Below are 57,671 nucleotides of genomic sequence, written 5' to 3'. Positions count from 1 at the left end.
AACAACCGTTGGCTTTTCAAGTTTTGGCTCGCTTGGTTTTTGGGGCTCTTCGCCTGGATTTTCAGGAACCGCAACTGTGGAGTTAGTCGCAAACCAAATAGATGTTGGCAGTCCTTGATCGTTGCCGCCGACAGTAAAGGTGAAAGGTTCGCCCTTATAAGTCATGGCACCGGCTCCATAATAAGCTGTGGCAGAGCGAGGATCACCGTCTGCATTGACTGCATCCCAGCCATCATCGCCGTCACCATCAAAGGTTGCACCATTGTCCTTGTATTGGTTATCATTAATTGAGTAGATCTCATTGCCATGCAGGCTAATAGATGACCCCGGAATTTGAATGAATTCGTTATTTCCCAATTCAACCTTTTCAACATGATCACCATAATCTGCTGTCCAGTGGTTAAGCGATGACAAACTCATAATCGATCTGTTATCACTCAGATCAATGGCATTGCCATTCTCATCATAGAAGGTAATCTGCATTGTAACGCTGATCTTATCATTTCTGCCAGCGTTAGATGTCTGTGCACCAATAAAGATCGTTTTTGTCGGATCATGGAAAAGCTCAACAATAGCAGTTCCATCATTATTCGTTGAACTGTTCAGCTTATAAGTGGTGACAATCTTACTGATTTTTTGTTTATTATAGCTTGAATTGACAATATTTTCATAAGTGACCGCAATTGTGTCACCAACAGCCATTTTAAACCAGGTGTCTTCATTGGGATCGTAAGGATTGTTTAAGGTAAATTCGCTATCAGCATACTTATCTGTGTTAAACTGTTCCAGAATATCATCTGTCTGGTGAGCAGCCCGAGCCGCTTTGTCCAAATAGTCAGTAACCCCTTGAATGGTCACTGTAGCTTTGGGCTCATTTTCAAAAATAAGTCCCTGAGCCCTTTCAACTCTGCCGGCACCCTGACCAGAAGAAACCTGCTGCTGATAATCATCATAGGCTTGCTTTTTAGCATCGTATTCAGATTTTTGTGCATTATAAGACGCTAAATCTTGTTGATACTGATTTTGCTCCTGAGCATACTGAGTCTTAGCCTTGTCATAATCGGCTACTGCTTGATTAATTTTTTGCGCCTGAGCTTTGTTGTCAGCATCTGCCGCTGCTACAGAAGGCTGCTCTACAGCAGGAGTTTCAGTAACAGTTAAATTAGCATTTTGCGCTGCTGCTTTCGCATCTTCCAATTCTTGAGAAGCAACATCAGACGTTGTTACTGTCGTATTGCCAACCGTCTCTGTTTTGGTGACAGTCACTGACGGCGACTGTGCCTGCTGGCTGGTGGCTGCAGGTGCTGTCCCGGCACTGCTGCTGTTAACAGCGGTATTTGCAGCTGTACTAGGTGCTTGGCTGGCTGCTGCATCTTCGGCCAATACATTGGTTGTCCCAACAAATGCGGCTAAAGTCAGCCCGCTCAATAAAGTAATCCTAGCAGTTTTCGATTTCATAAAAAACCTTCCTTATTGTATTGATTCTAATTATAAAATACAACTTCATTATAACAAGATAAAATGTATTTTCAAGCATTTTAACCATAAAATTAACATTTTCTGAAAATTACACATATACTTGCATGATAAAGATGAGATAATTCTAAACTTTAAAACACACAGCCTAATGAACATTTCTAAGCTTACGTTCTTTAAATTTCTGTTTTAAATCGGATTCCGGACCTAAAAAAACAGAATCCAGATTGACATCATAATAATCAGCCAAAGCGTTAGCCAGATGAATGGGGATATCCGAGCTATCATTTTCATACTTCAGCAGAGTTTGTTGTTCAATGCCCAGACAATCAGCCACCTCTTTAGGACTTAAACTATAGTTCACTCTGAGAGCGCGCAATGTCAACTTCTCCACTGTTCCATCCCCTTTCATCTCACCAACATTCCCATACAGCCCGATTTTAGGAGCATGGTCAAAAATAGCAGCGTTACAGTAACGCTCTTGACTTTCAGATGGGGGACTGACTTAGAAAAAGGGAAACCAGTCAGCCGTTTTGACGGAAACAAAGATTTTGAAATTTTGAAATAATGCTGAGGTGAAGATTTTATATCGTCAAAACTTGGCCCCAATGAAAACTATTTTTAATAGGAACATTATAATTCGTTTTAAAACGAAAGTCAAGCCTTTGCTTTTTTTATTTACTTTTGCGGTTGAAAGCGGTATTATGTAAATAGTATTTTTTCTAAAGAAGGTGAAATATGGGACGCGGAAAATTAACACCACAAGATTTAGAAGACATGAAAGTGATCTCCTCCAATATCCAGCGCCTGCTGACAGAAAGCGGCATGAAGCAATCTCAGCTGGCATCTGTTCTCAATATTCCTAAAAGCAGTCTCAATGAATACGTCAAAGGGCGGACACTGCCAAAAGCCGGGAATATTCAAAAGATTGCGGATTATTTTGGCTTGCAGAAATCTGATATTGATCCAAGGTTTTCTAAAAGATCCAGCTCTTCTGTGCTTGAACAAATTACTTACACAGCTCGGCAGCTGGACAGTACAAGGCAGCAAAAACTCCTTGATTTCGGCAAGCGGCAGCTGGCTGATCAAAAGCAAGCTACAGGATTAGCTGCTCAAAAACACTTGGCAGACAGCCAAGGTTCAGGTGTTGGCGGCGGTGCTAAGTATCAAGAAATTGTCGATAAATTTATTACGGATGAACAAAAACATCAGGATACTATTCATTTGGACAATATCAAAAAAGCCAAGGATCTCTACCAAGCCTTGGGGCACAGTTATAAATCGATCGTGCTTTATGGTGAGGTCTCAGCTGGCACCGGTACTTGGGTTGGCCATGAAAAGCCAGAGACCATCGAGTATCCGGCACCTATTCCTAAACACGATCTTGCTCTCAGGGTCAACGGCAACAGTATGGAACCTCTGTTTTATAACGGTGAAGTTATCTTTGTAAAGAAAACACAGGAAATTTACCACGGTCAATTTATCGTTGTCATTGTCAACAATGAAGCTTATCTCAAAAAACTATACAAAAAAGACCATGAGATCAGGCTGATTTCGCTCAATCCTCATTATGACGATATTATTTTGCAAGAAGATGACGACATAGAAATTATCGGTACTGTTATCACCTGACACTATCATGTCTAACAACCACCCGCATAGCGGGTGGTATTTGTTTCGCACCAAAGGACGCGAAACGGACTGAAAGCTATATAATGGAAACTGCAGCGAACCCGCTGCAGTTTTTTAATAACAAAACTAAAAAAGAGAATCTGTAGATTCTCCCCCTATCACAGATCTAACCTAAAAGGTTATAAATCAACAAATCAATTTCAAATTTAGATTTTGGAACCATTCGAAACAACACAGCTCTAAAACCCTCTGGCTGAGCTGTTACATAGTCTGGGTGTTTTGGAACCATTCGAAACAACACAGCTCTAAAACGCCAACATATCCGCATCTCTCTTATCCATAGTTTTGGAACCATTCGAAACAACACAGCTCTAAAACGTTGTAGCTAACAAATATAAATGCACACAAGTTTTGGAACCATTCGAAACAACACAGCTCTAAAACATGAATAGGTGTTTTTTTGCATCAAAAGCTGTTTTGGAACCATTCGAAACAACACAGCTCTAAAACGAAGACGGGGGAAAGTCTTAATTTCGGAGAGTTTTGGAACCATTCGAAACAACACAGCTCTAAAACTGCATAACCTGTGTCAAAAAGCGCTGTTTCGTTTTGGAACCATTCGAAACAACACAGCTCTAAAACAACCATCACAGTAAACGGTCTTGATGACGGGTTTTGGAACCATTCGAAACAACACAGCTCTAAAACACTTATCAAGCGTTGCAAACTCACCGAGTGGTTTTGGAACCATTCGAAACAACACAGCTCTAAAACTAGTCAATTAAAAGTTGGTGCGCTTCCGTAGTTTTGGAACCATTCGAAACAACACAGCTCTAAAACGTTTTATATCAAGTACGCAGATGAAACCGGGTTTTGGAACCATTCGAAACAACACAGCTCTAAAACGGAAGCATACAATGGACGGCAGATGAACATGTTTTGGAACCATTCGAAACAACACAGCTCTAAAACCAGTCCGTCAGATACATCATCTAGTGTGCTGTTTTGGAACCATTCGAAACAACACAGCTCTAAAACAACACTTATCCTGTTGTTGACAAGCCAGAAGTTTTGGAACCATTCGAAACAACACAGCTCTAAAACACTTATCCAAGAGTTGCAAAAAAATGCTAAGTTTTGGAACCATTCGAAACAACACAGCTCTAAAACCTCGTGGACCAATTTTCGTCTCGAAATTTCGTAATCGCGCCATTCATCTCAGCCAGATTTCAGTTTCAAAATGATTCCTTTTTAAACGTTTTAATTATTTATATTATACCTCAAAAAGCGCTAGAAATCAATCTTTCTAGCACTTTCAACTATTTCACAATTGCAGTTTCTTTTCTAAAGCCTTGGTCAGCACTTCAGAATAATTCACTTGATTGCGATCTGCCAATCGCACCAGCCATTCAGGAACTGTTACATTTTTTCGGATAGCTTTATTATTTCTAAGGTAAGGACTGGGATCAGCCTGAATCAGGCTAACAAAACCATCCTCTGCAGATAGTTTACGAATATCGCTTGGAGCAGGCAGTTGCATTCCCTCGTCCAGATAAGATGCCAATACACTTTCCAGCATTTGACGCGCATGTTTCATGGCCTCTTCTAAATCCTTCCCTTGCGTACCTCCGCCAAATTCAGGAAATTCAACCCAGTACCCTTCTTCTTCCTTATGAAAAATTGCTGGATATGTTTTCAACATAAGAATTCCTCCTCTATCATAGTAATCCTAGATCCTTTAAAATTTTCTTTTCAAGGCCAGTTTTAACCGATTGATTCCCATGAATCGGAATTGTCACAATATAAGGCAGGCCATCTTTCTTAAAATGATGATGGCTTCCTTTCACTCTAACTTCTTTCCATCCATTTTTTACAGCCAGTTTGGCCAACTCTTTTCCAGTCAAGGGCAAACCGATAACCTCATTTCTTATTTTATACGCATTATACGTATTTGTCAATTAATAATAAAAGACAGTTCTCATTTAGGAACTGTCTTATTATTATTCGTATTTAACTGCCGTTTTTTGTGATTAAGAAATAATCCCTGTCTAAAATATATTGAGAAAACCCATCAATTTGATGCGGTTCAAGAAACAGAACAGTTATATTAGACAAGTGAATATATTCCAGAATTTGTCCTATTTCTTCCTTCTGAAAATAGGACAAGGAATTAAGGAAAACCAGAATTTTCTTTTTGCTCAAATACTTATAAATTTGAAGGATTTCAAACATTTTTTCAAAAATGGTATCACTTTGTGTTTCAATTTTAACACCTAAAGCCTTTATCAACTCTAAAATAGTAATCTCATCATATTCCAAATCCAATTCGTTTTCTAAACATTCATAAGCAATCAGCTCTGTAATAGTGTTAGCAAGCTTATCAAGCATAGACTTCACTTCTGGTTTCTCATTAAATTGGCTTTCTAAGTCAGCGTGAACTAGCTTTAAAAGCGATGGTGCATTGACATCATAGCCTAAAATATCTGTCACCAGCATCAGCTCAGATACTTTTAAACTCTTCAATTTATCATCAAATAATTTAAGTTCACTGTCCTCTTCATATTGATAAAAATTTTTCACCAACTGAGCGAAAATCTGCACATCTTCTATGACTAAAATCGTTGATTTTTCAAGCTCAATCGGTTCATCTAATATCGGAAAATTAAGTTTCATCCGAAAATGCCTCCCCTAAAAATACCAGACGTGAATCTGAATTAGCAACGCTGGTATTGCGCTCGCCATTAAGGTAAATCATGCGGGCAAACTGCTTTTCAGTTACTGTCAGCAGGGTAATACTGCCTTTTTTGGGATTATTCTCTTTCAGACGAGCAATCATTGCTGTATTAGCAGAGTTATTCAAAAGCAGCCTGCTGTAAACGGAAAACTGATGCATGATGAAACCTTCACTCAGTAAAAACTTCCGAAACTTCCGATAAGCTTTGCGTTCTTCGGCAGTATCTGTTGGCATATCAAACATTAAAATCATTCGCATATATCGATAACTCATATCCTAAACTCAGGAACTCCTTTCCCGTCATTATTCAGCGCCTTAATCACCTTTTTGGTATAATCGCTGACAATGTTTGTCAGATACATCTCCTTATTATTATAAAGGTAGGTATCTGAAAATATGCTGAACAATTCACGTTTTATTTTGACAAAAGAACTGTTTCGATTTTCATAAACAATACGGTCAACAATCGGACGAAAAGGCTCCATAATATCACTGGCAAAGTTAAACTGATTAAATTGATTGGCGTGCTTGAGACCAAATTGTGTCATGCAGCCGCACACCACAACTTCACGCGCAAACATACTTAAAAGCAAGGTATAACCATAATCCAGACCTGCATTGATATCATTGTCTTGTTCCCTAGAAAAATCATTTCCAAATAAGGTATTAAAGTAAATTCGCGCAGAATGCCCCTCCCGATTGCTAGGGTCAAAAGGCTCTAAGCTATGATACAAATCCATAATCGACTGAGATTTTTCAAAATAAGAGCATTCTCCCAAATAACAAGATTGGTTTAAAATCTTTTGAGCAATGATTGTCGTCCAAACATCACATTTCACCTCTTCTGCCCAAGAAATCTGATGACTCAGCTGCAAACTGGAGTTGTGACGCGCATAGTAAGGCATAAGCATAGCTGTTGGCAGACGTTTATCATCACAAAAAATGACCAAAATATTCTCATCAACCAAGCGCTTCATTAGCATAGTTGATAAAACAATATCTGTTGTCTCAAGTAATAAGATGTCAATTTCAGACAGATGAATCATCTCTGTCTTATATGCATCCTTAAAAATTAGATGATTGTTCTTATAAGACAACTTAGAATGCGTATTGACAACTACTGTTCTCCATCCTGCCATCAGTCTCCTCCTGATTTACTAAGGTCAGTCCGCGTTTCGTAAAGACCAGTGATAGATTGGTGGATGAGGGTGGCGTTGAGAATTTCAGCAGTTGATGTATAACGTTTTCGATCAATATTGCTATCAAAAAATTTAAAAGCAGCTGGTGCTCCGATAGCAGTAAATGTTAATAAGTTGATAAATGAACTTGCCAGCTTATTAATATCTTTACTACTATTTTGTGCATATAATTCCTCTACCTTTCCTAAATTTCCTTCTGCCAAAGTATACTTTTTAGAAAAGTTTGATACAATATCTAACAATTCTTTAAATCCATCTCTATGTTTTTCAACATGATTTAAGTGTTCCGGCTCATCAACTTTATGGATATTTTTAGCATGATAAAGTAACACTACTAAGTGATACGGCAAAACGATTTCATTTCCTTTTTGTAGTTCTCTAGCACTTGCTAGCAACCTTCTCCGCCCATTTTCCAGTTCAAATAAACTATATTTCGGTAACTTGATAATATTTTCTTCTTGAATATTTCGATAGCCTTTACGTTCAAGAAAAGCAACTGGATTTTTTTCAAAAGCAACCTTTTCCATAATGGTTATACCAACCAAGTCCTTGACTGTTTTCAACTTCTTAGATTTACCTTTTTCAATATCAGCAATAACTAAAACGGAATAGGCAACAATTGGGCTGTCAAATCCACCATATTTCTTTGTATCCCAGTAAAATTTTTTTGTTTTTCGAGGAATAAGTTTATCAGAATTACCTTTTTGTAAAATAGATTCTTTTGAAAATCCCCCCGTCTGCACTTCCGTTTTCTTTACAATATTAACTTGCGGGTAGGAAAGCACTTTTTTTATATTAGAAATATGCTCATCTTTTTTCCAAATAATCTCACCATTTTCATCGGTACGGACACCATCTTTTTTAAAGAAATTCATAATATTTGAATAGAAAAATTTCTTAGCAGTTGCTTTATTTTCTTTATGTCCATGAAAATGAGGATATTCACCATAGACAAATTCAGGCTCTAACTGTGGATAAACACCTAGTAAAGCTTTTCCTACAATTGCATTTAAATAAGCATCATGCGCATGATGGTAATCATTAATTTCACGCACTTTGTAGAGTTCAAATTCTTTACGGAAATTAGAAACGAGATTTGATTTCAAAGTCACAATTTTTACTTGACGAATTTTCTTATTATTTTCGTCTAATTTTGTATTGAAACGTTCATCAAGGATACGTGCTACATGTTTGGTAATTTGTCTCGTCTCAACTAGCTGACGCTTAATAAAACCAGCTTTATCATCATCAGTCAAGCCACCTCGTTCTGCCTTGCTTAAATTATCGAATTTACGTTGTGTGATGAGTTTGGCAGAGAGAAGTTTACTCCAGAATAGTTTCATTTTATGAACAACTTCTTCACTTGGTACATCATCAGATTTACCTCTATTTTTGTCAGAACGTGTCAACACACGGTTATCAATGGAATTATCTTTGATAAAAGCCTGCGGAATAATATGGTCGATATCATATTGACTCAGATAATCAAGGTCCAATTCTTCCCCAGTGTACATATCTCTGCCATTTTGTAAATAATACAGGAACAATCTGTCATTTTGTAACTGGGTATTATCAACCGGATGTTCTTTAAGAATTTGACTTCCTAATTCTTTAATAGAATCTGTTAAGCCTTTTAGACGCTGTTGTGAGTTACGTCTACCATAATTCGTAAATTGATTTTCACGCGCCATTTCAACCACGATATTTTCAGGGGTGTGCCCCATTATTTTGACCAATTCATCAACAATCTTAATACTTTGTAAAATTCCCTTTTTAATCGCAGGGCTGCCAGCAATATCACTGACAGCTTGATTTAAATCATCTGCATCTCCGATAACCTGTGCCTTAGCAATTTCTTCTTTGAAAGAAAGAGCATCGTCGTTAATCAGCTGCATAAAGTTACGATTGCTATTGCCATCATCAATGAGATAATCAAGAATTGTTTTTCTGCTTTCTTTGTTTCGAATACCGTGAATTAACTTAGCTGAAAGACGTCCCCATCCAGTATAATGACGTCTTTCCAGTTTTTTTACTTGTTCTTTGGTCAGTAAATCACTGTAATTTTCTAGACGTTTCCGAATCATTTCTCTATCTTCAAATAGCGTTAAGGTCAGTACAATATCTTCTAAAACCTGTTCATTCTTCGGATTATCGAGAAAATCCTTATCTAAAATTTTACGCAAGTCATGATAAGTTCCATAAGAGGCATTAAATGCTTTATTTTCTTTATCCAGACCTGTTAAATCAACAATACGGAACTCATCAAATTCTTTTTCAAGGAAATTCATCAATTTATCTTTAGTTACTTTTCGATAAGCCTTAAATACACCATCAAAGATTTCTTGCTTCATATTGGCATCAAAAAATGATGTTTTCCCTTGCTCTGTCTTATATTTAACCTTTGTTAATTCATTGTAAACAGTGAATTTCTCGTATAATAAACTGTGCTTAGGAAGAACTTTTTGATCTGGCAAATACAAATCATGATTGGTCATGCGATTGATAAAAGCTTCAGCAGAAGATTCCTTATCAACAATATCATCAAAATTCCAAGGTGTAATTTTTTCATTTGATTTCCGGCTTAACCAAGCAAAATCACTATTTCCTCGCGCTAAGGGACCGACATAGTAAGGAATACGGAAAGTCAATATTTTCTCAATCTTATCCTGATTTTCTGCTAGAAACGGATAGAATTCAGCCTGTCTGCGAATGATGGCATGCATCTCTTGAAAATGAATCTGATGCGGAATAGAACCATTATCAAAAGTACGTTGTTTTCTCAGAAAATCCTCACGTTCTACTTTATCAAGGAAATCTGCACCGCCAGCTACCTTTTCCAATAATTTTTTCAAATATTTGTAAAAATCTTCTTGACTGGTTTTTCCATCAATATAAGCCGCATAACCATTTTTTGAAGCATCAGAAAAAACTTCGTTATACCTATCCGGTAATTGTTGACGAATAAATGATTTAAGTCTGGCCAAATCTGAATGATGATCATCGTAACGCTTAATCATAGAGGCTGACAGAGGTGCTTTGGTACTTTTATCCGTAACTGTTAAAATTCCTGAAAGAAGAATACTATTATAGAGTTTCTTAGCTGACGCAAAAAGATCTGCATAGTCATCTCCAATCTGCGAGAGCAGAGTTTCTAGATCCTCTTCAAAAGTATCTTTTGAAAATTGTAACGGTGCCTTATCTTCCAAATCAAAATACTTTTTAAAATCTGCTTTATTTCCAACAATTAGTTTCAAAAACTCTGAGAATTGACCATTAGATTTTTCTCCTGGAAATAATTTTAATACCCTTTCTTTCTTAACTGATTTACTGAGTTTTTCAGATAATATTGGTTCAACTTCAACCGTGATTTTACTCAAATGCGTTTCAAAGGTTTTATCATAAATTTTGACAAAATCTTCAAACACTTCTTGAACTCCTGAATTACTCTCTTCTAAATTTTCATACAAAAAATGTCCACGATATTTAATGATATGTGCCAAGGCTAGATAAACCAGACGTAAATCAGCTCTTTCTGAAGAATCCGCTAAATGTTTTCTCAAGTGATAAATAGTCGGAAACTTCTTGTGATAAGCCTTCTCTTCGTCAAGTGTTCCAAAAATTGGATGTTTTGCATCTCTTTTATCTTCAGGAACATAGAAAGAATCTTCTAACCGACGAAAGAAACCCTCATCCACTTTATTCATTTCTTCCGAAAAAATGTCTTGCAAATATAAAAGACGATTTCTGCGGCGGGTATAGCGGCGGCGAGCCGTGCGTTTCAGACGTCTGTCTTCCGCAGTATTCCCACTATCAAACAATAAAGCTCCAAGTAAATTCTTTTTAATATAATCTTTGCCAGTATTTCCTAATATTTTCATCTTCTTAGATGGAACTTTGTAATCATCTGTTATAACAGCCCAGCCGACAGAATTTGTTCCAATATCAAGTCCAATAGAGTAAGATTTTGTCATAAATTTCTCCTTTTAAAAATGTCTTGCAAAATAAAACTAAAAATTGTACAATATGTGTGTTGGAACTATTCGAAACAACACAGCAAGTTAAAATAAGGTTTATCCGTATTCAACTTGAAAAAGTGACACCCGATTCGGGTGTTTTTTATTTTATGTTCCATCCCATCGGTTCTATTCTAATATCTAAGCCTAAAATTTTTCCGTTTGTCATAAGAAACTCCCTTTTATTTTTGTAAGCGCTTCTATTATACCACTATCTGTGAAACATTATAACAATACAAAAGAAAAATACAGAAATATTTCTGTATTTTTTCAATGAGATATATTGAGCAAGCTTTAAAAGGTATATCTACTTTTCCGTGAAACTGTCAGCCAGATGTATGAAACGAATAAAGTGCTGCAGGTTATTAGCTAGGCGGGTGATGAGATCATATTCGTTGATTTGACCGTTTTCATCAAAAGCTGCTGGGGCACTTTTTAGAAAGAAAGGCTTATCAGACATGAGCCAGGCTTTTAAACCGGGAGCTGCGAGGATTTGTTTCAGGTCTTCCTGCGCCTTTTGCGGAATATGCTCATTGAGGGAAGCTCCAACAAGCATAATCGGCTTATTTTTAAAGGGGCTCTGTTGATAAGAAAACCATTCTAAGAGGGACTTGAGATTGGGTGTCAGGCTATGGTTGTGCTCTTCTATGGCTAAAATAATGCCGTCTGCAGCTGAAATGCTCTCTGTTAATTCTTGTAAGATAGGGTATTGTTCTCGGCTTTCATCTTGATTGAAAAGAGGAAGTTCTTCTATTTCAATCAATTCAAAATCAAAAGCTAAGCCAAACCGGTCTCGAATAAAGGCCATCAACAAGCGATTGTAGGAAAAGGAAGTACTCGTATCAACAATCCCCAGCAGTTTCATGTCTTTTCTCCTTTGCACAATGATTGTTTTATTATACACAAAAACCTTACCAGCTTCTAGCATTTGATTTGAGATAAAAAAACGAAACAGCAGATGCTAATCTAATGTTTCGCTTTTTGTCTTTATTCGGTTCGCAGTGCTTCTACCGGATCCTTTTTGGCTGCAACCCGCGATGGCAAAATGCCTGCAAAAACGGTCAGCAAGATGGAAATAGCAATCAGCACTGCTGCTGACCAGACAGGCAGAGAAGAGATGTTACTGATATCCAGCAGATTGTTGACAACCATATTGATAGGAATATTGAGCAAAAGGGTGATTAGAATGCCGAGAATACCTGCAATGGCTCCCTCAATAACGGTTTCTGCAGTGAAGATGCGCATAACATCTTTTTTAGAAGCCCCCATGGCACGCAGAATACCAATTTCCTTGGTCCGCTCGAGAACCGAGATATAGGTAATAATACCAATCATAATAGATGATACAACCAGTGAGATGGCAACAAAACCAACCAGAATATAAGTAATGGCATTAATCATTGTGGTTACCGATGACATCATCAGGCCGATAGTATCCGTGTAATTAATAACTTTTGATTTTTGCTTGTCTTTTTTTACCTGCTTGTTGTAATCACTGATCAAATCTTTAAGAGCTTCTTTATTTTCAAAAGAATCTGCATAGAAATTTATGGTTTCAGGATTGGCTGTGTCTATAATGCCGATTTTTTCTAAATTGTCATCGTAGGTGGCCGTCGCATTTTCATTATAACGATTCACATAATCTGCCATCTCCTCTGCTGACATTGAAGCCAAAGCGGCGCTTTGTTCGGCACTCAGACCAGCAGATGAGAAGGGCTTGCTGGAACTTGAAAAGTCCTGACCGGTAAAGATATTGCGCTTCTTATTAGCCAGCTGTTCTTTAGCAACACTGCTGGCATTGATCTTTTCAGAGAGATAGCTGGTCAATTTCTGACTGTAGCCGACTCCGGCATTTGAACTGCCTGAAGCAGTTCCTTCCTGAGGTTTTACGATACCCACAATTTTAATCGTCTCAGCTGCATTGACTACCTTTTTCATGTAGGCGTCATTGTCAGAGCGATCAACCCAGATTCCTCCTTCTTTTTGATAGACATCTGAATTGATTACCAGCTTATAGGTTCGGCCGACTAAATCTGAGTACTTATAGCTGCTTTCTTTAGTACTTTTCAGCTGTTTGCTGCTGTTTAATTCGCTGACGTCTTTAATCCCCAGACTGTAGAGAACATAGTCATCGATTTTATTATTTTCCTCTGCTATCAGGACAACTTCATTGTATTTTTTCGGCAGATGACCGTCAACAACCTGATATTGAGAAGACAGCATTTTCGCACTTGATGATAATTCCTGCCAAACATTGAGATTGGAAAGCAGCACCTGAATATTGCTGCCGGCATTTTTCACTTCCTTGCTCAGATTGCTGGGATTAACCGGTCTGACGCCCTTAGAAGTATCTGTTTGATAAATTCTTGGTGACAGCTTGTAAGAATACTGGATGTCCTTAGTTACCTTGCGGAATTTGCGCGAATGCTTTTTAATATAAGCTTTGAAGGAGGCTAGGTCATTATCTACAACCTGAGTTGAAATCATGTTTTTCAGAATATTATCGGTTTTAAGCGTCTTCTTGTCAGAGCTTTTCTTGCTGCTGTTGCTGTCTTCGTTGCCGGCCGCAAACAAGCCCATAAAGTTTTCATTCGAAGATTTTTCAATGGACAGGGGATAGGCAACTAAGGTATCTTCCTGGGTCTTTGAGATGTATTTTTGAGCACCGTTTGAAAGGGATAAGATCAAGGCAATCCCAATGATACCAATAGAACCTGCAAAAGCGGTCAGAAAGGTTCGGCCTTTTTTGGTCAGTAAATTATTAAAAGACAGCGACAGGGCCGTCATAAAAGACATCTTGGTCTTCTTAAAATCAACTGCTGACTGGTCAAGGTCCTTATCGTGATAGGGATTGCTGTCATCAATAATCCGGCCGTCCAAAACCCGAATGATGCGGTTAGAGTATTTTTCTGCCAGATTCGGATTGTGCGTTACCATAATCACCAGACGCTCTTGAGCGATTTCTTTGAGCAGATCCATAATCTGCAAAGACGTTTCAGAGTCCAGAGCTCCAGTCGGCTCGTCGGCCAGTAAAATATCCGGATTATTCACTAAAGCACGCGCAATGGCGACCCGCTGCACCTGACCGCCTGACATCTGACTGGGTCTTTTATGGATATGGTCTTCCAGCCCTACACGCTTCAAGGCCTCTAAAGCCCGGCTGCGGCGCTCTGCTTTGGAAACGCCCGACAGGGTCAGTGCCAATTCAACATTAGCCAGCGCTGTCTGGTGTGAAATGAGATTGTAGGACTGAAAAACAAAACCAATCGTATTGTTGCGGTAGCGATCCCAGTCCTTATCCTTAAAATTCTTGGTTGATTTACCGTTAATCAGTAGATCACCGGATGTATATTGGTCTAAGCCCCCCACAATATTAAGCAGGGTCGTTTTTCCGGATCCAGACTGCCCTAAAACAGAAACAAATTCACTGGCCCGAAAATTGATACTGACATCGTCCAAGGCCGTCCGCTTGATTCCCGCCGTGTCATAGATTTTGGTAATGTTCTTTAGCTCTAACATTCATAACTCCCAGCAATATATATAGTAACTCTTATTTTAGAATTTTACGGCTAAAACTGCAAAGAAAAAACGTCGAAATGAATTTTTTAATTTGCTGAAAAAACAAAAGCAAGCCCTTAGAAGCTCGCTTATTTTTATAGGGTTCTGTCCCGTTTGTTTTTGCATCTGATTTGCCAGAGCAGAGCGCCAAAAGATAATTCATAAAGAAACAAAAACAGCAGAAAACAATGCAAAAAGAAGGTCTCAGGCAAAATATAAATCACAGGATCGGTATAAGGATTAAAAAGCCAGGTGCTGTCTCCGGCAAATAAAACCTGATGGAAAAGCGTAAAAAAGGTATTAAAACCAATAAGTCCTGCGACTAAAGCCAGCACTGCAGGGATAAGGGCGCAAATTCTAAGTGCCCGTCGATACAAAAGGCCATAACCTTTTTGAATGATAGTTTTCACGAAAATGAAAAAACTAGGCAGGCTTATAAGAGCAGTCAGCTGAACCAGATGAAAGAGCAGCTTTACCTGCTTAAAGTGATGAAGACCGTCTTTAGAAGACGGAAAATCCGGCATGGTCAGCCGCCAGTTAAAGGGATTTGTTAGATAAAGCATGAGGCGGTTGAAATTATAGTAAATCTGACTGCTTTTCATATAGACAGCCTGTTCTAAGTGCAGCCAAGAAATTTCCAACGGGTAAAAAAGCCAGACTAAATAAATCGTTGCCAGAATGGAAAAAGACAGCAGAAAAAGGACTGTTAGGCTAAAATGCAGTTTATCTTTCATCGAAGTCCCACTCCGCAAGACTGGATAAGACATAATCGGGCTTAATCGGCAGATTGGGCACATCTTCTGCTTTGGTAAATCCTGTCGTCACTAAAAGCGTTGCAATATCGTTTTTGATACCGGCAGTGATATCCGTCAGATAGTTGTCACCGACCATGATAGCTTCGTGGCGCTTGACGCCCAGGCGTTCCAGTGATTTGTTCATGATGACAGCCTCAGGCTTACCAATAATAATCGGCTTAACCCGTGTGGCTCTTTCCAAAAGCGACAAAATGGAGCCTGCTCCCGGCAGCAATCCTCTTTCAGTAGGAATGTTAAGGTCAGGGTTGGTGCCGATAAAGACTGCTCCTTTCTGAATGGCCAAGGTCGCTACTGTCAGCTTTTCATAGGTCAGCTCTGTATCTAAGCCCACGACCACATAGGCCGGATTGTCGGTATCTTCAAGGTAGCCTGCTTCAGCCACTGCTGTCTTAAGACCAGTCTCTCCAATAACATAGGCTGTTTTACCTCGGTTCATATCATTCATGTAATCAATGGTGGCCAGTGTCGCTGTATAAATAGTTTCCAGCGGTGTTTGAATATTAAAGGACGTTGCCAGCATTTCCTGCACCATTTCAGGTGTGCGCGTGGTATTATTAGTAACTAAAACATAAGGGAGCTGCTTCTCCTGCAATCGTTTAACAAAGTCCTCTCCTGCAGGAATTCTGTCCTTACCCTTATAAATCGTTCCATCTAGGTCAATCAGATAACCCTTATATGCCATTCGTTTTTCTGCTCTCTTTCCGTTTTTTCTTTTGTATTTTTTGTACCTGTAAAACAGCTGAGCGCTGTTAGGGCGGCTGCTCTTTATTAGATGCTTGCCCACTCTGTAATGGCTTGGGCGTTGATACCGCCGTTTGACGTGATTTCATGCTTGGTCAAAAGACCTTCTTGTTCCAAGCGTGAATTGATATCGTGGCCATACTGAACTTCTTTGACATACTTGAGATTGATTTTTTTAGGAACATGGTTCTTTAAAAACTCAAAGTCAAGCACATCATACATCCATTCCAGATAGCGGCTGTTGTTGACATGACCGTTGATATCAAGATCAAAATAACGGACATGGTAGAGAGTGCTGTCGGCATTTTCCAGAGGTCTGTACTTAGGCCCCCGCAAAATTTTTCGGATTTTTTCTGACCCATAAGGCGCAATAAGTTCCTCAGGAACATCATGCACCTTGCGCGTATCATAGTCCATGAGAACAAAAGTTGAAAGGATATCGATAATCGTCTCACCTCGGGCATCAAAAAGCCTAAATTTTCGATAGCAAAAATAACGGTTGTAAGAAATAGGTTCCGTTTCAATTTCCACAGTTTCGCCAAACTGCGGCAGCCGCTTGATAATGATTTCATGTTCTGAAACCACCCAGACCAGATTATAGTCCTCAAGCAGCTTCTCATCACCAATATTTAACTCTACAGACTGGCTGCTTGCAATCTGCAGGGCAACTGATAAAATGTGCGGCAGCTTAACATTATGATTGACATCGCATTCATAAAAGGGTATTTGATAATGTGTTTTATATTTTTTCCCCATAATTTTTACTCCAAAATAAATTTTTCAGCAACAGTATCGCCTAGAAAAAGACCTTTTTTAGTCATTCTAATCCTGTCTTTGTCCGACACAAGCAGGCCGCTTTCTTCTAAATCATGAAGAGCCGGCCCATAGACTTCCTGAAGTGTCCGGCCGAATTTTTCTTCAAACCGCTTAAGAGAGACACCTGACTTCTTGCGCAAGCCTAGAAACAGCTCCTCTTCCATCTTTTCTGACTGGCTTAGTCTCTCCTCCTGAAATCTGGCATGTCTGCTTTCTTTGATGGCCTTTAAATAATGCTGAATCGGTCCGCGGTTCCGATAGCGAACACCATCAACATAGCCTGAAGCACCGGCGCCGCAGCCAAAATATTCCGCATTGTCCCAGTACATAAGATTATGGCGGCTTTTAAAGCCGGGTTTGGTAAAATTAGAGATTTCATAGTGCTCAAAGCCGTGGGCTTCCATTTCAGAAATGATATACTCAAACATCTCGGCTTCCAAATCTTCTGTCGGCAGATTGAGTTTCCCGCGGCGCATCTTATTCATAAAAACGGTATGATGCTCTAAAATCAAACTGTAAAGACTGAGATGGGGAATATCTAAGGCCAGCGCTTTAGCAACATTTTCTCTGACATCAGCCATGGTTTGATTAGGCAGAGCGTAAATGAGATCGATGGAAATGTTGTCAAATCCGGCCTTTTTCAGACTGTCAACACTTTCATAAATCTGCGCTTCATTATGCCCTCGGCCAATTTGCCTGAGATGTTTATCATTAAAGGTCTGTACTCCCAGAGAAACACGATTAACAGCTGATTCTTTTAGCACTGCTGCTTTATCCGGCGTTAGGTCTCCGGGATTCGCTTCAATGGTAAATTCTTCCAGCGCGTCCAAGTTAAGATTTTGGGATAAGTGGCTCAGCAGATAGTCCAGCTGCTCTGCTGAAAGGGCTGTCGGCGTCCCGCCGCCGATATAGAGCGTTCGCAGCTCTTTGATCCGGTAATACTCATTGAATTCCTTAATCAAAGCTTCCAGATACGCATCAACCGGCTGATTCTTGATGAAAACTTTTGAAAAATCACAATAGTAACAAATCTGTGTGCAAAATGGAATATGCACATAGGCTGATCTTGGTTTTAAATGCATGATATTATTTTACCATTTTTAGCCTGAAATAGCAGAAAATCCCGATTTTTTACAGCCATAAGTTGACAAAATAAAGTAGACAGTGTAAACTTTTTTTAAAAGTAGACATTGTCTACTTTTAAAAACTTTGGAAGATCTGAATCACAGCACAGCCCAAAAAATAAACATCCTTATCAGTTGTACTGATAACGACAAGCTGCTGCCTGTGCTTGGTTGGGGGGATTTACGATGAAACGAAACACGGCAGAACTCAAAGAAAAATTGATACAAACTGGTGTTACTGAGATAAAAAAACACGGCATTGACAGGCTCTCGTTAAGGACAGTAGCCAAGTCTTGCGGTGTTACTCACGCCACTCCCTACCGCCATTTTAAAAGTAAAGAAGACTACCTGAGGGTTGTTTTGAAGCGTCTTTCGGTCTTTCTCGGTCAGGAGATGGAAAAAGGTCTGCAGCAAGAACAGTCTGCCCGCAGTCAGCTGGCAAAAATGGGATTTAATTTCATTGCTTTTGCTCAGGACTATCCCTATTTCTTTGAGGCTCTCTTTATCAAATTTCCTTTTAAGTATATGGAAGTCACTCAGGAAACAATCGTGACAACCTCTGACTTGCCGGGTTTTGATTCTTTTAAAACCATTGTCATCAAGCTTCGCAAAGAAGAAGGTTTTTCAAACAGCAAAACGGAAACCCTTTTCCATTTTTGGAGTTTTATTTCGGGCTTAGCGATTTTAGCCAAGAGTCCAATTGGCACGGACTTAGATAATGAGGCCATCCAGACAACAATCAATCATATGCTTGATATCTATATCAAAGGAGAACGCTCATGAATATTGTAATCATCTATGCACACCCAAATCCAGCCAGTTTTAACGCGGCAGTCCTAAAGCAAGTTCAAAGCAGCCTTTCTAAAAATCACAATTTTAAAACCTTGGATTTGTATGCCGAACATTTTGATCCGCTACTGCAATTCGACGAGAAGCATAAACGCCGTGATTTGGACAAGATCCCTGAAATGGAAACTTACCGCCGCCTAATTACTTGGGCGGATCAGCTGATTTTTATTTTTCCTCTTTGGTGGGGCGGCATGCCAGCCATTCTTAAAGGGTTTATCGACCGCGTCTTTACTGCTGGTTTTGCTTACTCTTACAAAAAGGTCGGTATGGAAGGACATTTACAGGGGAAATCTGCCTGGATTATTACCACGCATAATACGCCAGCCTTTATAACACCTTTTGCTCAGGATTATGGCAAGGTCTTAAAGCGACAGGTACTGAAGACCTGCGGCATTTCACCAGTGAAACTAACGCAGTTAACCAGCATCGAAAAAATTTCCACTGATAAGCGGCAAAAACTGCTGGATAAAATCGCTCAGACAGCCAGCAGCCTATAGAAAACAGAACCCGACAGCCAAACAAACTGTTCGAAAGATATGGGAAACCCAGCCAGCGGTGGCTGACGCTCCTACAATATTCAATGAACGGTGCAGGGGAAGACTGCACTGGGCAGAGCCAATCAGGCTTACTACCAGATACTGCCTTAAGAGTTTATTCCTAGAAAAAAGTGAACCTGAGACAAAAACATCTCAGGTTCTTTAATTTGTCAGCTGTAAACTGTGCAGTTGACTAGAATATCAAGCTATAAGCGTCTTCTAAGTAGGAAACAATCGTTCCTAAGAATTCAGCAGCAGGTGCACCGTCCAAAACTTGATGGTCAAAGCTCAGACTAAGCGGCAGGTATTGTTTTTCTACTACTTGTCCTTCTTCATCCAAAGCAAGGGCTTTTTGAATAGTACCAACACCTAAGATAACCACTTCTGGCGCATTTAAAATTGGAGTGAAGTATTCAACACCCTGACCGCCCAGGCTAGTGATACTGAATGTTGAACCAGAATAAAGAGAACTATCCAAGGTTCCCTTTCTAGCCTGTGCCGCCTGTTCTTTAATAGTCCGGCCCAAATCCGACAAGGTCCGCTTGTCTGCGTTATGGATGACCGGCACTACTAAACCATCGCTCAAGGCAGTTGCTATACCAATATTGATTTCTGACTGCACTTGATACTGGCCGTTAGCATACCAAGCATTGGCTTCTGGGTGATCTTTCAAGGCCTTAGTAACTGCCTTGGTTAAGAGTGTGGTAATTCCAATTTCGCCATTTTCCAGCGGTTCTTTAACCTTAGACTGAATATCTTTTCTAAAGGCCAGCAAAGATGTCACATCAGCTTTACGATGAATGGTTAACTGCGCACTTGTCTGCAGGCTGTTCATCATGCGCTCAGCAATAACTTTGCGCATGCCTGTCAAACCAGCTCCGTATATAGCAGACACAGGAGCAGCTGCTTGAACAGCTGCAGGCTGAGCTGCTGGAACACTTGCCGGATTAAAGGCTTCAACGTCCCGCCGTGTAATGCGGCCATTTCCGCCCGTTCCTTTAATATAGGAAATATCCAAACCACGTTCTTCAGCAATTTTACGCGCCAGAGGCGTGATAAAGATGCGTCCGCCTTCATGCTTGACAGCTGCTGCTGCAGGAGCCGCTTGGGCAGTTTCAGTTTCGTTTGGAGAACTGCTGCTTTCTTCTGCTGTCAGATCCGGCTCAGTCTCTGTACTTTCTGCATCAGGAACAGCTTCACCTTCTTGACCGACCCAGGCAATGACTTGCTTGCAAGGGACAGTTTCTCCTTCGCCTTTGACAATCTTCAAAATGACGCCGGCTGTCGGAGCTTCAACTTCACTTGTTAATTTTTCAGAGCTAATTTCCAACACGGGATCGCCCGCAGCAACGGTATCGCCTTCTTTGACGAGCCATTGGTTAATCAGCCCTTCTGACATAGTTAAACCTAATTTAGGCATCACAATTTCTGTTGCCATATTATCCCCCCTTCTAGGCCTTCAAGTCATCAATCAATTCAGCTGCTTCTTCAATGACACGGTCTGCATTAGGGATGTATAATTGTTCAAGGTTGGTAGCAAATGGTACCGGCACATTTGGTGCACAGACACATTTAATTGGGCCGTCTAAGTAGTCAAATGCTTTATCATTGACAACAGAAGCAATATCTGTCGCGGTGTTGTTATGCGGATTGGATTCATCCACAACAATCAAGCGTCCCGTCTTTTTAACTGATTCAATGACTGTTTCCTGATCCCAAGGCGCGACAGTTCTCAGGTCAATAACTTCAACAGAAATACCGTCCTGTGCCAAACGGTCAGCCACTTCATAAGCCACATAAAGCATCTTACCGATTGTTACAATAGTCAAATCACTGCCTTCACGGCGGACAGCAGCCTTGCCGATTGGAACCGTATAATATTCTTCTGGAACTTCACCTTTAGAGCCATAGAGAGTCTTGTCTTCTGAAAAGATAACAATATTATTGTCTTCAATAGATGAAAGAAGAAGACCCTTAGCATCATAAGGTGTGGCCGGAACGACTACTTTAATGCCTGGAATAGATCCAAAAATACCGTAGTAAGATCCCGAGTGCTGGGCAGCTGCTGAAGCTCCTGCACCATGCATGGTTCTCACTGTCATAGGAACCTTGGCTTTACCGCCGAACATGTAACGCACTTTGGACCCTTGACCGATAAGAGCATCAAAGCAAAAGCCCAAGAAATCATTGAACATCAGCTCAGGAATTGGACGTAAGCCTGTTAGAGCCATTCCGACAGCCGCTGACATATAGCCATGTTCTGAAAGAGGAGTGTCAATAACACGGTCGCGGCCGTACTTAGGCATAAGTCCGGTGGTAACTCCCATAACACCGCCCCAAGCTTCTTCATTTTGTTCTTCCAAATGTTTAACTTTGACACCGCCTGCGATATCTTCACCAAGTAAAACGACTGTGTCATCTTTGGCCATTGCCATATCAAGCGCTTCATTAATTGCTTTCATAAATAACAGTTCTCTAGCCATGTCTAACCTCCTTCATTTACTCAGCAAATACATCTTCAAGCAGAGATTCTGGAGCAGGAATCGGACTGTCTTGGGCATATTGAATAGCTTCTTCAACATCTTTTCTCGATTCTTCCAGAATTTCATTCAATTCTTCTTCAGTCAGCAAATCGTGTTCAATAACATGATCGCGGAAGACTTCCAAAGGATCAACATCTGCCCATTCCTTTTCTTCACCGTCAGGTGCCTTGTATTTTTGCTCATCACCTTCAAAGTGACCGTAATTACGGTAGGTAACAGCTTCAATCAGAGTTGGTCCTTCACCCCTTCTGGCCCGTTCAACTGCTTCTTTAGCCACTTGATAAACAGCAAAGAGGTCTTTACCATTAACCCGGATACCCGGCATATCATAAGCCAGAGCTCTTTCAGCAATTGTTGGAGATGCGGATGAGTACCACTGAGGCGTCGATTCAGCAAAGAGATTGTTTTCATTGACAAAGATGACAGGCAGCTTCCAAATAGAAGCCATGTTCAGGCATTCATGGAAAAGTCCTTCATTAGCAGCACCGTCACCGAAAAAGCAGACAGCTACATTATCGGTTTTTAGATACTTGTTGCGCATAGCTGCTCCGGTTGCCAGACCAAAACCGCCGCCAACCATACCGTTGGCACCTAAAATTCCCTTATCGATGTCTGCAATATGCATGGAGCCGCCCTTGCCCTTACCAAGACCTGTTGCCTTACCGAAAATTTCAGCCATCATTCCTTTCAAGTCGCCGCCTTTAGCCACACAGTGTCCGTGGCCGCGGTGGGTACTGGTGATATAATCCTTGTCTGTCAGATTAGCACAAACCCCTGTAGCAACTGCTTCTTCACCTGCATAAAGGTGAACAAATCCCGGAATTTGTCCTGCTGCAAAAAAGCGGCGGGCATTTTCTTCAAAATTCCGAATATCCCACATGGTCTTGTACATGTCCTTAGCCTGTTCTTTGGAAACTTCTTCAGCTTCAATGTCTGTTGCTGTGTGAACCTTCAGGTCAACCAGTTCTGAAACAGATGTATTGCTTCTGGTTCTCGTTAAATCTTGTGGTAAATCTTTATAGTTTGGCATTCTGCTTCCCTCCTATGTTAAAGTCTTTACTGAACAATTCGTTTAGCAACTTCCTGTATCAGTTCTGAAATAGTTGGGTGAGCAAAGACAGTGTCAACAACTTGATCCAAGGTTCCCTCTGCCTGTCTCAGTAAAATCAGCTGCTGCAGTAAATCTGTTGCGTGCTCGCCAACAATAACAGCTCCTAATAGTTGATGGTACCTCCTTTCTGAGATGAGTTTTACAAATCCTTCTGATTCAGCTGCTGCAAGAGCCCGGCCGTTGAAAGAAAACGGCAGCTGTTCAACCTGAACATCATATCCTTCTTCCTTAGCTTCCTCTTCACTGAGTCCGAAAGAAGCTACTTCTGGGCTGGTATAGAGCGAACGCGGCACACCCAGAGCATCAACAGGCTCTTCTGCCCTGCGGAAAATAGCCTTAACAGCCTTGACGCCTTCCATGCTGGCAACATGAGCCAGCATATAACTCTCTGTTAAATCACCAATAGCATAAACGTGAGGAATGGATGTTTCATAGTAGTCATCAACCTTGATAAATCCCCGTTCTGTCAAAGCGGCGCCCATTTCCTGCGCCAGTTCGGTCTTTGGTTTGCGTCCCGTCGCTACCAATAATTGGTCAAACGCCTGAGCTCCGTCACCTTCCAGGACAACTGCCTGACTCGTCACTTCTTTTATCAAAGCGCCTTCAAAGATATGCACTCCCAATGCCTTTAGCTTATTTCTGATGATGCTGCGGGCAGCCTCATCTTCTGTTAAGAGAATTTGCGGCGCTACTTCGACAACCGTAACATCCACACCCAGCGGTTTCATGGCAAAAGCCAATTCAATAGCAATAACACCGCCGCCAATAATGACAAACTTCTCAGGCAGAACCTTTAAATCGAAAAAGATATCTGTTGTCAGATAAGCTGCCGAGTCAATACCATTAATGGGCGGAATGAACGGATAGCTTCCAGTTGCCAGAATGACGTCTTTTCCTGAAATTTTTTCGCCATTGACGATAAAGGTCTTATCCTTATCAAATATCGCCTCACCTTCATAGTAATCAATTTTCAGTGCTTTAAAAGTTGCATGGATCCCGCCTTGCAAGGCAGAGACAACTTGATCTTTACGGCGGACCAATTTTTCAAAGTCAATTCCTTCAAGATTAGCTGAGATTCCATGTTTTGCGGCTTCCTTCATTGACAATAGCCAATGGCTGTGCTGAAGATAGGCTTTTGAGGGAATACAGCCAACATTCAGACAAGTACCGCCAATCGACTTCTTTTCAACAACGGCAACCTTTTTGCCAAGCCTGGCGGCTTCCTCAGCGGCAACATAGCCTCCAGGTCCGGCACCAATAATTAAAACATCATATTTAGCCAAAATATCACGCTCCTTTCTCATAAGACTAAAGGGCATTATATACTGTTGTTGAAAACGCTTTCTACAACTTGATTGTAGTACTTTTTAGAAGGAATTTCAAGCAAAAAAAGTTTGTGAAATTTATTTTTTTCATCTTTTTTTAAAATAAAAATCATCGATTAAGACGTTTTTATCAACATTTTAACCGATGATAGGTTTCTTAAAAAATCTAAAAATTAGTGAAATATTAGAAAACTAAGAAAAGCTAAAAGCGAGCTTGCCATCTTTAAGCGACACCTTGACGAAAAGCTCCTTTTTAGAGTCTGTCTGATTTTGAATAATGTGCAGGGCCAGCGGATTTTCCAATTCCTGCATAATAGTTCTCTGCATGGGACGGGCGCCGAAGGCCACATCAAATCCCTTCTGTGCCAAAAATGAATAGACGGGCTCGGTCAGTTCGAGATGGACATCCTGATCCAAGAGACGTTTTTGCAAGTCAGCGACCATGACCTCAACCACACCAATCATATTGTCTGCGGAGAGCGCATTAAAGAGAACGGTCTCATCAATCCGATTGAGAAATTCAGGCCTGAAACTGTGATTCAGCTCCTCCAGCACTTCTTGACGGACCTCATCAGTCAGACAGCCATAGTCATGCAGGCTCTGTAAAATCTTGGATGAGCCGATATTGCTAGTCATAATTAAAATCGTATTTTTAAAGTCAATGGTCCGCCCCTTAGAATCCGTCAGCCGGCCTTCATCAAGAACCTGCAAAAGCGTGTTAAAAACATCCGGATGGGCCTTTTCAATCTCATCGAGAAGAACAATAGAGTACAGGCGCTGGCGGACTGCTTCTGTCAGCTGGCCGCCTTCTTCATAGCCGACATAACCAGGAGGTGGCCCCACCAAACGAGCAACGGCATGCTTTTCCATATATTCAGACATGTCCAGACGCACCATCTCAAGTTCACTGCCAAAGAGCACTTCGGCCAATCGTTTGGCCAGAGCAGTCTTGCCGACACCTGTCGGACCCAAGAAAAGAAAGGATCCGATAGGCCGTTTAGGATTTTGAATGCCGGCGCGAGAACGAATAATGGCTTGTGATACCTTTTGGACAGCCTGATTTTGCCCAACGATTTTCTCATGCAGCAAATCTTCCAGATGTAAGAGACGGTCACGTTCGTTTTCCATGACACCTTGGACCTTGATACCGGTCAATCGCTCAACAATGGCCGCAATATCCTCTCTGGTGACTAAAACATCGATCATTGATGCCTGAGACAGACGCTCCTGATCCAAATCATTAATGACTTGGTGCTGCTCTGCGATTTGACTGTCTTTTAAATTAACGTATTCAGCAATCCGATCTTCTTCTAAAGCTAGGTTAGCCTGGTCTTCTAATTCTGCCAGCTGCAGCTGAATATCCTGCTCCTGATCCAAAAGCTGACGCTCATTTTGCCACTGTGCTAAGAGAGTATTTTTCTGCTCTTCCAATTTCGCTAAGCGCTCGGTCAGCTGATCCGTTTCTTTTGCATCAGCTAAGCGCAGCAAATGGATTTTCTGAGAGACAATCTGTACTGACAAATCATCTATTTGCTTAGGATAGGCCCGAGCAGCAATATGCTTGACCGCACAGGCCTCATCGATCAAGTCCAAAGCCTTATCCGGCAAAAAACGATCCGAAATATAGCGTTTGGACAGTGATACCGCAGCTTCGAGGGCATCCTCTGCAAGCCTGACCCCGTGAAAATTCTCATAAATTGACTGCAGCCCCTTTAAAATCTCCATGGTCTGCTCTGTATCCGGTTCATGGATTAAAATTCTTTGAAAACGTCTTTCCAGGGCCTTATCATATTCAATGCTTTCCCGGTATTCTGCATGGGTCGTTGAACCTAAAATCCGAATATCTCCCCTGGCCAGAAGCGGTTTTAAAATGCTGGCAGCATCAACCGAACCTTCTGTCCGGCCAGCACTGACAATCGAATGAATTTCGTCCACGAAGAGAATAATTTTCCCTTCTGAAGTCACAATATCATTTAAGAGCGCTTTGAAACGCTCCTCAAATTCGCCCCGGTATTTGGTTCCTGCCAGCAGTGCTCCCATATCAAGGCTGTAAATCACCTTACCCTGAAGATTTTTAGGCACCTGATTTTTGACCAGACGCTGAACGAATCCTTCAATGACAGCCGTTTTACCGACACCCGGATGACCTACCAAAACAGCATTGTTTTTAGTTTTCCGCGACAAAATCCGAATGATGTCATTGATTTCATCCTGTCGGCCGATGATTTTATTGGCATGGCCATCCAGAATACGCTGATTAAGATCAGTTGCATATTTCTCTAAAGCATCATAAATAGCCTCTTGACTGGAAGAAATCGCCGGCTTTCCCTTACGCATCTTATTCATTTTTTGATAGAGCATGTCTTTGGTTAAACCATGCTCCAGCAAAAAAACAGTCAGTGGGTTGCGCTGCTGATCAAAAAGCGCCAAAATGAGGTGCTCCGCAGTCACCACCTGATCGCCTAAATCCGCCATCTCCTCTTGTGCATCATCCAAAAGGTTTTTCAGCCGCTGGCTGTACAGGCGGGCATAGCTGCCTTTTTCGGTACTTGAAAAAGCAGGGATTTTGGCAACTTCCTGATCAATCACTTTAAGCAGCTGACGGCCATTTATCCCCACAGATTCATAAAACTGAAAGGCAAACTGATCAGGCTGCACCAAAACTGACCATAAGTGAGGAATGTCCACTTGATAATTGTGGTGAGCGACAGCCAGCTCTTTTGCTTCTGCCAGAGAATCCTCAACTAACTGAGTCATCTTATCTGCCATACAATCACCCTTTCTCATTTGTTAAACGCTTACATTTTCTAATCTACGTTTAGTATAGCACAAATTATGCTTTCTGGCATTGTTTGCAGGCGTTAATCGGCTGCAAATAAAAAGAGCAGAAAATAAAGGCATTTCTGACTCCTATTTATTATTGGTAATAATTGCAGCAAACAATATCAGCAGCAAGGGTCTTAAACCTTGCTTTAGATGCCGATTTCTGCTTCGACGACCTTGGCAATCGTATCGACGTAATAGTCAACCTCTTCAAGGCTGGGAGCTTCTGCCATGATACGCAAAAGCGGCTCTGTTCCGCTCGGGCGGACTAGAATGCGGCCGTTGCCCGCCATCTCTGTTTCCATCTTTTCAATCACGCTTGCGATCAAAGGCACGTCCATGGCCTTATCCTTCATATCGTTTTCCACACGAATATTAACCAGTTTTTGAGGATAAATGGTTACTTCGCTGGCCAATTCGGACAGTGATTTTCCCGTTTCTTTCATGACCTTGGTCAGCTGAATGGCTGTTAGCTGGCCGTCCCCGGTAGTGTTATAGTCCATAATAATCACGTGGCCGGACTGCTCTCCGCCCAGGTTATAACCTGAACGGCGCATTTCTTCAACGACATAGCGGTCGCCGACGGCAGTGATTTCTTCATTGATGTTTTCCCTATCCAGCGCCTTGTGAAAACCGATGTTTGACATCACCGTTGTCACGATAGTGTTCTTAGCTAGTTTTCCTTTTTCAGAAAGGTATTTGCCGATAATATACATGATCTTATCGCCGTCAACAATCTCACCATTTTCATCAACAGCAATCAAACGGTCGCTGTCGCCATCAAAGGCGAGACCAACAGCCGCATCGGATTCTTTAACCAACTCCTGAAGCTGTTCAGGATGAGTAGAGCCCACACCATCATTGATGTTAAGACCGTCAGGATCATCACCAATGACAGTAATGTCAGCATTTAAGTCCAGAAATACTTGACGGGCAGACGAAGAGGCTGCGCCGTTGGCCGCATCAATAGCAACCTTCATCCCTTCCAAATCTAGGCCGGTAGAAACGAGGAATTTTTCATACTTACGGACACCCTCAGGATAGTCAATAAGCCTTCCTAAACCAGCAGCACTCGGCCGCGGGAGAAGGTCTTCTTCCGCATCCAAAAGCTCTTCGATTTCCAGTTCGCGGTCATCATCCAGTTTAAAGCCGTCACTGCCAAAGAATTTTATGCCGTTGTCCAAAGCCGGATTATGGCTGGCCGAAATCATGACACCAGCGCTGGCTTTCTCGGTACGGACCAAGTAAGAAACACCGGGTGTTGCCAAAACTCCCAGTTGATAGACCTCAATCCCTGCCGATAAAAGGCCTGCAACCAAAGCACTTTCAAGCATTTGACCTGAAATACGTGTGTCACGCGCTACAAAAACCGTTGGATTTTCTTTTTCATGCTGACTGAGCACATAGCCGCCAAAACGGCCGAGTTTAAAGGCCAACTCCGGCGTTAATTCAACATTTGCTTCACCGCGCACACCGTCGGTACCAAAATATTTTCCCATAATAATTTGATGCTAGGCATCTTCCTCCCTTTAATCTAATGTCATTATAATATTATTTTTTCTTAGCTGTCAACTTAACAGTGACTTTATCAGGACTGACCTTAAGATCGCCGGCTGACAGGCTGACTGTCTTGGTTGTGTCCTTGGTAACATCGGAAATATTGACTTTGACCTTAACATAAGCGGTCTTATCAAGCTCTGCCTGTTTGCCGTAAACCACAGCTTCTTTGGTCTGCAGTTCATAACGAATGTCAGACAGATTGCTGCTGAGCTGACCAGTCAGTTCAACAACAATGGGAACTTGTTTGGACAGCTCCTCCACATCAACATCCAAATCTGTTTTAGTCGGATTAATGATGCTTGGTAAAATTTTGCCGCTCTCAGAAACTGCCTGCAGGGTTACCGTACTGCTGTAATCCTTAGACAGAATCTCCTCTTCCGGCAAAATAGCCGCAACATGGTCAATTTGATTGATAGTTGCTTCATCACTGGTGACTTCTACCTCAGACACTCCGGTTGAGACTTTTGCCAGCCTGTAGCCATCGGCAATCTGATTGGCACTAATCTTTCCTTCAACTCTAAAGGTCTTGGTCTTTTTCTTGCCGACATTGACCGTGATAGTGGTCGGTGAAGACTCCGCACTGACACCGCTGGGAAGGTCTTTCACTTCCAGAGGCACCCTGTTGGTTCCTTCTCTAGCATTTGATAAGTCGGCAACCACTTTGAAATGTCTGGTATCATTGTTGATTTCAGAATCCAATTTAACCCGATTGGTAGATGTCAGGTAGACTTCTGTATCATAAGAATAGCCGCTGATAAAGTATTTATCACTGTCATACTTGATATCGATAGGAACATTTTCCAAAGTATGGCTGTAGGTCTGCAAGAGCCCGCTTGTGTGATTCCTTGAACTGTAATTAACAGAGTTAGCGGTTAGAAACAGCAAAATGGCAAAGAAGATTGAAACAAGAGCCAGCCAGAGGCGTTTGGTAAAAATTCGTTTAAACATGATGTTGACCTCCAAAGAATTGTTTCAGACGATTCTTTTTCTTGGGTTCTTCTTTGATAAAATGGTCACGCAGCAAAACTTCAAAAGCGTCGATAGACAGGTCGTGGACAAAATCTCCCTTATAGGCAATGGAGATGGCTCCCGTTTCCTCAGAAACGACAAAGGTAAAGGCGTCAGAGTTCTCAGAAAGTCCGATAGCCGCCCGGTGCCTTGTGCCAAATTCCTTGGAAATATGGCTGGATTCTGAAAGAGGCAGGTAAGCACAGGAAGCCGCTATCTTATTGCCTTCAACGATGACAGCTCCATCATGCAAAGGTGTGTTGGGAATGAAAATATTAATCAGCAGCTCTCCTGAAATATCGGCATCCAGAGGAATTCCTGTCGCAATATATTCCTGCAGAGTCTGCGTTTCTTCCACAGCTACCAGTGCTCCGATTTTTCGCGGGCTCATATAAGCAACAGCTTTTACAAAGGCATTGACCAGCTGTTCCTCATCGCTGAGCTGCTGCCTTTGAATGAGGGACTGAGGGGTTCGGCCGAAACGTTCCAGGCCCAATCGGATTTCAGGAGCAAAGATAACAACACCCGCGATAACCCCGTAAGTAATCACCTGATTCATCAGGAAAGCAATCGTCGTAAATCCTAGAAATTCTGCCACAAACTTAAAAAGGACAAATAAGACAACCCCTTGAACTAAAGACATGACCTTAGTTCCGGCCAGAGCCTTGATAAATTTGTAAATCAGCCATGATACAATAGCGATATCAAGGACGTGAATTAAAATTTTCAGCGGGCTGTCAAACAGACTGGCCCAAAAATTAGCATTAACATCAAATAAAGTACTCATACCATTCTCTCTTTTAGTAAAAACTAGCTAAATACATGCTTTATCATTATATCACTTTTCAGGCGATTTTTCTTGTATCTCAAACGCTTTTTTTATGATAAAATGGACTTATGACTCTTAAAACACAATTAGGCATTATTGCCGGCAAAACAGCCCATTTTATTCTCAGCAAATTGGGACGCGGCTCCACCCTGCCGGGGAAAATTGCCCTTCAATGCGATAAAGACATTTTAAAGACTTTGGCTAAAGATTATGAAATTGTTGTTGTCACCGGTACCAACGGTAAAACCCTGACCACCGCTCTGACCGTCGGCATTCTCAAGGAAGCCTACGGCCAAGTGCTGACGAATCCCAGCGGTGCGAATATGATCACAGGCATTACAGCGACCTTTTTAACGGCCAAAAAAAATAAGAACGGCAAAAAGATGGCTGTCTTGGAAATTGACGAAGCCAGTCTCCCTAAAATCACCCAATACCTGACACCCAGCCTTTTCGTCTTCACTAACATTTTTCGTGACCAGATGGACCGCTACGGAGAAATCTATACAACCTATCAGATGATTTTAGACGGTGCAGCCAAGGCTCCGCAGGCAACTATTTTAGCCAATGGAGACAGCCCGCTCTTTCATTCTGTCAAAACGGTTAATCCTATGCGCTACTACGGCTTTGATATTGAAAAGCATGAAGCTAAACTGGCCCACTACAATACAGAAGGAATTCTTTGTCCCAACTGTCAGCACATCTTACAGTACCGCTTCAACACCTATGCTAATTTAGGGGATTATATCTGCCGGCATTGCGGCTTTAAGCGGCCTCAGCTGGACTATGCACTGACTGACCTGACCGAGATCACCAATACAGCTTCTGAATTTATCATTGATGGGCACAGCTACAAGATTAATGTCGGCGGACTGTATAATATTTACAATGCCCTTGCTGCAGTTGCAGTTGCCGAATTTTTTGGAGTTGACCCCGAACAAATTAAGGCTGGTTTTAATAAGAGCCGGGCAGTCTTTGGCCGTCAGGAAACCTTTAAAATCGGCAATAAATCCTGCACACTGGTCCTCATTAAAAATCCTGTCGGAGCCAGTCAGGCGCTGGATATGATTAAATTGGCTCCTTATCCTTTCACCTTGTCTGTGCTGCTCAATGCCAATTATGCTGACGGCATTGATACCAGCTGGATTTGGGATGCGAATTTTGAAAGTATCTTGGACATGGATATCCCTGAAATTTTCACAGGCGGTATCCGCCATTCAGAAATTGCCAGACGTCTGCGGGTAACAGGATATGACGAAAACAAGATTCACCAGGCCGAAAAATTAGAGGACATTATGACCATGATTGAACAGCAGGAAGCAGACCATGCCTATATTCTGGCGACCTACACTGCCATGCTGGAATTTCGCAGTCTTTTAGCAGGTAAACACGCTGTCGGAAAGGAGATGAACTAATGGTTTATACATCTTTGCAATCCCCTGACAGACCGGATTATCAATATCAGCTCAGAGTTGCCCACCTCTATGGCAATCTGCTCAACACCTATGGCGACAATGGCAATATTTTGATGCTCAAATATGTCGGTGAAAAATTAAAGGCTCAAATGATCTTTGATATTGTCTCACTGGAAGATCCCTTTAATGAAAAGGACTACGACATGATTTTCTTCGGTGGCGGCCAAGACTATGAACAATCTATCGTTGCCAAGGATCTGCCTGGTAAAAAGGCAAGCATTAGCCGCTTTATTGAGGCGGGAGGTGTTGGTCTGGCCATCTGCGGCGGCTTTCAGCTTTTGGGACAATACTATATCCAAGCTGACGGAAAAAAGATTGACGGTATCGGCGTGATGGGCCACTACACGCTCAATCAGGACAACAATCGCTACATTGGTGATATTAAAATTCACAATGAAGAATTCAACGAAACCTATTACGGTTTTGAAAATCATCAAGGCAGAACATTTCTGGCTGCAGACGAGAAACCTCTGGGAAAAGTGGTTTATGGCAATGGCAATAATAAAGAAGATGCTACCGAAGGCGTTCATTATAAAAATATCTTTGGCTCCTACTTCCATGGTCCTTTACTTTCACGCAATGCCAACCTTGCCTATCGTTTAGTCACCACTGCTCTTAAAAATAAGTATGGCCAGGACATCAGTCTGCCTGCTTACCAAGATATTCTCAGCCTTGAGGTCGCTGAAGAATACGGAGACGTCAAAAGCAAGGCAGAATTTGAGAAATAACAAGCACAAAAAGAATGCAGCAATATGTCATCTTGCTGCAACTCTTTCGACTGTCCTATCATCTTTATCATTGAATAAACAGCTACTATCTTAGCAAACTAAATGCACAGAGGCTGGAACGGAAGTTCCAGCCTCAGGTTGTAGACAAACTCTATAGTTAGTATTTCACGAGCACACACATCTTAGGATAGTATCAATTCACAATCTATAAGAAAAATAGGCGAATTGAACGAGCCTAGTCCAGATACTTTCCGCTGTAGCAAAAACGCCAGAAATCACTTATTTCTGGCGTTCGGAGATTTTGAGACTTGGGCTCAAAATCTAGGTATGAAATTCCAAAGGAAGTTGCTACCGTCCGCGCTACCTAAGGAAAGTATCATAACACAATAGTTCTTTTGATAAAAATTGACTTTTTCTTCAGTCTGAGGCTGGAACAGAAGTTCCAGCCTCTTTTTAAATTGCATCAACACGAGCTTCTAAGCTCAAATAGTGTCTAACCAATATATCGACAGACTACTGATAGCTTTCTGCTTTTTCCGATAGAGCTGCCCATTCTTCCATAAGCTCCTCCTGCTGAAGCGCTAACTGATCCATCTCCTTTTGCAGATCCATAAGCTGACTGGCATCGTTGGTTGCCGCCATCTGCTCACTGATGCTATTTTGCTGATTTTCAAGCTCTTCTATCCTTCTCTCTGCTTCTTCGAGCTGACGGATGACTTTCCTTAACTCTTTCTGACTGGCCTTTTGACTGTGATAATCTTGGGCTGCAGCTGAAGCTGAAGAAGATGGGGCTTGGTTTTCCAGTGCAGCTGTTTCTTCTGATTTCTTTTCTAAATAATAGTCATAGTCTCCCAGGTAGAGTTTAGAGCCATTTTCTGAAATCTCCAGAACCTTTGTTGCCACACGGTTGATAAAATAACGGTCGTGACTGACAAAAATCAAAGTTCCGTCAAAATCAATCAGGGCATTTTCCAGAACTTCCTTGCTGTCAATATCCAGATGATTGGTCGGTTCATCCAAAACCAGAAAATTATTGTCTTCCATGGATAATTTAGCCAGCAGCAGGCGGGCCTTTTCACCGCCTGATAACATAGCGACTGTCTTTTGCACATCATCACCAGAAAACAGGAAAGCTCCCAAACGGTTTCTAATGTCTACTTCCGGGCTTGTCGGAAAAGCCGACCACAGTTCTTCCAAAACAGTATTGCCAGCCGTCAGATTAGACTGAGTCTGGTCGTAATACCCCAGCAGAACATTAGCACCATATTTGATATCACCTTTAATGAGAGGCACTGTTCCAAGAATTGACTTTATCAAAGTGGTTTTTCCGATGCCGTTAGGGCCAACAACAGCTATAGCGTCGTACTTGCTGACGTCCATATTGATAGGGGCAGATAAAACCTCACCCTCATAACCAATAGCTGCATCGGTAACCTTTAGAACTTCTCGGCCGGAAGGCTTGCTTGATTTAAAGGTCATGTGAGCCTTTTTACTATTGCTGTCAGGCTTTTCCAAGCGTTCCATTTTTTCCAGCTGCTTACGCCGCGACTGTGCACGCTTGGTCGTTGACGCGCGGACAATATTGCGCTGAACAAAATCTTCTAGTTTGGCAATTTCCTTTTGCTGCTTTTCAAACAGCTTTTCCTCAGCTAAAAGTTTCTGGGCTTTTTGCTCCATAAAACTAGAATAATTGCCAACATACCGATCCAATGAATGCTTGGTCAAATCAAGGGTGAGGGTTGCTACTTTATCTAGGAAATAGCGGTCATGGCTGACGATAATCAGCGCTCCTTGATAGTGTGTCAAATAGTTTTCCAGCCAGGCAATGGTTTCAATGTCCAAATGGTTGGTCGGCTCATCGAGCACCAAGAGTTCAGGTTTTTCTAAAAGCATTTTGGCCAAGGCCAAACGCGTATTTTGTCCGCCAGACAGGTCTGAAATTTTCATTTGCCACATGGACTCATCAAATTGGAAAGCATTTAAAATCGCACGAATGTCACTCTCATAAGTAAAGCCGCCTCTTATTCTAAAATCTTCAGACAGCTTGTCATAAGTCTGCATGAGATCATCCAATTCAGAGCCTGTCAGCTCACCCATTTTCAGTTCCAGCTGACGCAGCCGCTCCTCGTCTTGACGTAAATCATCAAAAACATGGAGCATTTCTTCAAAAATAGTGCTGTCAGACTCAAAACGGCTGTCCTGTGCCAAGTACGATAAGGACAGTCCCCGTTTTTTGTCAATACTTCCCGAGCTCGCTGCTTCTTCGCCCACCAGTATTTTTAAAAGAGTAGACTTTCCTGCGCCGTTGCGGCCGACAAGAGCAATGCGATCGCGCTCATCCACCTGAATAGTAATATTATCAAACAGTAGATCACCGGCAAAAGAACGTTCAATCTTGTTTCCTTGTAAAATAATCATAGATCTATTCTATCAAATCTCCACCATCTAAGCCAGCCGTAATAGCAAAAAAAGAACGGCCGCTCAACTCTTAGACATAGCTGCAGGAGTTTAAGCCAAACCGTTCTTTTTATTTTATTATTTTTTACTGCCTTTCAAGCACTGATCAGTCTCCCAAAACAGCCATAGTTGTCAAGGCTGAGTCATAGTAATTCGTTGAGGACAGACCGTCAACAAAGACTTTCTTTTCCTGTTGGTGCAGGCGCTCATATTTATGCTCTAACTTTTTAGCCGCATAAAAGACAGGTGCATCAAAGCTGGCCGACTGATGCGCATCCAAGCGCTTGCCATTCAGCTTATAACCCGCATAGATGTTTTTTTGTTTCATAAAGAAATTCATCATCTTTTTGAGCATCTTCTGACTTTGCTTGTCCTTGCTTCTGGCTAGGTTATAGGGCATGCGGCAGGCATTGTAATAATAGTCGCCGTCATACTTGCTGGCAACCAAATTCGCTTTAGCAGCCTTAACTTCACCGGACTTGCGAACCCACATAAAGTCTGGGAAAAGACCAGTCTTATGCTGATCGCTCATTTTCTCCAAGCTGTCAAGCATTGAAGATTTAATCGTTTTCCAAGTGCCATTTTTACTAAATTCATAGAAAACATCAAACTGTTCAGGCAGGACATCTGACGTTCTGACCAGATCATAATAATCAGTTCCCTTGACGGCCCAATTTCCAACAGTCAGAGATTTCGTCTCTGCGTTATAATTGTAGGCTAAAATATCATTTAAGAGGAGCTTAGCCTGCTTCTTATAAGTATCAGCCTTATCCGGCCAAAGCTCAGCAGCCTTAATCAAAGAATAAGCAATGTAGAGATCCCCGTCTGTGGCGCTGTTAGACAGGTCTTCAATGGAGCCGTCTGCTTTGATGTTTTGCTTCCAAGACATCAGCTGTGTACCTGCGGTACGGTGATCCATATAATAGCGATAGAGTTTGCTGAATTCTGACTTGCTCTTGGCACCCTTTTGGGCAGCCTCAACAGCGATATACATCCCATAGCCTTGTCCTTCAGAGAGGGCTGTAGTCTTATCTTCGTCTGTTGCTGTCTTGACGTAGGCGCTTTTGCCGTGGGTCACCACATAGTATTTGGACCATTCTTCATAAATGCTTTGCTGCATATCATCAGTACTTTTAATACGAATAACGTAAAATCCCGCAGTCAGTATCGCAAGAAAGAGGACAAACCAAATATATTTTAATTTTTTCTTTTTCACTTCTGTCTCCTTTAGCCTGCAAATCGTTTCGTTTTAACCCATTTCGTTCCATCACGGCGTAAGATTTTATCCATAATAACAGAACTAATAGATGAAATTGATACTATGATAAAGAGCTGCGTGTATGTAAAGTAAGACAGCAGCGCAATCCAAATCTGCCTAACTGTCGCCTGACCGTGCTGGGTCGCCTGCGAAATAGAAATCTGCAAGAGATAAAGCAGGATCATCAAGAACCAGTTAAAGAGCAAAAGCTGCGCCATATACACATTATTGGTATCAAAGGCAAAAGGAATCTGAACACCTGGTTTGAATAAGCCGATAATCAAGGCTATCAGATTGGAGAAGAAAAGAATATCTGACAGAACAATCGCCGCATTAAACCAAAAGAAGGTACAGGCATAGTAGAAAACTTCCCATTTGACACGCCAGTTGCCGCGGCCAAAGAGATGTTTGAAATTGGCAATAACCACTTCATAGTTGCCCTTAGCCCAGCGCTTTCTTTGCAAGTAATAAGATTTCAGCGTTTCAGGTTCCTGCTGGAAGGCTTCAGAGTTATGGGCCAGAGCGATTAGTTTACCGCTTTGCATAATTTTAAAGGAAATATCCGTATCTTCTGTCAGCGCACCATTTCGCCAGCCGCCAATACTCTTAACAAACTCCGTATTGATGATAAAGTTCGTTCCGGGAATACGGCCAATCTTACCCAAATGCCACATACCAACGTGCTGAATCCGCTGGGTAACAACGATTTCCTGATTGATACAGCGAGTCAGAAAATTTTGATTGGCGTTACGAGTCTTATTGCGTCCAAAGGCTGCAACGTGGCGTTCAGGATCTTCCATCACTTTTTGCACAAGGAAATACAGAGCATTTCTTTCAGGCATGGCATCAGCATCGTAAACACAGATGTAATCCCCTTTAGCCATTTTCAGGGCGTCATTCAAAACGCCCGCCTTTCCGCCGGTACCCGTACGGTCAATCAGGGTTAAATCACGGTCAGCATATTGCGGCAGAGCTTTTACCTTTTGCATTTCCTGATAGGTATTATCTTCACAGTTATCCGCAAAAAGAATAACTTCTACCTTATCATGAGGGTAATTCATGTCTAAAATAGCCTTAGCTGTCTGCGCAATAACCACGTCTTCATTATGGGCCGGAACAACCACTGTTATCATCGGATATTCAGGCAAAGGACTGGTATCAACGTCAAAATCACTGTGCTTAAACCAGAAATGAACGGCCGACATCAAAATGATTAAGGCCATCGCCAAAGAAGACCAAATTGAGATTAAACTAATAATCATTAAAATCTGACTAATCATCATCCACCGCCTTAAAGTTTTTATTCACTCGTTCAAGAATCACTAAATAGCTGATGAATAAGATGACAAAACAGGCCGCAAAAAAGAGACTTATGCCAAGCCCGATATTAAAAAATACATTTGTTAAATTCATAACTCCACTCACTTAATATTCTACAATGATATGAGTTTCCAAGAGACGTTCCAATCTCTTGAGAATATCCTCATAGTAGGCATAACGCTGCCAATTCTCATGATCAACCATCTGATAGCCATACTGGAATTGGATCTCATGAGTACTGTTTTCATTATTAAACCGAATCTTGCTCAGATTAATACTGATTTCTTCTTCAAGTCCAATATGCCAATTGGGATCTGAACTGGTTTGAACAATGAGAAATAAACCATTTCTTAAATAAAAGACCCTGTCACTGTCTTGTTTGGACTTAAAGATAGCGCGGTTAATCCGCTTGATACTGGCATAGTATTCTTTGGGCTGCGTTTGCTTGAACTGCTCAGCATGGGCCCAGCTGACCAGCATGGTCTGAATCGTGATGTCATCAGAATGCTGAGCCTTGCGGGCATAATATTCATAGTAGCTCTTAGCCTTGGAGGTCTGAACTGCAATAGCACTTTTTTTCTCTAAAATCAGACCTTCCAGCTGATTGGCAATGATTAGTATAATGGGCAGGGCACAAATCAAAACTAAGCGGTCTCTCAAAGGAATATAAGAAATACCGACCACCAGAATAAAAGCACTAATAATAAGGGTGAAGAGCTCTGTCCAAGTGACCAGCAAATCAGTCAGGAACCATGGGGTCAGTACAGCCATAAAAATAAGAAAACCGTAAATACCCGCAATCATCGATCCGTACTGAAAAGCAACGTAGAGGCTTGAACCAACAGCCAAGACCAAAAGCAGGAACATGCCGGAAAGATTTAGTAATCGTCTCATTCTAAACTCATTCCCCCATTCCAAAATCTGCCGGACGCTCACTGCCCTTAAAATAATGAGAAATAGCGTCTAAAATACGTTCAGAGGCCTGACCGTCACCGTAAGGATTTTTAGTCTGAGCCATCTTATCGTAGGCTGCTTTATTATCCAGCAAGTCTGTCATCGCGCTTCTGACAGCATCCTCTTCGGTACCCACCAGTTTCAAAGTTCCAGCAGCTACGCCTTCCGGACGCTCTGTTGTATCCCGCAATACTAAGACAGGCTTGCCCAGCGAAGGAGCCTCTTCCTGAACACCGCCGGAATCCGACATGATGAAATAGCTCTTGTTGGCTAAATTATGAAAATCCACAACATCGAGCGGTTCAATCAGATGAACACGTTTAACATCTGCCAAAATTTCCTTAGCCGCTTCCTGTACAGAAGGGCTGAGATGAACCGGATACACAATTTCAACATCAGGATAGTCAGCCAGAACTGATCTCATCGTTTTAAACACTCTGCGCATGGGCTCACCTTGATTTTCACGGCGGTGCATGGTGACCAAAATAATCCGGTTGTCTGGATTGATCTCATCAAGCACCTTGTGATGGTAGTCCTCTTTCACGGTCAGAGCCAGTGCATCGATGGCTGTGTTCCCAGTGACAAAAATTTGCTCAGCAGGATGATTTTCTTTTAACAGGTTATCCCGGCTTTGATTGGTCGGTGCAAAGTAAAGATCCGATACAACATCAGTTACCTGACGGTTAACCTCTTCAGGAAATGGAGAATACTTATTCCATGTCCTAAGACCTGCTTCAACATGACCGATTTTGATTTGATTGTAAAAAGCAGAGATACTGGCCGCAAGAGTTGTTGTTGTATCACCGTGTACTAAGATAACATCAGGCTTTTCACTCTTGAGGACCTCGTCAAGTTTGTTAATGACATTGGTTGTAATTGTTGACAATGTCTGCTGCTTGCTCATAATGTTCAAATCATAATCAGGGTCAATGTGAAATGTTTCCAGTACCTGATCAAGCATCTGCCGATGCTGAGCAGTCACAACAGTCACCGCATCAAAACGATCGATCTGCTGTTTTAAAGACCTGATTAAAGGAGCCATTTTAATGGCCTCCGGTCTCGTACCGAAAACAAGCATAACTTTAATTTTTTTCATGTTTCCTCTTTATGATAATTTTGAATTAATGTATACTAAAATGATACATCTTTGTCATAATATCACTATTTTATTACAATTTCAAGACAAAAAGCTTTGAATTTTTTAAAAAACTTTTCCTTTGTTTTATGATTATATTAAAAAACGCCCTTATTAAATAAGAGCGTTTAATTATTCAAAATCCTTATTTTATTAACCTTTAGCTCAGTTTAAACAAAGCATCACATTTTTTTAATAGAATAATAAAAGCAAGAAAGTCTGATAATTGTAATTATTTCATAGATAACAATAAGATTAAATAAATATGATAATTATATTATGCTATTTAAAACATTTCACATTTACTGAGCATAGAGCTTCTTAACAGCTGCAACATCCACATCCTGAATGCCGTGGTAAGAACCCGATGAAGCCATTACTGAGGTCTCATTGTCATCGTGGCTAAGACCGATAGCATGGCCCAACTCATGTTCTGCGGTATGGACGATTCGCTCAAAACTATAGCCATAGTCTTTGTTTAAAAGATAGTAACGATTGAGCTTGACATCAACATGGCTGATCCGGTTGGTGACAGCGTTAGTTTCAGATTCGGCCAGACCGGCTGCCTGAGAAGCGGCATCTGTGTAATCTGTTGCTATGATATCAGCTGAGTCTTTATTAGAAACAATATTAAAAGTGAAGCTGCCTGTCGCATTCCAATTAGCAATAGCTGTCTGATAAGCTTTAATAAAAGTCTCATCAGTTGAAGCTATATAAACCGCTGCCTTATTTTCAGCCCAGCGGCTGCCTCCTTCATGCTCATAATTATCCGTGGATAATTTGGACATGGTATCCTGCAGGTTGAAATCGCTGCTAAAAAAAGCTGAAATCTTATTGAGCTGATCAGAAACCGCAGCTCCAAAATGCTCTTTATTGCTGCTGGTAAAATAGAAAAAAACTAAACCGATGACTGCTAGGATAATGACCGTCCGAAAAAGACTCCAAATCAGACTGAAAATGAATCTGGGAATAAAAAATATAATCTTGACTATTTTTTTCATAAGAGATGTCCTTTCGTTTTTGTTAGAAAAGACCTAAAACTTTCAAATTAAGTTTAAGTATAGCAGGCATCACAATAAAAAGCAAGAATTTTTATACCGTCACAGATTTGTCAAAAAAACGAGGCAAAGCAGCCAGCGGCTTTCTCAGCCTCAGCTTTTCTGTCTCGTTTACAGCCATTTCTAGTCAAGATTCAGTTTTTTAAACTGTCCCTTTTTAACTTTGGTGTACCCTTGTTTTTTAAGCAATTTTTCACTTTGTTTTAAACTAACATAAGTTGCTCTTTTGCCTGACGGTGTATCAATATCTATTTCCGGCAGCTTTTCTGCCAGCTCATTAAGATCGACCTTGTCATAGTTGACGCTGACCTTTTCTACCACATAAGTATCTTTATATTCGATACTTTCTTTGACCCCTTTAATACCTTGGTATTTTTCTGCATCAGCAGAAAATTTTTCCTTGGCTGCTTCTGCATTATCTACCTTAAGAGCTGCATAGGTTATGGTATTTTTTGTTACCTGTTTGGTAACACGGTCGCTTCCTTTTTTGTGGTAGTAAGTCAGTCGAACATCTGCTGTATCTTCCTTAAACATTTGATAGTAGACAGCTTCTGTACGGGATGACTTTGCACTGGCTGTGTCTTGAACCAGCAGAGCCGCCAGTAAGACTGCAGCAAATGCTCCTAAAATAAGCATAAGTTTCTTTTTCATAAATACGCTCCTCGCTTTCCATTTATACCCTTTCATTGTAACCTCTTACAAATAACCTGTCAAGGTCTCTGAAAAAAGCCGTGATATAAGGTCAAGACAGCCGCTCCTCCTTTTGATAGTCAATCGGCAGCCGCTCCAAAAGAAAATCCAGCTGCTTCTCCCAATAATACCACTCGTGCCTGCCGTGATCTGTACGGTAGTCAATGTCAAGTCCCAAAGCTCTCAGCTTCTCAACAGCTATTTCATTAGCCTGATAGAGAAAATCTTCATAACCGCACCAGGCATAAAATTTTGTTTTTTTATCTGATTTTTGTGCCAGTGTGGTCAGAAAATGCTCCTGCAGCTCTTCTCCTTGCAAATCACCAAAGATACCCTGCCAGTAGCTTGGCGAACCTTCTGTAACCTCCGGTAAGCTCTTTCCGTCAATACCAATGCCAAGTGCTCCTGAAAAGGACGCTGCATATGAAAACTTATCAGTAGAAAGAGCAATCTTATAAGCACCGTAACCGCCCATAGAAAGGCCTGCAATAAAGGTTTTTTCACGCTTCTTTGTCATATTGGGAAAAAAGCGCTGCATAACTTCCGGCAATTCCTTGGCAATCATGTCATAATAGTTAAGACCGTAAGCGGTATTAGTATACCAAGCTAAATCTGTTGAAGGCATGATGACAATTAAATTGGTTTTTCTCAGCAGGCGCTCGATAGCTGTGCGCTTTTGCCAGGAATTTTCATTGCCGCCCATGCCATGTAAAAGATAAAGCACAGGAATGTCTGTGTCATTGACGTATTCTTCTTTAATCTCTGCGGCATCCGGATAGATGACATTGACATGGCGCACCATATCTAAACTTTGCGATTGATATTCTATTTGAAAAAAAGCCATTAATCCATTTTCCTCCCAATTTTATTTCCCTCATTATAGCATAATTTAATTTCTTTTGATAAACTAAAAAAAGAAAGGCAGGAAAGAAAAATGGTTACTATCTACGGTGATCTGACTGATAATGAAACAAGGTGCACTGACTATCATGGACCGACAGACATTGTTGCTTTGAAATGCTTTGCCTGTCAAAAATACTACCCTTGTTTTAAGTGCCACAACCGCCATGAAGACCATCCTTTTGAGCCCTATTCACAGTATTTAAAAAAAGATAAGGTGGTCTTTTGCGGTTCCTGCCAAAGAGAGTTAACGATTGAAGACTACAAAGGAAAAGCTGCCTGCCCTTGCTGCGGCCATCCCTTCAATCCTAACTGCAGCCGCCATTATGACTGCTATTTTACAGATAAAGCCTAATTACTCTTACACAGCTGTATATCAATAAAAAAGAATGGGACAGAAATCGGCTGTTTAAAGCATTTGATTTCATCGTCCCACTCTTTTCTTTTTATGTTCCTTATCTCACTTCCATGACAACCGGTAAAATCGCCGGCCGGCGCTTGGTCTGATCAAACAGAAATTTACCGACTTCATCGCGGACAAGCGATTTTAATTCGCTCCAGTCAAAAGTGTCCTGAGCCAGATAATTTTCAACAGCATTATTAACAATATCAGCACTTTCACGCAGAATATCCCGGCTCTTTTTGACATAAACAAAGCCGCGGGTATTAATTTTTGCCTTGGAAATAATCTTCTTTTCTTTCTTATTGACGGTCAAGGCGACAATAAAGATACCATCTTCCGACAGAACCTTGCGGTCGCGCAGGACAATATTGCCCACATCACCAATCGCATTGCCATCAATCATAACATCCCCTGCAGGCACAGCTCCTTCATGAACAAAGCCGTCTTTGCCGTAAACCATGATGTCCCCGCGCTTCATGATGTAAATATTTTCTGGGAACATGCCGATTTCAAGCGCTAAATCGGCATGAGCCGCCAGCTCTCGGTATTCTCCCTGAATTGGGAAGAGGTATTTGGGCTTAAGAAGGTTGATCATCAGCTGAAGGTCGCGGCCATTGGCATGTCCTGACACTCGAAGATCCTGTGTAATCAGTCTAACAGTACCGCCCGCCTTATAGATCAGATTTTCCACCTGTGCCACAACGGCTTCTTTGGACACCGTCGGCGTTGTCACAATGTAAACCAAGTCTCCGTCTTTAATTTCCACGTAGCGGTGACGGCCGACAGCCATTTTTCTCAGACCGTTCAAAGGCTCACTCATCCGGCCTGTTTCTAAAATAATCAGCTCATGATCTTCAAATTTATGCATGTCTTTTGGCTTAACAATGAGCTTTTCATCCACAACTGAAAGCTTTTTAAGACGGATAGCGGTACGGACAATATTTTCAACGTCAAAACCAGTCAGAACAACACGGCGGCCGTTATTGGCAGCGGAATCAAAGACCTGCTGGATACGCACAAGGTTAGAAGCCACTGCCGCAACAATAATGCGTCCTTCCCAGTTGGAGATGATTTGCTCCATCTCAACGCCTACTTCAGCTTCACTGGCAATTTGAACATTGCTGTCAGCATTGGCAGAATCTGATAACAGGGCCAGAACACCTTCACGTCCAATCTCAGCAATGCGGGCTAAATCTGTCTGATAGAGCTTGCTGGCAGCCTGGTCAAACTTGAAATCACCGGTATAAACGATACTGCCTTCTTTGGTGCCAACAACAATTCCCAAACTTTCTGGGATTGAGTGCGTTGTTTTAAAGAAAGAAATCAAGGCATCCTTAAATTCAATCTCAGTTTGGGCATCAACCACATGAAAGTTATGAAATTTCTTGGTGGCGTCATTATTTTTGACAACCAGTTTAGCCAGCTCAATAGTCAGTTCTGAGCCAAAAACCGGTGCCTTGACATTGGTTAAGAGATAGGGCAGAGCGCCGATTGCATCGGCATGTCCGTGCGTCAGAAAGATTCCCTGAACTCGTTTTTTGTTATCAATCAGATAATCCAGATTGGGTATGACAACATCCACACCCAGCTGTTCATTTTCCGGGTATTTCAGTCCGGCATCCAGAACAAAAATCGAATCATTGACCTCTGCCAAATAGAAGTTCTTACCGTTTTCCCGAACTCCTCCCAGAGCCATAATTTTAATGTCAGTCATTAGTTCTCCTTATGTTTTCACAGTATTTTCAGATAAGTTTTTGTCAGGCAATTTACTATCCTTTTCACTGTCTTTATTTTCATACAAACGGTCCCTGCCTCCCGTGTTCAGGCACGAAATGGCAGGTCGAATTACTGCGGGCAATTAAAAAATTGCATACATGAGTAGTATACAACTTTTCAGCTTATTTTTCAATTTATTCAAACAGGCCGTAATAGTCAGAGATGTCCATTTGCGCCTTTTCTTCAGCAGACAAATCCTGAATGATGCGGCCGCCCTTCATGACCAGCAGGCGATTGCCGTATTTGAGAGCATCTTCCATGCGGTGGGTAATCATGAGAGCTGTCAGATGATCACGGCTGACAAATTCTTCGGTCAGCTCCATCAGGGCCACGCTGGTCTTTGGATCAAGAGCGGCTGTATGTTCGTCAAGCAGCAGCAGCTCGGGCCGTTTGATAGTCGCCATGAGCAGACTCAGGGCCTGCCGCTGCCCTCCTGAAAGAAGGCCGGACGGCGTCTCCAAATGCTTTTCCAGACCGTTGCCGATTTTATCAATAACCGCCTGAAATTCTTTTTTGTGTGCATTGATATTGCGTGAAATGAGGCTGCGCCGCTCTCCGCGGTACTTAGCAATCAAAAGATTTTCCGCCACCGTCATTCGAGGCGCCGTCCCCATTTTCGGATCCTGAAAAACCCTTGATAGGTACTTGGCGCGTTTTTGAGCCGGATAGGCAGTCATATCCTCTCCCATGATGGAAATGCTGCCGCTGGTCAGGCTGAGCGTTCCGGCAAGAACATTAAAAAGTGTGGACTTGCCGGCTCCGTTTCCGCCGAGGATCGTCAGAAAATCGTGCTCATAAATATCAAGGCTGACATCATCGAGAATTGTTTTATAGTCATCAAAGCCATTATTTACTTTGACCGTGGCGTTTTTTAATTCAACAATTTTTTTAGTCATCGGGACAGTTTCACTCCTTTGAAGAATTTCTTTTTCAATTCCGGAATCATAAGGCAGACAGCCAAGACCACCGCACTGAAGAGTTTGAGATAGTTGGTTTTAAAGCCCAGAGAAATAACTGCCAAAATTAAAAATTGGTACAAAACAGAGCCGACAACAATAGCTATCAGGCGCTCCAGCAGGGTCAGACCCGTCGAAAAGAGCACCTCTCCGATAATGATACTGGCTAAGCCGATGACAATGACACCAATTCCTTTGGAGACATCAGCATAACCGTCCTGCTGACTGATAAGGGCGCCAGCCAGAGCAATCAGACCGTTGGACAAAACCAAGCCCATCAGCTCCATCTTATCGGTATTGATTCCAAAACTCTGTGCCATATCATGGTTGTCACCAGTTGCGATATAGGCCTGTCCCAGACGTGTATTCAAAAAGAAAATCATACTGCCAACCACCAGAACAACAAAGATAAGCCCCAGAACAAGCAGGTTGATACTGCCGGAAAAAGGCAGCAAATCCTGTAGTTTTCTGGCATTCAGCAAGCCTAGGTTGGCCCGTCCCATAATCATCAGCATGATGGAATGACAGGACGTCATGACCAAAATCCCCGATAAAAGAGTGGGAATCTTCCCTTTTGTATAAAGAAGCCCCGTTACCAAACCAGCCAAACAGCCTGCTAAAACAGCTATTACAGTTGCCAGCAGAGGATTGGTCCCCTGCGTAATCAGCGTTACCGCTACGGCGCCGCCCAAGGGAAAGGAGCCTTCTGTTGTCATATCCGGAAAATCTAAAATCCGAAAGGTCATAAAAATTCCTAAGCCCAAAATAGACCAAAGAAAACCTTGTGAAATTGTTGAGAGTAACATCTTCTATCCTTCTTTTATAAATATCTTTTATTTTAACACAAAAAAAGGAAGGGGACAAAGTCATTTTGATTGTCTGACTTTATCTCCTCCTTTGATTAAGAAAATCTGTTTTTGAGCAGGCTTGACTTACTTGTTTTTTGCCTTTTTAAGCACATCAGCAGGAATAGTGACGCCCAGCTCCTTAGCTACCTTTTCATTGACAACAGGAGTTCCCTTGTCAAATATATTAACGGGCAGGTCAGAAACCTTTTTCCCTTCAAATAATTTCACAGCCATCTTGCCAGTGGCAACACCAAGCTCATACTGATCGACAACCACCGAAGCAAGCCCGCCTTCATTGACCATGGTATCGACACTTGGATAGATAGGCTTCTTTGCTGCCTTAGCGGCTGATACCACAGTCGGAAAGGCACTGGCAATAGTGTTGTCCAGCGGAATCCAGACAGCATCTGCCTTCTCCAGCATGACATTCATGGTCGTAGCAATTTCATTGGTTGAAGGGACGGAATATTCCACTACTTCATAGCCTTTTTTCTCTGCCGTCTTCTTGAATTCTGCCACTTGAGATTTAGAGTTGTCTTCGCTGCTCGAATAGATAACACCAATTGTTTTGACCTTTGGTGTCAAGGTCTTTACTAAATCGACCTGAGCCTTGATTGGAGTCTTATCAGACACACCTGTGACATTGCTATCCGGTTTTTTGAGGTTTTTAACCAGCTTAGCACCGACTGGATCCGTCACAGCCCCCATAACAATCGGGGTGCCCTTGGTCGCACTGGCCAAGCCCTGTGCTGCCGGTGTTGCAATTCCGATCAGAACATCATTTTTATGATTAACTAGGGTTTGACTCATGGTCTGCACCTTGCTTTGATCCCCTTCAGCATTCATAAAATCAATTTTTATTTTCTTGCCGGAGTAGCCCTCTTCTTTCATGCCGGCTTTAATCCCCCGGTAAATTTCATCCAGAGCATTGTGGCTGACATACTGGAGCACACCGACCTTAAAGGTATCCGACTGGGATGATTTTTGATTTTGGCTGCTGAAAGACTGGTAGGCAATGATGCCGATAACAAGCAGAGCCAGGGCTGCCAGAATTCCTATTAAACGTTTATTTTTCATGTTTCCTCCTCCAATAAATCCTGTCTTTATTTTACTGCAATTTTCAGCTTTTTTCAATACAGTATTAAAAACGCTTTCCCCGCTCTTTAAAGGCACAATGCAGCTTTCGTGTGGTATAATAGAACAGACTAAGAGAAAAGAGGAAAAACCATGTCCTTTGATGGCTTTTTTTTGCATCATTTAACCTTGGAATTAAGAGAACAGCTCCTGTGGGGGCGGATTCAAAAGATCAATCAGCCTTTTGAGCATGAGCTGGTTTTGTCAATCCGCAACAACCGCCAAAATTATAAACTGCTGCTTTCGGCTCACCCCGTTTTCGGCCGAATTCAGGTGACTAAAACTGATTTTCAAAATCCTCAAAATCCTAATACCTTTACTATGATTATGCGGAAGTACTTGCAGGGAGCCGTAATTGAACAGATCGAGCAGATTGAGAATGACCGCATCGTCGAAATCACTGTTTCCAGCAAAAATGAAATCGGAGACCAAATCAAGGTTACCCTAGTGATTGAAATCATGGGTAAACACAGTAACATTATGCTGATTGACAAAAATGAACAAAAAATCATTGAGTCCATTAAGCATATCGGCTTTTCTCAAAACAGCTACCGCACTATCCTGCCTGGTGCCAGCTATCTGGCGCCGCCAAAAACAAAGGGGGAAAATCCCTTTACTGTTTCTGATGAAAACCTCTTTGAAATCCTGCAGACGGAAAACCTTGAGGCCCGCAGCCTGCAGCAGCTGTTCCAAGGGCTGGGGCATGATACAGCTGAGGAATTAAGCAGGCGCTTAGATACGGACAAACTGAAACAGTTTAAGCAGTTCTTCGCCCTGCCGGTCTGTCCTGTTTTGACTGAAAAATCTTTTTCGGCAGTAAACTGGAATAATTCTCAGGAAACATTTGCCAGTCTTTCTGATTTACTGGATTATTTTTACCAAGACAAGGCTGAACGCGACCGCATTGCTCAACAGGCCAGCGATTTGATCCACCGCATTCAAAATGAGCTGGAAAAAAATAAGAAAAAACTCAAAAAACAAGAAAAAGAACTGCTGGATACCGATAAGGCAGAAGACTTCCGCCAAAAGGGGGAATTGCTGACAACTTACCTGAATCAGGTTCCTAACAACCAAGACCAGGTTGTGCTTGACAATTACTACACCGGTGAGAAAGTAAGAATTGCACTTGATAAGTCTCTGACACCCAGCCAGAATGCCCAGCGTTATTTCAAAAAATATCAAAAATTAAAAGAGGCCGTTAAGCATCTGGGCGGATTAATCGAGGAAACCAAGGCTACTATTCAATATTTAGACAGTGTTGACACTGCTCTCAACCAAGCCAGCCTGGCTGAAATCAGCGATATTCGCGAAGAATTAATCGAGACAGGCTTTATCAAACGCCGCCATAAAGAGAAGATTCAAAAACGCAAGAAACCTGAACGCTATTTGGCTTCTGACGGCAAAACCATCATCATAGTTGGCAAAAATAATTTGCAAAATGATGAGCTGACCTTTAAAATGGCTAAAAAAGGCGAGCTGTGGTTCCACGCCAAGGACATTCCAGGCAGCCATGTACTCATCAAGGATAATCTTAATCCCAGCGATGAAATTAAGACTGATGCTGCCGAATTAGCTGCCTATTTTTCAAAGGCTCGTCTTTCCAACCTCGTTCAGGTTGATATGATTGAGGCCAAAAAACTCAACAAACCGACCGGCGGTAAACCGGGCTTTGTCACCTATACAGGGCAGAAAACCCTGCGTGTCACTCCTGATGAGGATAAAATAAAGTCTATGAAAATCTAAAAAAGCAGGACGGTCAACTATGATGGTTTGGCCATCACCCGCACAAGAATAATTCCGGGGGCTTGCATATAAAAGTGCCCCATTTTCTGCCTAAGCTCTATTTGTACTTTTTGTAAAATAATACTATAATAATAAAATATTATAGAAAAGGATGAAATTATGTCAGATCAATCAGATACCAAACAGACCAGCCAAGATTCCGAAGAACTGGAAAACGACATGGTCCGCGGTTTGCAAAACCGCCACGTTCAGCTCATTGCCATCGCCGGAACGATTGGAACCGGACTTTTTCTGGGAGCCGGCAGATCCATCAGCCTAACCGGACCGTCTATCATCATCGTTTACCTGATTACAGGTTTTTTTATGTTTTTGATGATGCGGGCCATCGGCGAGATGCTCTATTACGACCCCGACCAGCATACGTTCATTAATTTTATTACTAAATATGTCGGCAAGGATTGGGGTCACTTTTCGGGCTGGTCCTACTGGCTGTCGCTGATTTTTTTGGGAATGGCAGAAATTACTGCCGTTGCGACCTATGTTCAGTACTGGTTCCCTACTTGGCCGGCCTGGATTATCCAGATTGTCTTCTTAATACTGCTGTCTTCTGTCAACCTGATTGCAGTCAGGGTTTTTGGAGAAACGGAATTCTGGTTTGCCATGATTAAAATTGTTGCTATTTTGGCCTTGATCGCTACCGGAATTTTCATGGTACTGACCGATTTTAAAACCTCTCAGGGCCATGCCAGCCTAAGCAATATTACAAATCATTTCGAATTTTTCCCTAAGGGCTGGACAAGGTTCTTTATGGCCTTTCAAATGGTCTTCTTCGCCTATCAGGCTATCGAATTTGTCGGAATTACTACCTCGGAAACACAAAATCCCAGAAAAGTCTTGCCTAAGGCTATTCAGGAAATTCCTGTTCGGATTGTCATCTTCTATATCGGTGCCCTGATTGCTATCATGGCCATCTTTCCTTGGCGGGCTCTGCCGGTCAATGCCTCACCCTTTGTAATGGTCTTTAAACTAGCCGGAATTAAGTGGGCTGCTGCTTTAATTAACTTTGTCGTTTTGACCTCGGCAGCTTCGGCACTGAATTCCACTCTCTATTCAACAGGACGGCACCTTTACCAGCTGGCCAATGAAGTCCCCAATCCTCTTTTGAGTCATTTCAAGGCTGATCGTCTGTCACGAACGGGTGTTCCAAGCAGAGCCATTATCATGTCTGCCGTTGTCATTGCGATTTCGGCCTTCATCACTGTTTTGCCGGGAATATCTGATGCTTTTGCCCTGATTACGGCATCATCATCAGGCGTTTATATTGCTATTTATATCCTAACGATGGTCGCCCATTACAAATACAGACAGTCCAACGATTTCATGCCGGACGGTTATCTGATGCCGGCTTACAAGCTTTCAAATCCTGTCACCACACTCTTTCTTGCCTTTGTCTTTATTTCCCTCTTTTTGCAAGATTCAACCTATATCGGTGCTATTGGTGCAACGATTTGGATTATCGGTTTTGGTCTTTACAGCAAGCTTAAATTTAAAAATCAGCCCTAACCAATCAAACTAACACTCAAAAGACTGGGCAACAGGCTGCAGCCTATCGTTTTGATTTTCAAGAATATAAAAAAGTGAGATAGGGATTCATTCCTAAGGAATGCTGATCTGTATCTCACTTTTTGTATTGTTAATTTGAAGGCTGCCTTGCGGCTGGCAGAGCAGACAGCTCTTAGCCAAACGCTGTCAGCTTTCTAGGCTTAGCGCTTATTCAGCTTTGTCAATATCACCGCGGACTTCTTTGGCATTGAATTTAGCAAACAGGTACTGACGGTCTTGAACAGGAAAACGCTGATCCAGCTGATCAACTGCTCCTACTTCAACCTGACCTTCTGTAATCACGTAATCCATAACATGGCCGCCAAAGGTATGGTCATCAGAGATGAAATGAAGGTGGTAGCCTGCCACGCTGACCCCGTGAAAGATTTCCGGAGTCCAAATGCCGACAATTGTACCTGTAATATTTTCGGCGGTGTATTCAGGCTGATGGGTCGCTACTTCTGCAAATTTTTTATCCGACGTTGAACGCGGAATCATGCGCACGTGCATTTTGGCAAAGGTTCCGTGAATTTTAATCGAACGGAAAAGATTTTCGCCGTCATAATAAGATTCTATGCGCGCCTGCAATTCCTTGTCTGTCATTTCAAAACGCTGTTTAAAGATGACCTCAGCCTGATGGTGAATAACCGCTGCATAAGGAACCTTCATGTCATCAGGCACTTCAACAACCTCCGGCTCGTCTCCGGATCCCTTGGCCTGATAGGCTTTGCCGTCTAAGACAATAAGCTCTCCGTCAATCGAATCAAGTGTTCCAAGTCCTAAATCACCGTATTCCAGCAGCTCGCCTACTGTCAGCGAACCGCCGTAAAGACCTGCCATAAGGGCTCCCAGAGTATTGTATTGAAACAATTTATTGGCTTCCATTTTCAAACTCCTTTTTAGTAAAACTCATCCGGTAAAATCGTTTCACCTAGTTTAATGTTATCCTTGTAATCAATTGGAATATCAATGAGCACCGGACCCTTGTCAGCTTCTGTTAAAGCCGTTTTTAAAATAGCCTCGAAATGCTCCTTGCTGTCAGCACGGTAGCCCTTGGCACCGAAGCTTTCAGCATATTTGACAAAGTCAACAGATCCGAAATCAACACCTGATGACCGTCCGTATTTCATTTCCTCCTGAAACTCAACCATATTGTATTTACCATCATTCCAAATGATATGAACGATAGGCAGCTTCAGACGGACCGCTGTTTCCAGCTCCTGTCCGGAAAAGAGAAAGCCCCCATCGCCTGAAATCGAAATGACTTTGGTATTCGGCCGCAAGAGGCTGGCTGAAATGGCCCAAGGAAGTGCAACTCCCAAAGTTTGCATACCATTTGAGAAAAGCAGATGACGGGCTTCATAGCTCTTGAAATAACGCGCCATCCAGATATAGTGGCTGCCGACATCAACAGTTACTGTCATGTCATCTGTTGTCTGCTTTTGAAGGACATCAATCACATCAAGCGGATGAACAAGCCCCTCTTTTGGAGTCTTATCAAATTTGACATCATCAGTTATATTCGTTTTGAGACCGACAAGATATTCTCTGGAGCCTTCCGGCAAATCATAGCCCTTGACAGCAGGCAGCAATAAATCCAATGTTTCTGCTATATCGCCAATCAGTTCACGCTCAGGCTGGAAGTAGGTGTCAATTTCAGCAGGAGCTACATCAATAACTATAATGCGGGCTGAAATTTCGGCATTCCAGTTTCGGGCTTCATATTCAATCGGATCATAACCAATAGCGATAATCAAGTCTGATTTTTTCAGCAGCATATCACCCGGCTGGTTGCGAAACAGACCGACGCGGCCAAAGAAAGTATCTTCTTCGAGGTCACGCGAAACGATACCGGCACCTTGGAAAGTTTCTACAACCGGCAATTTAACAGATTCCAAAAGCTGGCGGATGGAGGCTGTCACATCGGCAGTCGATGCTCCGTTGCCCAAAAGCAAAACAGGCAGGACAGCGTTTTTAATGGCCTGCGCCAAATAATTAATATCGGCAACAGAGGCTGAGCCTAGTTTAGGGTCTGTCAGAGGTTTAATAGCTTTAACAGAAACAGAACTGTCTGTTACATCCTGAGGAATGGACAAAAAGCTGGCTCCAGGTTTGCCGGCTTTAGCCAAACGATAGGCATTGGCAATATTTTCAGACAGGGTTTCTGGATCCTGAACCTCAGCCGAATACTTGGTAATCGGCTCCAGCATGGCAACATTGTTCATGGATTGATGGGCACGCTTGAGAAGGTCTCCCCGCTTGACCTGACCGCCAATAGCAAGGATGGGGTCGCCTTCAGCTGTCGCTGTCACAAGACCGGTTGCCAGATTAGAAATACCAGGACCGCTGGTTGCAATCACTACACCCGGTTCACCTGTGATACGCCCAATCCCCTGAGCCATAAAGGCCGCATTTTGTTCATGGCGGGCAACAATCAGCTCAGGACCCTTGTCCTCCAAAGTGTCAAAGACACGGTCAATTTTAGCGCCGGGAATACCAAACACGTATTTGACATCATGATTAATGAGGCTGTCAACGATTAAGTCAGCCCCATAGTTTTTCTTATTGTTTTCTGTCATTTAAAATCCTTTCTTCACAAGTTTCATGTCAATTATACCACAGATTTTTCAAGACTTTGTGAATTTTTATTTGTGAATTGTTGAGCGAAATCATGAAAACTCTTTCAAAAACGGATATCTCTTTCTGTCTGCTCAGAGCTCTGCCAGCAGATCGGCCACATCACTGTCATCAGGTACCAGCTGCAAATAGCTGTCAGCCAAGGATCTGACCCTTTCTTTATAGCCAAATTCCCGCAAAATATAAATATAGTCCTTGAGAAATTCCGGATTGCCGGCCAAATCTGCTGCCAGATTATCATACAGCTCAAGTGCTTTTTCATCCTGATCCAATGCCTGGTAAGCCTTAGCAATGTTCCACTTGGTCAGCACATTGTCAATGGCTTCAGTATCTAAGCTGACCACTTCCTCAAAGCGCTCTTCTTCCAAGTACAAGTTGCTGAGCCGCATCAGAATTTCTTCATCATCTTCGGCAACATCCAGAGCCTTAAGCAAATAGTCTTCTGCTGCTTTTTTATCGTGCAGCTCATAGGACAGCTGGGAGGCCAAAAGCAGCAGGCGGCTGTCAAAGGCATTTTTAGCCAGACCCTGCTGCAGCAGCCGCAAGGCATCTTCTGTCTTGTGTTCAGCATGAAGAGAAAGGGCATAAACATATTCATAGCCGGCAAAATCAGGGTTCATCGTATCCAGCTGCTTAAAGTAGAGATTGGCCCTTTGGTATTCTTCTTGGTCGTAAAGAAGGACGGCCGTTTCAAAAACCGTTTGATCATCGAATTCAATCTCGACAGCTTTTTCAAAAAACTCAATAGCTGCTTCAAATTTACCTAAACCGGCGTAGGCACGGCCGATTCTTTCATAGGTCGAAACCCCTGTTTCCTCCAGAATTTCACGATTGTCCAGCTGAGCGTAGTGCTTGATGGCATCCTGAAAAAGCTCCAAATTCATTTCAATTTCTGCTAAACCAAAAATCACAAGAGGGTCTTGGCTGATGCGGCTGGCTTCAAGCATTTTTTCTCTGGCAACATCCGTAAGCCCTTCTGCATCATATAAATCAGCCTTGACAAGCAGTGCTGCCAGATAATCGGGACTGTCAGGCGCAATAGCATCCAAATAGATGAAAGCCTCGTCAGTTTGACCGTCTTCGCTGGCAATCTGAGCCAGATTGATATTAACTTCGGGAAAATCAGGCTGCAGCTGCAAATAAATCTCTTTGGCCTGCGGATAAAAGCCGATAGACTGCAAGTATTCCGCCAAAGACAGGAGCGTCTCAGCGTCATCTTCTCGCAGCGCCCGTTTTAAATATTTTTTAGCATGCGCTAAATCCTGATTGTGAATAGCTGCAAGCATTTTTTCACTGTTTAACATCTTCCTTATTGACCTCTTCTTCTTTTTCATAGAGTCCGCTGACAGGCTTGTACCACTCAAAAATTTCTTTGACAAGAACTTTTAGGGAGGCATAGACAGGAATTCCTAAGAAAACACCCCAAACACCAAACATAGAACCGGCTGTCAGCAAAATAAACATAATGGTAATGGGGTGGATACTGAGTTTGCTGCCCAGAACAAGCGGCGAAACAAAACGCCCTTCAATGGTCTGTTCAATGATGAAAACCACTATTACCTTCAATACCATAATCGGGCCTTCAACCAGCGCTAAAATTAAAACCGGTATTGTAGCCAAAAAACTGCCCACATAGGGAATTAAATTCAAAAAACCAGCAACAATCCCAAAGGTCACTGCATAAGGCAAACCAATAATACTGAACATAAGGGAGAACAGAAAACCAACAATAATGGCCACGGTCACCTGCCCCTGAACATAGCTGGCCAGCTGACGGCTGACATCATTGAGAATGCGGTGAGCCGGCTGACGCATTTTCGTCGGCAGATAAGAAACAAAGGCTTTTTTCATCTTGCTGCTGTCGCGCAAAAGATAAAAAACAATAAAGGGCGAAATCAAAATAGAAACCGTAACACGCGCAATCACAGAAGCAAAATTCCCTGCCCAGGTTACAGCGCCCTTAGAAAAGGACTCTGCATAATCGACAGCCTTTTGGCTGAAATTGGTAACCGTCTCTTCGATTTGCGGGCGAAGACTGGCTAAGATATCATTTTTTAACAGATCCGCAACTTGATCATCAACAGACCTAACATAGCTGGGCAGCTGCCTGATAAAAGAAGACAGCTGCTCATTGAGCATGGGAAACAGATTAGCAATTCCCCAAACCAAAAGCCCGGCTATCGCCAGAAAAACAATCGTAATGGCTGTGACGCGGCTGGTGCCCCGCTTTTCAATAAAATCAACAATAGGTTTTAAGAGATAATACAGCAGAGCCGAAATGACCAGAGGAAGCATAATAACGGCCATAAAAGAAAAAATGGGCTTTAAAATAGGACTTATTTTCGTGAAAACAAGGACATTCAAAAAAAACAAAAGCAAGACCAGCAAAACTGTCACGGCTTTGTTATTTAAGAACCATTTAAAAAACCAGGTCATATCAAATTTCTTTTGATTATTATCCATCCGCAATCCTCCTAACAAGTTCTTCTTAGCTTATGGCCGTCCTTGGGCTGAAGCTTTTGAAGCTATTTATCATAAAACGTCACTTGTTTATCAATCAATTTTTTCTGAGCATAGGTAAATTTGGCTGAGAAAAAAGGAACATCCTCCAAAATCCATTTAAAAATTTCATAGTCCCCCTCCCAGGTCGGCTTTTGGAGTACCTGATCATAAGGAACCCAAGCAAGCGTCCCCTCACGGCTTTCCTCATCTGAAATCAGCTCACCTTCAAAATCAGTTACCTTAAACACATAAGTGTACCAATCGTGGCCCGGCGTAAAGTCAGGAAAGGTAATCACTCCTTTGAAGTCCATCTTTTTGACCTTTAGATGGGTTTCTTCAAAAATTTCCCGACGCGCACACTCATCGGGACTTTCTCCTCTTTCTATTTTGCCGCCGACACTGATCCACTTGCCTTCATGCACGTCATTTTCTTTTTTATTCCGATGCAAGAGCAGCAGTTCACGTCCGTTATCAATATAACAAATCGTTGCTAACTTTGTCATTTCTCCTGTCCTCTCTTTTCTCCTTTATTATTATAACAAAAATTATGCTATAATTTGGACAAGAAAACTAAAAGGAAGGCTCAAATGATTGAAAGGGTTTATTTTGGCACTTACACCAAACACACATCAAAGGGTATCTACACCGCTCGTTTCGATACTGAAAAGGGAATCCTATCGGATTTGGAGCTGTTTGCAGCCGCAGAAAATCCGACTTATCTGGCTTTTGATAGGCAAAATCACCTTTTCAGCGTCTCAAAGCAAGCTGACAGAGGCGGAGCGGCCAGCTTTACTCAGGACGGTCAGCTCATCAGCCGCGTCTTAGAGGCAGGCGCTCCGCTGTGCCACCTCAGTGTTGACGAGCAGCGCCGCTTAGTCTACGGTGCCAATTATCATAAGGGTGAGCTCCTAATTTACGGTATCGCTGATGACGGTACACTCAGCCTACTGAATAAAGTGGTTCATCACGGTTCTGGGATACATCCTAACCAAGCTGGTGCTCACGTCCATTTTGCAGGCCTGACACCTGATAACTGCCTGGTCACGTGTGATTTGGGAACAGATGCTGTAACGGCTTATGCTGTCCGTCCCAACGGTCAGACCAAAAGAATCGGCAATTACCAGACAGCACCCGGCGCCGGAGCACGGCACCTTGTCTTCCACCCGCATTTAAAAACTGCCTATCTCATTTGCGAGCTTAACGCCAGCATAGAAGTCCTAATTTACAGCGGTTACGGCCAGTTCACACACCGCCAAACAGTCTCAACACTCCCCAAAGCTGTACTGACCCCAAAAAGTTGGACAAGAACTATTATTGAAAGGATTTGGTTCTGTATTGAACAGGGCTAAATCCTTTTAATTTTGTCTTAATGCGTTTGTGATTGTAATAAAAAATATAGTCTGTGA

General features: G+C 42.1%; 49 protein-coding genes and 1 CRISPR repeat array (1 of these 50 running past the window's edge). Of the genes, 9 read left to right on the top strand and 40 right to left on the bottom strand.

Annotation, left to right across the window (positions count from 1 at the left end):
- Positions 1–1,458 carry the 5' portion of a GbpC/Spa domain-containing protein gene (locus BMI76_RS07035; RefSeq protein WP_075346874.1) on the bottom strand. It extends 336 nt beyond the left edge of the window, so the window shows 1,458 of its 1,794 coding nt (coding positions 1–1,458); its start codon is at positions 1,456–1,458; its stop codon lies beyond the left edge, outside the window.
- Positions 1,459–1,624: 166 nt separating this feature from the next.
- On the bottom strand, positions 1,625–1,888 hold the full coding sequence (locus BMI76_RS07030) for a helix-turn-helix transcriptional regulator (RefSeq protein ID WP_075346873.1): 264 nt from the start codon (positions 1,886–1,888) through the stop codon (positions 1,625–1,627).
- 326 nt (positions 1,889–2,214) lie between these two features.
- On the opposite strand from BMI76_RS07030, the gene BMI76_RS07025 reads away from it, so the two are divergent.
- The gene (locus BMI76_RS07025; protein WP_075346872.1) at positions 2,215–3,108 is read left to right on the top strand and encodes an XRE family transcriptional regulator; all 894 of its coding nucleotides are present in this window, start codon (positions 2,215–2,217) and stop codon (positions 3,106–3,108) included.
- A 210-nt stretch (positions 3,109–3,318) separates the two neighbouring features.
- Positions 3,319–4,278: a CRISPR direct-repeat array (repeat unit 36 nt; unit sequence GTTTTGGAACCATTCGAAACAACACAGCTCTAAAAC).
- A 154-nt stretch (positions 4,279–4,432) separates the two neighbouring features.
- On the opposite strand, the gene BMI76_RS07020 is transcribed toward BMI76_RS07025, so the two are convergent.
- From BMI76_RS07020 to hemW, 12 genes are all read right to left on the bottom strand, one after another.
- Positions 4,433–4,810 (bottom strand): type II toxin-antitoxin system HicB family antitoxin, encoded by a 378-nt coding sequence (locus BMI76_RS07020; protein ID WP_075346871.1) that lies wholly within the window; start codon positions 4,808–4,810, stop codon positions 4,433–4,435.
- 16 nt (positions 4,811–4,826) lie between these two features.
- Entirely contained in the window at positions 4,827–5,018 is a 192-nt protein-coding gene (locus BMI76_RS07015) for a type II toxin-antitoxin system HicA family toxin (protein ID WP_075346870.1), read from the bottom strand.
- A 100-nt stretch (positions 5,019–5,118) separates the two neighbouring features.
- Complete coding sequence (gene csn2 / locus BMI76_RS07010) at positions 5,119–5,781, bottom strand: type II-A CRISPR-associated protein Csn2 (protein ID WP_075346869.1); 663 nt, start codon at positions 5,779–5,781, stop codon at positions 5,119–5,121.
- Entirely contained in the window at positions 5,771–6,115 is a 345-nt protein-coding gene (gene cas2, locus BMI76_RS07005) for a CRISPR-associated endonuclease Cas2 (protein ID WP_075346868.1), read from the bottom strand. The genes csn2 and cas2 overlap by 11 nt, the downstream gene beginning before the upstream one ends.
- Positions 6,112–6,981 carry a type II CRISPR-associated endonuclease Cas1 gene (gene cas1 / locus BMI76_RS07000; RefSeq protein ID WP_075346867.1) on the bottom strand — a complete coding sequence of 290 codons (870 nt, stop codon included), beginning with the start codon at positions 6,979–6,981 and terminating at the stop codon, positions 6,112–6,114. The genes cas2 and cas1 overlap by 4 nt, the downstream gene beginning before the upstream one ends.
- Positions 6,981–11,012, bottom strand: a complete 4,032-nt coding sequence (gene cas9 / locus BMI76_RS06995) for a type II CRISPR RNA-guided endonuclease Cas9 (protein ID WP_075346866.1) — start codon at positions 11,010–11,012, stop codon at positions 6,981–6,983. The genes cas1 and cas9 overlap by 1 nt, the downstream gene beginning before the upstream one ends.
- Positions 11,013–11,361: 349 nt before the next feature.
- Positions 11,362–11,919 carry an NADPH-dependent FMN reductase gene (locus tag BMI76_RS06990; RefSeq protein WP_075346865.1) on the bottom strand — a complete coding sequence of 186 codons (558 nt, stop codon included), beginning with the start codon at positions 11,917–11,919 and terminating at the stop codon, positions 11,362–11,364.
- Between the two features lie 122 nt (positions 11,920–12,041).
- Positions 12,042–14,573, bottom strand: coding sequence for an ABC transporter ATP-binding protein/permease (locus BMI76_RS06985; RefSeq protein ID WP_075346864.1), 2,532 nt, complete (start codon positions 14,571–14,573; stop codon positions 12,042–12,044).
- A gap of 134 nt (positions 14,574–14,707) precedes the next feature.
- Positions 14,708–15,346, bottom strand: coding sequence for a TIGR01906 family membrane protein (locus BMI76_RS06980; RefSeq protein ID WP_075346863.1), 639 nt, complete (start codon positions 15,344–15,346; stop codon positions 14,708–14,710).
- Complete coding sequence (locus BMI76_RS06975; RefSeq protein WP_075346862.1) at positions 15,336–16,109, bottom strand: TIGR01457 family HAD-type hydrolase; 774 nt, start codon at positions 16,107–16,109, stop codon at positions 15,336–15,338. Before BMI76_RS06975 ends, BMI76_RS06980 begins: the two co-directional genes overlap by 11 nt.
- Positions 16,110–16,195: 86 nt before the next feature.
- Entirely contained in the window at positions 16,196–16,924 is a 729-nt protein-coding gene (locus BMI76_RS06970; protein WP_075346861.1) for an acyl-ACP thioesterase domain-containing protein, read from the bottom strand.
- A gap of 5 nt (positions 16,925–16,929) precedes the next feature.
- Entirely contained in the window at positions 16,930–18,066 is a 1,137-nt protein-coding gene (gene hemW / locus BMI76_RS06965) for a radical SAM family heme chaperone HemW (protein ID WP_075346860.1), read from the bottom strand.
- A gap of 228 nt (positions 18,067–18,294) precedes the next feature.
- Here hemW and BMI76_RS06960 point away from each other — a divergent pair, with 228 nt between their 5' ends.
- Both BMI76_RS06960 and BMI76_RS06955 read left to right on the top strand, forming a co-directional pair.
- Positions 18,295–18,891 carry a TetR/AcrR family transcriptional regulator gene (locus BMI76_RS06960; protein ID WP_075346859.1) on the top strand — a complete coding sequence of 199 codons (597 nt, stop codon included), beginning with the start codon at positions 18,295–18,297 and terminating at the stop codon, positions 18,889–18,891.
- Positions 18,888–19,454, top strand: coding sequence for an NAD(P)H-dependent oxidoreductase (locus tag BMI76_RS06955; protein ID WP_075346858.1), 567 nt, complete (start codon positions 18,888–18,890; stop codon positions 19,452–19,454). Before BMI76_RS06960 ends, BMI76_RS06955 begins: the two co-directional genes overlap by 4 nt.
- A gap of 232 nt (positions 19,455–19,686) precedes the next feature.
- On the opposite strand, the gene BMI76_RS06950 is transcribed toward BMI76_RS06955, so the two are convergent.
- The 8 genes from BMI76_RS06950 to cdaA all read right to left on the bottom strand — a co-directional run bounded on the left by BMI76_RS06950 (position 19,687) and on the right by cdaA (position 30,650).
- A complete protein-coding gene (locus BMI76_RS06950) occupies positions 19,687–20,931 on the bottom strand; it encodes a dihydrolipoamide acetyltransferase family protein (protein WP_075346857.1) in 1,245 nt (414 codons plus the stop codon).
- A gap of 13 nt (positions 20,932–20,944) precedes the next feature.
- Complete coding sequence (locus BMI76_RS06945; RefSeq protein WP_075346856.1) at positions 20,945–21,976, bottom strand: alpha-ketoacid dehydrogenase subunit beta; 1,032 nt, start codon at positions 21,974–21,976, stop codon at positions 20,945–20,947.
- Between the two features lie 16 nt (positions 21,977–21,992).
- Positions 21,993–23,066: a thiamine pyrophosphate-dependent dehydrogenase E1 component subunit alpha gene (locus tag BMI76_RS06940; RefSeq protein ID WP_075346855.1), complete on the bottom strand. Its 1,074-nt coding sequence runs from the start codon at positions 23,064–23,066 to the stop codon at positions 21,993–21,995.
- Positions 23,067–23,092: 26 nt separating this feature from the next.
- Positions 23,093–24,430: a dihydrolipoyl dehydrogenase gene (gene lpdA / locus BMI76_RS06935; RefSeq protein WP_075346958.1), complete on the bottom strand. Its 1,338-nt coding sequence runs from the start codon at positions 24,428–24,430 to the stop codon at positions 23,093–23,095.
- A gap of 234 nt (positions 24,431–24,664) precedes the next feature.
- Positions 24,665–27,241, bottom strand: coding sequence for an ATP-dependent Clp protease ATP-binding subunit (locus tag BMI76_RS06930; RefSeq protein WP_075346854.1), 2,577 nt, complete (start codon positions 27,239–27,241; stop codon positions 24,665–24,667).
- Positions 27,242–27,444: 203 nt separating this feature from the next.
- Entirely contained in the window at positions 27,445–28,794 is a 1,350-nt protein-coding gene (gene glmM, locus BMI76_RS06925) for a phosphoglucosamine mutase (protein WP_075346853.1), read from the bottom strand.
- A 52-nt stretch (positions 28,795–28,846) separates the two neighbouring features.
- The gene (locus BMI76_RS06920; RefSeq protein WP_075346852.1) at positions 28,847–29,803 is read right to left on the bottom strand and encodes a YbbR-like domain-containing protein; all 957 of its coding nucleotides are present in this window, start codon (positions 29,801–29,803) and stop codon (positions 28,847–28,849) included.
- The gene (gene cdaA / locus BMI76_RS06915; protein WP_075346851.1) at positions 29,796–30,650 is read right to left on the bottom strand and encodes a diadenylate cyclase CdaA; all 855 of its coding nucleotides are present in this window, start codon (positions 30,648–30,650) and stop codon (positions 29,796–29,798) included. Before cdaA ends, BMI76_RS06920 begins: the two co-directional genes overlap by 8 nt.
- Before the next feature lie 110 nt (positions 30,651–30,760).
- Between cdaA and murT the strand changes: the two genes are divergently transcribed.
- Both murT and gatD read left to right on the top strand, forming a co-directional pair.
- The gene (gene murT, locus BMI76_RS06910; protein ID WP_075346850.1) at positions 30,761–32,104 is read left to right on the top strand and encodes a lipid II isoglutaminyl synthase subunit MurT; all 1,344 of its coding nucleotides are present in this window, start codon (positions 30,761–30,763) and stop codon (positions 32,102–32,104) included.
- Positions 32,104–32,892, top strand: coding sequence for a lipid II isoglutaminyl synthase subunit GatD (gene gatD, locus BMI76_RS06905; protein ID WP_075346849.1), 789 nt, complete (start codon positions 32,104–32,106; stop codon positions 32,890–32,892). The genes murT and gatD overlap by 1 nt, the downstream gene beginning before the upstream one ends.
- A gap of 513 nt (positions 32,893–33,405) precedes the next feature.
- Here gatD and BMI76_RS06900 read toward each other — a convergent pair.
- The 8 genes from BMI76_RS06900 to BMI76_RS06865 all read right to left on the bottom strand — a co-directional run bounded on the left by BMI76_RS06900 (position 33,406) and on the right by BMI76_RS06865 (position 42,608).
- Entirely contained in the window at positions 33,406–35,310 is a 1,905-nt protein-coding gene (locus BMI76_RS06900; RefSeq protein WP_075346848.1) for an ABC-F family ATP-binding cassette domain-containing protein, read from the bottom strand.
- A 145-nt stretch (positions 35,311–35,455) separates the two neighbouring features.
- Positions 35,456–36,565, bottom strand: a complete 1,110-nt coding sequence (locus BMI76_RS06895) for a glycosyl hydrolase family 8 (RefSeq protein ID WP_075346847.1) — start codon at positions 36,563–36,565, stop codon at positions 35,456–35,458.
- Positions 36,566–36,576: 11 nt separating this feature from the next.
- Positions 36,577–37,887, bottom strand: a complete 1,311-nt coding sequence (locus tag BMI76_RS06890; RefSeq protein ID WP_075346846.1) for a glycosyltransferase — start codon at positions 37,885–37,887, stop codon at positions 36,577–36,579.
- A gap of 145 nt (positions 37,888–38,032) precedes the next feature.
- The gene (locus BMI76_RS06885; protein ID WP_075346845.1) at positions 38,033–38,821 is read right to left on the bottom strand and encodes a hypothetical protein; all 789 of its coding nucleotides are present in this window, start codon (positions 38,819–38,821) and stop codon (positions 38,033–38,035) included.
- 7 nt (positions 38,822–38,828) lie between these two features.
- Complete coding sequence (wecB, locus tag BMI76_RS06880) at positions 38,829–39,977, bottom strand: non-hydrolyzing UDP-N-acetylglucosamine 2-epimerase (RefSeq protein ID WP_075346844.1); 1,149 nt, start codon at positions 39,975–39,977, stop codon at positions 38,829–38,831.
- A gap of 341 nt (positions 39,978–40,318) precedes the next feature.
- Positions 40,319–41,017, bottom strand: coding sequence for a M57 family metalloprotease (locus BMI76_RS06875; protein ID WP_075346843.1), 699 nt, complete (start codon positions 41,015–41,017; stop codon positions 40,319–40,321).
- 180 nt (positions 41,018–41,197) lie between these two features.
- Positions 41,198–41,725, bottom strand: a complete 528-nt coding sequence (locus BMI76_RS06870) for a YehR family protein (RefSeq protein ID WP_075346842.1) — start codon at positions 41,723–41,725, stop codon at positions 41,198–41,200.
- Between the two features lie 91 nt (positions 41,726–41,816).
- Positions 41,817–42,608, bottom strand: coding sequence for an alpha/beta hydrolase family protein (locus BMI76_RS06865; protein ID WP_075346841.1), 792 nt, complete (start codon positions 42,606–42,608; stop codon positions 41,817–41,819).
- A 90-nt stretch (positions 42,609–42,698) separates the two neighbouring features.
- Here BMI76_RS06865 and BMI76_RS06860 point away from each other — a divergent pair, with 90 nt between their 5' ends.
- Positions 42,699–43,019 carry a CHY zinc finger protein gene (locus tag BMI76_RS06860; protein WP_075346840.1) on the top strand — a complete coding sequence of 107 codons (321 nt, stop codon included), beginning with the start codon at positions 42,699–42,701 and terminating at the stop codon, positions 43,017–43,019.
- 100 nt (positions 43,020–43,119) lie between these two features.
- On the opposite strand, the gene BMI76_RS06855 is transcribed toward BMI76_RS06860, so the two are convergent.
- From BMI76_RS06855 to trpX, 4 genes are all read right to left on the bottom strand, one after another.
- Positions 43,120–44,781 carry a ribonuclease J gene (locus BMI76_RS06855; protein ID WP_075346839.1) on the bottom strand — a complete coding sequence of 554 codons (1,662 nt, stop codon included), beginning with the start codon at positions 44,779–44,781 and terminating at the stop codon, positions 43,120–43,122.
- A 196-nt stretch (positions 44,782–44,977) separates the two neighbouring features.
- On the bottom strand, positions 44,978–45,739 hold the full coding sequence (locus BMI76_RS06850; protein WP_075346838.1) for an ABC transporter ATP-binding protein: 762 nt from the start codon (positions 45,737–45,739) through the stop codon (positions 44,978–44,980).
- Positions 45,736–46,605: an ABC transporter permease gene (locus BMI76_RS06845; RefSeq protein ID WP_075346837.1), complete on the bottom strand. Its 870-nt coding sequence runs from the start codon at positions 46,603–46,605 to the stop codon at positions 45,736–45,738. The genes BMI76_RS06850 and BMI76_RS06845 overlap by 4 nt, the downstream gene beginning before the upstream one ends.
- Positions 46,606–46,731: 126 nt before the next feature.
- Entirely contained in the window at positions 46,732–47,724 is a 993-nt protein-coding gene (gene trpX, locus BMI76_RS06840; protein ID WP_075346957.1) for a tryptophan ABC transporter substrate-binding protein, read from the bottom strand.
- Positions 47,725–47,874: 150 nt separating this feature from the next.
- Here trpX and BMI76_RS06835 point away from each other — a divergent pair, with 150 nt between their 5' ends.
- The gene (locus BMI76_RS06835; RefSeq protein ID WP_075346836.1) at positions 47,875–49,524 is read left to right on the top strand and encodes an NFACT family protein; all 1,650 of its coding nucleotides are present in this window, start codon (positions 47,875–47,877) and stop codon (positions 49,522–49,524) included.
- Positions 49,525–49,683: 159 nt separating this feature from the next.
- Complete coding sequence (locus BMI76_RS06830) at positions 49,684–51,087, top strand: amino acid permease (RefSeq protein ID WP_075346835.1); 1,404 nt, start codon at positions 49,684–49,686, stop codon at positions 51,085–51,087.
- 207 nt (positions 51,088–51,294) lie between these two features.
- Here BMI76_RS06830 and budA read toward each other — a convergent pair whose 3' ends face one another.
- The 5 genes from budA to BMI76_RS06805 form a co-directional block, all read right to left on the bottom strand.
- The gene (budA, locus tag BMI76_RS06825; RefSeq protein ID WP_075346834.1) at positions 51,295–52,011 is read right to left on the bottom strand and encodes an acetolactate decarboxylase; all 717 of its coding nucleotides are present in this window, start codon (positions 52,009–52,011) and stop codon (positions 51,295–51,297) included.
- Positions 52,012–52,025: 14 nt separating this feature from the next.
- Positions 52,026–53,705: an acetolactate synthase AlsS gene (gene alsS / locus BMI76_RS06820; RefSeq protein ID WP_075346833.1), complete on the bottom strand. Its 1,680-nt coding sequence runs from the start codon at positions 53,703–53,705 to the stop codon at positions 52,026–52,028.
- Between the two features lie 132 nt (positions 53,706–53,837).
- Positions 53,838–55,067, bottom strand: coding sequence for a tetratricopeptide repeat protein (locus tag BMI76_RS06815; RefSeq protein ID WP_075346832.1), 1,230 nt, complete (start codon positions 55,065–55,067; stop codon positions 53,838–53,840).
- Entirely contained in the window at positions 55,054–56,226 is a 1,173-nt protein-coding gene (locus tag BMI76_RS06810) for an AI-2E family transporter (RefSeq protein WP_075346831.1), read from the bottom strand. Before BMI76_RS06810 ends, BMI76_RS06815 begins: the two co-directional genes overlap by 14 nt.
- Before the next feature lie 62 nt (positions 56,227–56,288).
- Positions 56,289–56,768 carry an 8-oxo-dGTP diphosphatase gene (locus tag BMI76_RS06805; protein WP_075346830.1) on the bottom strand — a complete coding sequence of 160 codons (480 nt, stop codon included), beginning with the start codon at positions 56,766–56,768 and terminating at the stop codon, positions 56,289–56,291.
- Positions 56,769–56,852: 84 nt separating this feature from the next.
- On the opposite strand from BMI76_RS06805, the gene BMI76_RS06800 reads away from it, so the two are divergent.
- A complete protein-coding gene (locus BMI76_RS06800) occupies positions 56,853–57,614 on the top strand; it encodes a lactonase family protein (RefSeq protein ID WP_075346829.1) in 762 nt (253 codons plus the stop codon).
- Here the strand turns inward: BMI76_RS06800 and BMI76_RS06795 are convergent.
- On the bottom strand, positions 57,577–57,671 hold a 95-nt coding region (locus tag BMI76_RS06795; RefSeq protein ID WP_142355034.1), incomplete at its 5' end, for an IS3 family transposase. The two genes, BMI76_RS06800 and BMI76_RS06795, sit on opposite strands and share 38 nt — an antisense overlap.

Origin of the sequence: Streptococcus sp. 'caviae' (assembly GCF_001937065.1) — a bacterium.
Classification (GTDB): domain Bacteria; phylum Bacillota; class Bacilli; order Lactobacillales; family Streptococcaceae; genus Streptococcus.
Note: the sequence above shows the minus strand (reverse complement) of the source record. Positions and strands in the feature narration are given on the sequence as shown.

Bases quoted from the DNA above. Each gene is read 5' to 3' on its own strand.
- BMI76_RS07025 (WP_075346872.1), top strand. From the start codon at position 2,215: ATGGGACGCGGAAAATTAACACCACAAGATTTAGAAGACATGAAAGTG.
- BMI76_RS06815 (WP_075346832.1), bottom strand. From the start codon at position 55,067: ATGTTAAACAGTGAAAAAATGCTTGCAGCTATTCACAATCAGGATTTA.
- BMI76_RS06900 (WP_075346848.1), bottom strand. From the start codon at position 35,310: ATGATTATTTTACAAGGAAACAAGATTGAACGTTCTTTTGCCGGTGAT.
- glmM (WP_075346853.1), bottom strand. From the start codon at position 28,794: ATGGGAAAATATTTTGGTACCGACGGTGTGCGCGGTGAAGCAAATGTT.
- BMI76_RS06955 (WP_075346858.1), top strand. From the start codon at position 18,888: ATGAATATTGTAATCATCTATGCACACCCAAATCCAGCCAGTTTTAAC.
- BMI76_RS06810 (WP_075346831.1), bottom strand. From the start codon at position 56,226: ATGGATAATAATCAAAAGAAATTTGATATGACCTGGTTTTTTAAATGG.
- BMI76_RS06970 (WP_075346861.1), bottom strand. From the start codon at position 16,924: ATGGGGAAAAAATATAAAACACATTATCAAATACCCTTTTATGAATGC.
- BMI76_RS06890 (WP_075346846.1), bottom strand. From the start codon at position 37,887: ATGATTAGTCAGATTTTAATGATTATTAGTTTAATCTCAATTTGGTCT.
- BMI76_RS06805 (WP_075346830.1), bottom strand. From the start codon at position 56,768: ATGACAAAGTTAGCAACGATTTGTTATATTGATAACGGACGTGAACTG.
- csn2 (WP_075346869.1), bottom strand. From the start codon at position 5,781: ATGAAACTTAATTTTCCGATATTAGATGAACCGATTGAGCTTGAAAAA.
- BMI76_RS06990 (WP_075346865.1), bottom strand. From the start codon at position 11,919: ATGAAACTGCTGGGGATTGTTGATACGAGTACTTCCTTTTCCTACAAT.
- BMI76_RS07020 (WP_075346871.1), bottom strand. From the start codon at position 4,810: ATGTTGAAAACATATCCAGCAATTTTTCATAAGGAAGAAGAAGGGTAC.
- gatD (WP_075346849.1), top strand. From the start codon at position 32,104: ATGGTTTATACATCTTTGCAATCCCCTGACAGACCGGATTATCAATAT.
- hemW (WP_075346860.1), bottom strand. From the start codon at position 18,066: ATGCATTTAAAACCAAGATCAGCCTATGTGCATATTCCATTTTGCACA.
- BMI76_RS06960 (WP_075346859.1), top strand. From the start codon at position 18,295: ATGAAACGAAACACGGCAGAACTCAAAGAAAAATTGATACAAACTGGT.
- BMI76_RS06850 (WP_075346838.1), bottom strand. From the start codon at position 45,739: ATGACTAAAAAAATTGTTGAATTAAAAAACGCCACGGTCAAAGTAAAT.
- BMI76_RS07030 (WP_075346873.1), bottom strand. From the start codon at position 1,888: ATGAAAGGGGATGGAACAGTGGAGAAGTTGACATTGCGCGCTCTCAGA.
- BMI76_RS06845 (WP_075346837.1), bottom strand. From the start codon at position 46,605: ATGTTACTCTCAACAATTTCACAAGGTTTTCTTTGGTCTATTTTGGGC.
- cdaA (WP_075346851.1), bottom strand. From the start codon at position 30,650: ATGAGTACTTTATTTGATGTTAATGCTAATTTTTGGGCCAGTCTGTTT.
- BMI76_RS06860 (WP_075346840.1), top strand. From the start codon at position 42,699: ATGGTTACTATCTACGGTGATCTGACTGATAATGAAACAAGGTGCACT.
- cas1 (WP_075346867.1), bottom strand. From the start codon at position 6,981: ATGGCAGGATGGAGAACAGTAGTTGTCAATACGCATTCTAAGTTGTCT.
- murT (WP_075346850.1), top strand. From the start codon at position 30,761: ATGACTCTTAAAACACAATTAGGCATTATTGCCGGCAAAACAGCCCAT.
- wecB (WP_075346844.1), bottom strand. From the start codon at position 39,977: ATGAAAAAAATTAAAGTTATGCTTGTTTTCGGTACGAGACCGGAGGCC.
- BMI76_RS06930 (WP_075346854.1), bottom strand. From the start codon at position 27,241: ATGGCAGATAAGATGACTCAGTTAGTTGAGGATTCTCTGGCAGAAGCA.
- BMI76_RS06975 (WP_075346862.1), bottom strand. From the start codon at position 16,109: ATGGCATATAAGGGTTATCTGATTGACCTAGATGGAACGATTTATAAG.
- BMI76_RS06865 (WP_075346841.1), bottom strand. From the start codon at position 42,608: ATGGCTTTTTTTCAAATAGAATATCAATCGCAAAGTTTAGATATGGTG.
- BMI76_RS06950 (WP_075346857.1), bottom strand. From the start codon at position 20,931: ATGGCAACAGAAATTGTGATGCCTAAATTAGGTTTAACTATGTCAGAA.
- cas2 (WP_075346868.1), bottom strand. From the start codon at position 6,115: ATGAGTTATCGATATATGCGAATGATTTTAATGTTTGATATGCCAACA.
- trpX (WP_075346957.1), bottom strand. From the start codon at position 47,724: ATGAAAAATAAACGTTTAATAGGAATTCTGGCAGCCCTGGCTCTGCTT.
- BMI76_RS06855 (WP_075346839.1), bottom strand. From the start codon at position 44,781: ATGACTGACATTAAAATTATGGCTCTGGGAGGAGTTCGGGAAAACGGT.
- alsS (WP_075346833.1), bottom strand. From the start codon at position 53,705: ATGACAGAAAACAATAAGAAAAACTATGGGGCTGACTTAATCGTTGAC.
- BMI76_RS06830 (WP_075346835.1), top strand. From the start codon at position 49,684: ATGTCAGATCAATCAGATACCAAACAGACCAGCCAAGATTCCGAAGAA.
- budA (WP_075346834.1), bottom strand. From the start codon at position 52,011: ATGGAAGCCAATAAATTGTTTCAATACAATACTCTGGGAGCCCTTATG.
- BMI76_RS06920 (WP_075346852.1), bottom strand. From the start codon at position 29,803: ATGTTTAAACGAATTTTTACCAAACGCCTCTGGCTGGCTCTTGTTTCA.
- BMI76_RS06870 (WP_075346842.1), bottom strand. From the start codon at position 41,725: ATGAAAAAGAAACTTATGCTTATTTTAGGAGCATTTGCTGCAGTCTTA.
- BMI76_RS06940 (WP_075346855.1), bottom strand. From the start codon at position 23,066: ATGCCAAACTATAAAGATTTACCACAAGATTTAACGAGAACCAGAAGC.
- BMI76_RS06875 (WP_075346843.1), bottom strand. From the start codon at position 41,017: ATGAAAAAAATAGTCAAGATTATATTTTTTATTCCCAGATTCATTTTC.
- BMI76_RS06800 (WP_075346829.1), top strand. From the start codon at position 56,853: ATGATTGAAAGGGTTTATTTTGGCACTTACACCAAACACACATCAAAG.
- BMI76_RS06980 (WP_075346863.1), bottom strand. From the start codon at position 15,346: ATGAAAGATAAACTGCATTTTAGCCTAACAGTCCTTTTTCTGCTGTCT.
- cas9 (WP_075346866.1), bottom strand. From the start codon at position 11,012: ATGACAAAATCTTACTCTATTGGACTTGATATTGGAACAAATTCTGTC.
- BMI76_RS06835 (WP_075346836.1), top strand. From the start codon at position 47,875: ATGTCCTTTGATGGCTTTTTTTTGCATCATTTAACCTTGGAATTAAGA.
- BMI76_RS06885 (WP_075346845.1), bottom strand. From the start codon at position 38,821: ATGAGACGATTACTAAATCTTTCCGGCATGTTCCTGCTTTTGGTCTTG.
- BMI76_RS06985 (WP_075346864.1), bottom strand. From the start codon at position 14,573: ATGTTAGAGCTAAAGAACATTACCAAAATCTATGACACGGCGGGAATC.
- BMI76_RS06945 (WP_075346856.1), bottom strand. From the start codon at position 21,976: ATGGCTAGAGAACTGTTATTTATGAAAGCAATTAATGAAGCGCTTGAT.